Source organism: uncultured Microbacterium sp., from assembly GCF_963521645.1.
Taxonomy (GTDB): domain Bacteria; phylum Actinomycetota; class Actinomycetes; order Actinomycetales; family Microbacteriaceae; genus Microbacterium.
Window position 1 is genome coordinate 1 of the sequence record NZ_CAUQVQ010000020.1, and the last position, 40,958, is coordinate 40,958.

Below are 40,958 nucleotides of genomic sequence, written 5' to 3' on the forward strand. Positions count from 1 at the left end.
TCCGAGGACTCCCCTGCCGTGCGGGTCGACGCGGTCCGCGCTGCTGCGGACGTCGTCCGGCCTGTACGAGCACTCGCAGTGCGCGCGGTGCTCTTCTTCGCAGCGGATGCGCCCTTGACGGCCGCCGTGTTCCGCGCCGCAGCCGTGCGCGCCGCCGAGCCGGTGGACTTCGTGCCCGACGCTGATCCGGCCGGTCTCGTGATGGGCTCGATGACCACCTCGCCCGTGGCAGCCGCCCTGTCGTCAGCGGATCGGGGCGGAGTGCGGTCGCTCGCCGCCTTCTTCGCGGGCGCCTTCCGGGCCGTCGTCTTCTTGGTGGGGTTCGACACGGGGTCGGCCACCTCGTCGGGGCGGTCTTCGGGGGAGGCAGTCACCTTTCTACGGTATCAACGAGGGCTGAGTTTCTTCGGCTCCCCGAAACAATTGGCCGTACGTCGAGTGGCATTTCGGCATTTCGTTCATCGCCCCCTGGACGAATCTGGGCGTTGGGTGTGTACTGGGTCACGAAACGGCAACGGCGCCTCCTGCTCCCGCATGTTCCCAGGCTCGGTCGCTAGCATGACTCTCGGCACGACGAAGTGTCTGATCGGTGAACCGATCGTGAACACAACTTCTTTAGGAGCTCTCGTGACTCTTCAGACCGTCATCCTCGCCGCAGGTATGGGCTCGCGCCTCGGTCGCGCGCTGCCGAAGCCGCTGACCGAGTTGAGCGACGGGCGCACCATCATGCGCCAGCAGCACGACAACATCCGCGCCGCCTTCGGCTCCGATGCCCGCATCACCGCCGTCGTGGGCTACCGCGCCGAGACCATCATCGAGGCGTTCCCCTCGGTCAACTACGTGCACAACGAGCGCTACGACGAGACCAACACCTCGAAGAGCCTGCTCCGCGCACTGGCCGCCACGGGCAAGGGCGGTGTCCTCTGGATGAACGGAGACGTCGTCTTCGACCCGATGATCCTCGGCCGCGCCGCAGCCTACATCGAGCGGGACCAGTCGTTCGTGACCGTCAACACCTCGAAGGTCAGCGACGAAGAGGTGAAGTACACCGTCACTGCTGAGGGCTTCATCAAGGAGCTCTCGAAGACCGTCAAGGGCGGTCTCGGCGAGGCCGTGGGAATCAACTACATCTCCTCCGCGAGCAAGAAGTCGTTCATGCGCCAGCTGCAGCGCGTCGAAGACCAGGACTACTTCGAGCGCGGTCTCGAGCTCGCGATCGCCGAAGACGGACTCCTCCTCGAGCCGATGGACGTGTCCGACCTCTACGCTGTCGAGGTCGACTTCGCCGAAGACCTCGAGCGGGCCAACCTGTTCGTCTGATCAGCTTCCACGAAAGCCCGGTGCCGTCAAGGGCACCGGGCTTTCGGCGTTTTCGCGGTCTGGGTTCCTAGGATCGACCCATGGCCCCCAAGGTGCACAAGATCCACTCCCTCCCCGACGATTCCCCGTGGGACAGAGGGGTCCCTCCCGTGGGGTCGACGGAGCATCCCCTCATGGTCCGCGGCCTCGACCGCGTGCTCGCGATCCAGCGCCCGCTCGTGCTCGCGCACATCCGCAGCATCCGCTTGCGCAACCCGCAGGCGTCTCCCGCCGAGATCATCCGCATCCTCGAGCGGCGCTACCTGGCCGCTGTGACGACGGGCGGTGCCGCAGTCGGTGCGACAGCGGTCGTCCCCGGAATCGGCACGGGGATCACCCTCGCACTCTCCGGGGTCGAGACAGTCGGCTTCGTGGAGTCCACGGCGCTGTTCGCCCAGTCCGTGGCCGAGGTGCACGGCATCGCCATCGCCAACCCCGACCGTGCCCGGGCGCTCGTGATGACGCTGATGCTCGGCAAAGAGGGAGTGGCCCTCGTCGGACAGCTCGCGGGCGAAGCCACCGGCCGCGGCGGATCGAGATCGTCCTACTGGGGCGAGATGGTGACGAAGTCGCTCCCTCGGGCAGCGGTCGGTCCGCTGGTCGACCGCCTGAAGAGCATGTTCGTGAGGCAGTTCGCCGCGACCGGCGGGGCGTCCTTCATCGGCAAGGCTCTCCCCTTCGGCGTCGGAGCGGCGGTCGGCGGCGCGGGCAACCACATCCTCGGTCGGCGCGTGCTGACCACCTCGCACCATGCATTCGGCGCTGCGCCCATGGATCTGCCGCCCGAGCTCGAGCCGGTGGAGGGGGCCGAGCGGATCGAGTCGAGGATGCTCCATGGCGCGCAGTACGTCGGAGGCGCGGTCGCCGGGGCAGCCGGCACCGTCGTCAGAGGGGTCGGCTGGGCGGGGCGCAGGATCGCTGCGGTCGGACCTCGCCGCGCCAAGGGCACGCCGGAGATCGAATCACCCGGCGGCCACGGCTTCCCGAGCGACGCGAGCTCGACGCAGTCCGGCGCCACCGACCGCCCTCGCGCTGCGGAGTGACGCCCCCCTCCGTGAGGGGTGCCGCGAGCACACCACACTCGCCAAAGGAATCCGCGACCCGTTGTGGTGAGCATCCAACGGCACGGGCTGAGCCGACGATAGGGTGGAATCCGTGACGGACAAGCCCGAACTCTCGACCACCGCCGGCAGAATCGCAGACCTCCGCGCTCGCTACAACGAAGCCGTTGTCGACGCGGAGAAGGTTGCGCACCAGAAGCAGCATGCGAAGGGCAAGATGACCGCCCGCGAGCGCATCGAGCTGCTCGTCGATCCCGGGAGCTTCGTCGAGTTCGACGAGTACGTGCGTCATCGCACCACAGCATTCGGCATGGACCGCAACCGCCCGTACGGCGATTCGGTCGTCACCGGCGTCGGGACGATCAACGGACGCACGGTCGCCGTCTACTCCCAGGACTTCACCACGTTCGGCGGCTCGCTCGGCGAGGTCTCGGGCGACAAGATCATCAAGATCATGGAGTTCGCGCTCACCAACGGGATGCCGATCATCGGCATCCTCGACTCCGGCGGGGCTCGCATCCAGGAGGGCGTCCTGGCGCTCAGCAAGTACGGCGAGATCTTCCGACTGAACACCCGCTCATCCGGAGTCATCCCGCAGATCTCGATCATCATGGGACCCGCCGCAGGCGGTGCCGTGTACGGCCCGGCGCTCACCGATTTCGTCATCATGGTCGACAAGACGAGCCAGATGTTCGTCACCGGACCCGACGTGATCAAGACTGTCACCGGCGAGGACGTCGGCATGGAGGAGCTCGGCGGCGCCCTCACCCACAACACGCGCTCGGGAGTGGCCCACTACCTCGCCGAGGACGAGGACGACGCGCTCGACTACGCGCGCACCCTGCTCAGCTTCCTGCCCGACAACAACATGGCGGAGATCCCGGGATATGAGAGCGGTTTCGAGTGGGAGACCACCGATGCCGACCGTTCCCTCAACACGATCATCCCCGACTCGCCGAACCAGCCGTACGACATCCACACCGTGATCCAGCACGTCGTCGACGCGGGAGACTTCATCGAGGTGCAGCCGCTGTTCGCTCCGAACATCGTGATCGGATTCGGCCGCGTCGAAGGACGCTCGGTGGGCATCATCGCCAACCAGCCCTCGCAGATGGCGGGCACGCTCAACATCGAGGCCGGCGAGAAGGCCAGTCGGTTCGTGCGCTTCTGCGACGCGTTCTCGATCCCGATCGTCACGCTGGTGGACGTCCCCGGGTACCTCCCCGGAACGGACCAGGAGTGGACGGGCGTCATCCGCCGCGGCGCGAAGCTCATCTACGCCTACGCCGAAGCCACCGTGCCCATGGTCACCGTGATCCTGCGCAAGGCATACGGCGGCGCCTACATCGTCATGGGCTCCAAGCAGCTCGGGGCCGACGTGAACCTCGCGTGGCCCACCGCCGAGATCGCTGTGATGGGCGGCCAGGGTGCCGTGAACATCCTCTATCGCAACGAGATCAAGAAGGCGGAGGAAGCCGGTGAAGACGTCGCGGCGGTGCGAACGCGCCTCGCGAACGAGTACACCTACAGCGTGACCTCTCCCTTCCTCGCCGCCGAACGCGGAGAGATCGACGGCATCATCGAGCCGGCCAACACGCGCGTCTCGATCGCGAAGGCGCTTCGCGCACTGCGGGGCAAGCGTGCCGAGCTTCCGCCCAAGAAGCACGGGAACATCCCGCTGTGACCGAGCAGCCGAACCCGCGGTCGTCGGCGGAGCACCCGCCGACGATCGAGATCACTCGCGGCAACGCGTCCGACGAGGAGCTCGCGGCACTCATCGCCGTCGTCAGCCACGCCTACGCGCAGGAGAGCGCGAACGCCGTGGCCGAGGACCCGGTGGTGTCGGCATGGACGCGTACGCAACGGCCGATGCGGACACCGCTGCGTCGGGACATCCCCTGGGGTCGCTTCTCGGGCTGACGCACCGCGGCGCAGCAGCCGGCACGAAGGTCTGCAGGACCCTTCGACCCCCCGGTTCCGGGCCCCGCAGACGACTTCGCCATGGATGCGAGAGAGACGTGCTCGCATCCCCCCAGTCGCGCGTCCCCCGGTCGATCGTACATCGATTGGAGATATTCGTCCTCCCGATTCCGATATACCGGGCGCGAGGACGTCGATGCGGGTCTCACCGTTCCAGGTAGAGATCCGACGCGCGGGGGGTGAGGGCGAGATCCAGCACGACGCATGCGGCACCGACGGCACCGACATCGTCACCGATGACGGTCCCCGAGACCGGGATCTCATGCACCTCACGAGTGGCGCTCCGCCGCCGGAGCTCGCCGGGGATCTCGCGAAGATAGATGCCGGAGACCCGATCCCAGAAAGGGCCGCCGAGCACGACACGGTCGACGTCGAGCACGTCGGTGAGCACCGAGATCAGCACCGCCAGCGCATGCGCCGCCTGCTCGATCACCTCCACCGCCGGTGCCTCGCCCGCTTCCGCTCGTTCGGAGAGCTGCGTGAAGCGCTCTTCGACGGCATGCATGTCGCTGGCCCGACGGTCGCCGTCCAGTATCCCCCTGCGTTCTGCGCGCTCGACGATGGCCTGCGGGGTGCACACGACCTCGACGCACCCTCGAGACCCGCATGCGCACGGGGGCCCGTCGGGATCGACCATGATGTGCCCGACTTCGCCGAAGTTGTGCGAGCTCCCTCTGACCGCGTCGCCCTCACGCACCAGTGACGTGCCGATCCCCGTGCCGAGATACACGAAGAGGAAGGAATCGTCGACGGCACCGCTGCCCGTCCACGTCTCTCCGACCGCTGCAGCGGTCGTGTCCTTCTCCACCGCGACCGGAAGCCCCGTCGCCTCTGCCAGGACCGCACGCAACGGCACCCTGTTCCACCCGTCGAGCTTCGGCGGATCGATCACGGTGCCCCGCTCCGCGTCGAGCGGACCCGGCGCGGCGACCCCTATGCCGGCCACCCGCGCGCGGTCGATCCCCGCCTCGGCGATCAGCTCGTCGATCGCGCCGGCCATCATTCCGATCACTGCGCGGGGATCCCGGTCGTCCGGGCGCACTGCTCGGCGCCGGAGGACCGTGCCCGCGATGTCGAGCAGCACGACCGTGATGACGGCGGGGTCGAGGTGCACCCCCACTGCGACGCGGCTCTCGGCGACGAGCCTGAGTGTGACGCGCGGCTTGCCGGGACCGTTGATCGTGCGGCCCGCTTCGGCGATGACGCCGTCGTCCAGCAGTCGGCGCGTGATGTTGGTGACGGTCTGCGCCGAGAGGCCGGTCGCCTCGACGAGTTCGATCCTGCTGAGCCCCTCGACCGACCGTCGGATCGCCTCGAGGATCACCGACTGGTTGAAATCGCCCATCCGGGGAAGATTTGTTCCTCGACGCATTCCCATGCCTCATCATCTCGCATATCCGGGTGATCCTTGTCCCCCAAAATACCTACAGACAGACGTGTTGACGAGGGCCGAGACTGAAGGGGACGCTTCGCGTTCGGCTGATCTCTCCGTCCCAGGGTAGACAGACGCAGATCAGCCACAGGCGGACGGTTTTCGGGTAACTGTTCCGCATGGCGAGGGGCTGGCGGCATCGCCGCCCCTCGCCCATTCTGACTGACCTCGACTCCGATCCCCTCCCCCGGTCGGAGCCGAGGACAGAGGGCGAACGGCCTGCTGTCAGCGGATGCGGGATTCCCGCGGGATCTCGTGCCAGACATCCACCGCGTCGTCGTCGCTCGTCCCGCCCGCGCGTGCACGGCCGACGATGGTGACGGCCGTCTGCGGATCGCTCGCCGCACGGATGATCCACCGCTCGGCCTCGGCGCTGCGCAGCACCTCGGCGAGCTCGTCGCGGATCTCCTCTCGCCGAGTGTCGTCGACATCGCCGAGCCCACCCTCGTCGAACACCGTCACGACCGCCCCGCGCCGGCGCGCGTCGGCTATCGCGTCCCGCACCGCGTCGTTCAGCAGATCGGCCCCACGGAGTTCGTCGCGCAGGCGGCCCTCGGCCAGCCGCGCCTCCAGCCGTTCGTCGGCGTCGAGTGCGCCGCCCGTGGCCACCGCGCGGCTCAGCACCGGCCCCGCCACCGCCAGAGCGAACTGGGTGCGCATCCGGCGTTCCCGTTGACGCACCTGCTGCGTGGCATGCCATGCCGAGACGGCCTGCTGGATGCCCGCGAGTCGTTCCGTGTCGCGCACCGCGCGATCCCAGAACATGACGAGAAGGTGTGCGACAGCGGCCCACATCACCGAGCCGACGAGACCCAGCGAGAGTGCGTGGCCGACACCGAGATAGATCGAGGACTCGACGGCGAGCAGCACGACGATCGCCCATCCGATGACGAACCTCCGCCGGACGATGCACACCACCGCCAGGACGCCGAGCGCACCGACGTACCACGTCGCGAACGGCGCGCGCAGCCGCAGGGGATCGAGCGAGAGCGTCACGAGCACCGGAATGATCGCGGCCGAGACGAGCGCGAGGACCGCAGCCCACAGAGGCATGCGCACGACGATCGCCGAATCCCAGAGGATCGCGATGTTCACGACCACGAGATAGAGAGCGATCGCGGCGACCATGAGCAGCGGGCCCGTGGGCTGTTCGATCCACCAGATCCCGCGCGCTGCGAAGTACATCGCGAAGCCCACCGCGAGCGAGGTGGCGACGCTGCGCACGGTTCTGTTCATGCGCGCACCCACCCGAGCGAGACCGTGGTCCCCGACGCATTCGAGTCGATCTCCGCCGTGCCGGCCACACCGGCCATGCGGGCGAGGATGGACGCACGGATGCCGAGGCGGTCCTGGCCGATCGCTGCGAGGTCGAAGCCTGCTCCCGCGTCGGAGATCGTCACGCTGATCCCCTCATCGCCCCGTCCCTCCACGATGATGTGCAGCCCGCGTCCATGCGCGTGCGTCACCGCGTTGCCGAGTGCCTGTCGCGCGGCGAGCACGAGCGCCCGCGCCACGCGCCCGGGGATGAGGCCGGCCCCTCCCCGCTCTTCGACGATCGCATCGGCTCCGAGCTCGGAGAGCGCTCGGCGGAGCTCGACCACGATCTGCGCCGCGGAGACGGGCTCGTCGCTGCCTTCCTGCGCGACTGCCGCCTCGGTGTTCGCCAGCCGGGTCAGCGCTTCACGCGCCATGCCGACCGCGAGCTCCCTAGCGCGCTCGCCTTCGGCTCGTTCCGCGGCGATGAGCGCCGCGAGCACGCTGTCGTGCATGAGCGCCGACATCGCGATGCGCTCCTCCTCGGCGGCGGCTGCGGCGGCTGCCGCCGCGTACGAGGACACCGCCTGGGCTCGCGCCTCGTCGACACCCGCGGCGACCGATCGGAACATCCACCCCAGCGAGACGATGACGATGCCGAGGATCAAGGTGAACGAGACGTCGAACGCGGTGGTCACCCAGAACTCCGGAGAGAACTCCCCTTCGACGAGTCTCACGTAGCCGTAGACGAACGGCAGACCGACCGCCCAGGTGAACTGCAGCCAGAGCGGAAAGGCGAGCATCGCTGCGACGACGCCGACGTTGACCAGGAAGAAGATCCACGGCTGCTCGGACGCTGCCCCGTCGCCCACGCCCACGATGGTCGGCCATGCTCCGAGCGCCAGCACGTAGGCCACCGCGAAGACACCGGATGCCGTGCGCACCCCGCGGCCCACCACGCAGGCGACCAGCATCGCGGCGAGCGGCACCGAGACAGCGAGCAGCATCGCGATGCGCGGTGACTCGTCCCACGACATGCCGGCGACCGCCGCGATGAACGCCTGCACGCCGAGGACCGACGAACCGACCGCGACGACCGTCGCGAGGATCCGCTCCATCCGCTTCCCGGTGAAGCGCTCGAACTCCGTCTCCACGCTGCCCGGAGAAGGTATCGTGCTCCAGGCCCCGCGGATGCTGAGCTGGTCAGTGGGCACTCGGCGCCCCGTCTGCGGCGACGATGCCGTCCTCCATCGCACGGCGGAGCAGATCGACCTTGGTGGGTGCCGGCCGGCCGACGTCGACGTACTTGACGCGGATCCGAGTGATGTTCTCCTTCGCCGTCGAATACGCGACGCCCAGCCGTTCCGCCACGGCCTTCAGCGGCAGCCCTGTGGCATACAGTCGCAGCACTTCTCGTTCCCGCACCGAGAGCTGAGCATCTGCGAAGTCGCGGTCGCCGTCGACCGCGCTCGCCCATTCGACGTTGTTGAGCGCCTCTCCCTGCGCGACGGTGCGGATCGCGTCGAGCACGTCGTCGAGTGCCGACGACTTGCTCACGACGCCCGCTGCACCCGCGGCGAGCGCCTCACGCACTGCCGCCGGCCGGTCGGCGACGCTGTGGATCACGACGCTCGCCCCGTCCGTCACGAGGGACGCGACGTTCTCCGTGACGGTCGTGCCGTCGCCCAGAGTCAGATCGAGCACGACCACATCGGCGGACGGCGAGGCTGTGGCGATGCGCCATTCGAGATACGAGAGGACGGTACTGCCCGAGAACACCACCGACTGCTCGCCGTCGCGAGCGCACGCCGCCTCGAGACCGAGGCGAACGGATTCGTGATCGTCGATCAGTGCGACCCTGCTCATCCACCCAGCCTAGTGATTCGCACGAGCGTCGATCCTCGTCACCGCGTGAGCAGCGCGACGACCTCGAAATGATGCGAGTGCGGGAAGAGGTCGAAGCCGCGGAGCGTCCCCGCCTTCCACCCGTGCTCACGGAAGAAGCCGAGGTCGCGCGCGAGTGCCACGGGGTCGCAGGCGACGTAGGCGATCGCCTCGGGTGCGAGCGCGTCGAGCGCGTCGACCACCGCACGTCCGGCACCCGATCTGGGCGGATCCAGGACCACCGCTCCCGCTCTCGTGCCCGCCGGGACCCCCGCCAGGTAGCGGTCCACGCGCGCCGTGGCGGCGGTGACGTCGAGCGGAGCGAGGTTCTGCCGGGCGTGAGCGGTCGCACGTCGGCTCGACTCCACCGTCACGATGTCGGTACCGCCGAGATCGGCGAGCGATGCCGCGAACAGCCCCACTCCTCCGTACAGGTCGAAGTGCGTCTTGTCGGGGTCGACATGCCCGTCGAGGATGCCGTAGACCGCGCCGTCGAGCACGGATGCGGCGCGCGGATGCACCTGCCAGAAACCGCCGGCGTCGACCTGGAAGCGTCGATCACCCACCTGCTCGTAGACCACCTCGGGTGCAGGACGTCGGCCGTGTCCGCGCGCGGGGCGCTCGTCGAGTCGCTCGCGCCGGATGATCCGCACCTGGCCGTCTCCGGGTTCGATCAGGTCCACGCTGCCTGCCGCACCGCCCGCGAGGTCGAGGGCGGCCTGCGCGATCGCCGGACGCGCCAGCGGGTGCGAGCCGACGGGGATCACGCGGTGACTGCGCGCGGCGTAGGGGCCGACCTGCCCGTGATCGTCGACGTGCAGCGTCACCCTCGTGCGCCAGCCGGTACCGTCGGTCGAGTCGACCGCCTCGATCTCGGGGGCGTCGATCCCGGAGCCGGCGAACCTGTCGAGCGCCTCCGACAGGACCTGCCGCTTCAGCACGCGCTGGTGGTCGAGGTCGATGTGACCGAGATCGGCGCCGCCGGGGCGCTGCTCCGGCGCCCGCGACACATCGGCCTCGGCCCAGATGTGCGGACGGCGGTGCGGCGAGGCCTCGAGGACCTCGACGGTCTCGGCCCGCCAGAAGCTCTTCGACTCCCCCGTCGAGTCCGCGCTCACTCGCGCACGCACGCGCTCGCCGGGGATCGCGTCGGAGACGAACACGACGCGTCCCTCGTGTCGGGCGATGAAGGTGCCGCCGTGCGCGATGCCGGTGATGTCCAGATCGAGCAGGGCTGGGGAAGAGGTCATCCTTCGAGGATACGGTGGTCACCATGCGCGTATGCCTCGCCTCGACCTCCCCCGCCCGCCTGGTGCTGCTCCGGCAGGCCGGGATAGAGCCGCTCACGGTGTCGCCCGACGTCGATGAGGATGCCGTGGCAGCCGCCGCTGAGGCCGAGCGCGGCGCCGAGCTCGCCCCCGCTGAACTCGTGCTGCTGCTCGCCAGGGCCAAGGCGGCCGCGGTCGCTCGGACCCTCGAGGCCGCGGGCGACTTCGACGGCATCGTGATCGGCGGCGACTCGATGTTCGCTCTGGCGGGGCGCGTGTACGGCAAGCCCTACACGCCGGAGGAGGCCACGCGTCGCTGGGTCGAGATGCGCGGGGCGACCGGCATCCTGCATTCGGGCCATTCGGTCTTCCGCGTCTCACCGGGCGAGCCTCTCACCGAGGTCACGGCCACCGCCGAGGCATCGGTCACGTTCGCCGACGACATCACGGACGCCGAGATCGCCGCCTACGTCGCGTCGGGCGAGCCGCTGCACGTCGCGGGCGCCTTCACGGTCGACAGCCTGGGTGCGGCCTTCATCACCCGCGTCGAGGGTGACCCCTCGACCGTCGTGGGCATGTCGCTGTCGACCGTGCGTCGTCTCGCCGCGGAACTCGGCGTCGAATGGACAGCCCTCTGGTCGTAGGGTCTCATCGACGTTTCTCCCACTTTCTTGTGGAGAGTCGTCAAATGGATTGCGGGCCTTCTCGCTAGGCTGGCAAGCATGCCTGATATCGCCAAGGTGCTCATCGCCAACCGCGGCGAGATCGCCGTACGCATCATCCGTGCCGCTCGCGACTCGGGGATCGCCTCGGTCGCCGTGTACGCCGACCAGGATCGCGACGCTCTGCACACCCGTCTCGCCGACGAGGCGTTCTCCCTCGACGGCTCGACCAGCGCCGAGACCTACCTGCAGATCGAGAAGATCCTCTCGATCGCCCGTCGCGCCGGCGCAGACGCCGTGCACCCGGGCTACGGCTTCCTCGCCGAGAACGCAGACTTCGCCCGAGCCGTGATCGGCGCAGGCATGACCTGGATCGGTCCCTCCCCCGACGCCATCGAGGCGCTCGGAGACAAGGTCACCGCGCGCCACGTCGCCGAGAAGGTGGGCGCACCTCTCGCACCCGGCACCCCCGGGCCGGTCGCGGGCGCCGACGAGGTCGTCGCCTTCGCGAAGGAGTTCGGTCTGCCGATCGCCATCAAGGCCGCATACGGCGGCGGAGGGCGCGGTCTCAAGGTCGCTCGCGAACTCGACGAGGTCGCCGAGCTGTTCGAGTCCGCGACCCGCGAGGCCGTCGCGGCCTTCGGACGCGGCGAGTGCTTCGTCGAGAAGTACCTCGACAAGCCGCGCCACGTCGAGACCCAGTGCCTGGCGGATGCCGAGGGCAATGTCGTCGTGATCTCGACGCGCGACTGCTCGCTGCAGCGTCGACACCAGAAGCTCGTCGAGGAGGCCCCTGCGCCGTTCCTGACCGAAGAGCAGAACTATCTGCTCTACTCGGCCTCCAAGGCCATCCTCAAGGAGGTCGGCTACGTCGGCGCCGGCACCTGCGAGTTCCTCATCGGCGCCGACGGCACCGTGTCGTTCCTCGAGGTCAACACCCGCCTGCAGGTCGAGCACCCGGTGTCCGAGGAGGTCACCGGCATCGACCTCGTGCGCGAGCAGTTCCGCATCGCCGCCGGCGGCACGATCGACTACGACGACCCGAAGCCGACCGGCCACTCGTTCGAGTTCCGCATCAACGGCGAAGACCCGGGTCGCGGGTTCCTGCCGCAGCCCGGCCCCATCCATGTCTTCAAGACGTTCGGCGGCCCCGGCATCCGTCTCGACTCGGGCGTCACCGCCGGCGACTCGGTCTCGGGCGCGTTCGATTCACTGCTCGCGAAGATCATCGTCACGGGCAAGGACCGGGCCGAGGCTCTCGAGCGCTCGCGCCGCGCCCTCGAGGAGTTCGAGGTCGCAGGTCTCCCGACGGTGCTGCCCTTCCACCGCAAGGTCGTGAACGACCCCGCGTTCACCGCGGAGAACGGCGAGTTCGGCGTCTTCACCCGCTGGATCGAGACCGAATTCGTCAACGACATCCCCGCGTGGGACGGCGAACTCGAAGCGCCCTCCCCTGCGGAGAACCGTCACACCGTGGTCGTCGAGGTCGCTGGCAAGCGTCTCGAGGTCAGCCTCCCCGATCGCGTGGCCGTCGCTTCCGGCGCCGTCGGCCGACCTGCCGCCGTGCCGCCGTCGCGCCGCAGCCACGCCACGTCGGTCAGCGCCGGCGCGTCGGGAGACGCCGTCAAGTCGCCGATGCAGGCCACGGTGGTCAAGGTCGCGGTCGAGGAAGGGCAGCAGGTCGTCAAGGGCGACCTCGTCGTGGTCCTCGAGGCCATGAAGATGGAGCAGCCGCTGCAGGCGCACAAGGACGGGACGATCGGCAACATCGGCGCGGTCGCCGGCACCACGGTCTCGGCCGGGCACCAGCTGCTCACGATCAGCTGACCGCACGCATCACGACGAAGGCCCCCACCCCGGAGGTGGGGGCCTTCGTCATTCCCTCAGTCCGGACGGCGTGCGGGCAGCTGCCGCGAGAGCGGTCGGGCGGAACAGGGAGAGCACCGCGCCAGACCACAGCAGTCCTGTGCCCTCCCTGGGACGACGGGCCGCAGAGAGCTATGAGATCTTCGCGTTGACGAGGTGCATCGCCCGGCTCGCGTCGGTGATGCTGCTCGACAGCGACGGGTACGCGGCGAACACGCGGGAGACCTGGTCGACGGTGAGACGCCGCTCGACTGCGACGGCGATCGGGTAGATGAGCTCGGATGCCTTCGGCCCGACGATCACGCCGCCGATCACGGTGCCGGAGCCCTTGCGGGCGATGAGCTTCACGAAGCCGTCCTTGATGCCCATCATCTTCGCCCGCGGGTTGGCGGCGAGCGGCAGCTTGTAGACGAGCCCGTCGGCGACGCCGTCCTCGACATCCTTCTCGGAGTATCCGACCGTCGCGATCTCGGGCGCGGTGAAGATGTTCGACGTGATCTTGATCAGTTCGAGCGGGATCACGATGTCGCCCAGCGCATGGAAGACGGCCGTGCGGCCCTGCATCGACGCGACGGATGCCAGCGGGAAGAAGTTCGTGCAGTCGCCGACGGCGTAGACGTTGGGAACCGAGGTGCGAGCCACGCGGTTGACGCGGACGTGTCCGCTCTCGTCGAGCTCGACGCCTGCCTCCTCGAGGCCGATGCCCGCCGTGTTGGGGATCGATCCGACGGCCATGAGGCAGTGGCTGCCGTCGACCGTGCGGCCGTCCGACAGCGTCGCCGTCACGCCGTCCTTCGTGACCTCGACCTTCTCGGCGCGGGCCTTCGAGAGCACAGTCATGCCACCGCGCGTGAAGACCTTCTCGAGCACGCGCGCGGCATCCTGGTCCTCACCCGGCAGCACCTGGTCGCGGCTGGACACGAGCGTGACCTTGGCACCGAGGTTCATGTAGGCCGAGGCGAACTCGGCACCGGTCACACCCGACCCGACGACGATGAGGTGCTCGGGAAGAGCCTTCATGTCGTACAGCTGCGTCCAGGTGAGGATGCGCTTGCCGTCGGGCTTCGCCGAGTCGAGCTCGCGCGGCGAGGCGCCGACGGCGACGATGATGGTGTCGGCCTCGATGCGGTCGAAGTCCGTGCCGCCGTGACCGGTCGAGACGATGATCGCGTTCGGCCCCTCGAGGCGCCCGTGGCCGGACAGGATGCGCACTCCGGCTTCGAGCAGCGCGGACCGCATGTCCTCGGACTGCTGTCCGGCGAGGGCGATGAGGCGCTTGTTGACGGCGGCGAGGTTGATCGCGATCTCGGGCTTCAGCGGCTTGCCGTGCTCGCCCTTCGCGTAGAACTGCACGCCCAGGTCGGATGCCTCCGAGATCGCGATCGCGGCATCCGCCGTCGCGATCAGGCTCTTCGAGGGAACGACGTCGGTGAGAACCGCGGCCCCGCCGACGCCGACGCGCTCGACCAGGGTCACCTCCGCTCCGAGCTGGGCGGCGGCGAGTGCCGCCTCGTAGCCGCCGGGACCGCCGCCGAGCACGGCGACGCGCTGAGTGCGCTCAAAGGGGGTGGAAGACATAGTTTCCATTCTCTCGCAATCCTGGCTCCCGAGCCTGCACCTTCCTAGAGTGGATCCATGTCCGAAACACAGACCAACCCCCTCGACGATCCCACCGCGAACCCGTTCGAGGTCGCCTCCGCAGCCGCCGCAGACATCGCGCGGCTCACCGGAGTCGAGAAGCACGACATCGCACTCACCCTCGGCAGCGGCTGGGGCAAGGCGGCCGACATCATCGGCGAGACCACGGCGACCATCCCCGCCACCGAGGTGACCGGCTTCTCGAAGCCGGCACTCGACGGCCACGTCGGGACTCTGCGCAGCATCCGCACTCCCGACGGCAAGAACGTGCTCGTCATCGGCGCGCGCACGCACTACTACGAAGGTCACGGCGTGCGTCGCGTCGTGCATTCGGTCCGCACGGCTGCGGCCACCGGCGCGAAGATCATGGTCCTCACGAACGGTGCAGGCGGAGTCCGCGAGACCTGGACCCCCGGCCAGCCCGTGCTGATCAGCGACCACATCAACCTCACGGCGGATTCGCCCCTCGAGGGGGCCACGTTCATCGACCTCACCGACCTGTACTCCCGGCGACTGCGTGACATCGCCCGCAGCGTCGACCCGACGCTCGACGAGGGCGTGTACACGCAGTTCCGCGGCCCGCACTACGAGACGCCCGCCGAAGTGCAGATGGCGAAGCACATCGGCGGCCACATCGTCGGCATGTCGACGGCGCTCGAAGCGATCGCCGCCCGTGAGGCGGGCATGGAGATCCTGGGCTTCTCGCTCATCACGAACCTCGCTGCCGGCATCCAGCAGACGCCGCTCAGCCATGCCGAGGTGATCGAGGCAGGGCGTGAGGCCGAGCCCGTGATCTCGGCCCTGCTGGCCCGCGTGGTGGAGGCGCTGTGAGCGAGGAGCGCCTGGCCCAGGCGCGCGCCTGGATGCGGCAGGACCCCGATCACGAGACCCGCGACGAGCTCGGCGGCATCGTCACTCGCGCCGCCGCAGGAGACGAGAGCGCGATGGCGGATCTCGACGACCGGTTCGGCACCAGGCTCGCGTTCGGCACGGCGGGTCTGCGCGGAGCGATCGGCGCCGGGAGCAACCGGATGAACCGCGTGCTCGTCGCCCAGGCGGCCGCAGGTTTCGCGGCGTACCTGCGCGAACGCGCGGCGGGTGCGACGCCCACCGTGGTCATCGGATTCGACGGTCGTCGCAATTCGCGCGTCTTCGCGACCGACTCGGCGGAGCTGTTCGCGGGGGCCGGGCTCCGGGCGATCCTTCTGCCGCGTCTGCTGCCCACGCCCGTGCTCGCCTTCGCCGTGCGACACCTCGGGGCGGATGCGGGCGTCATGGTCACGGCCTCGCACAACCCGCCGAACGACAACGGCTACAAGGTGTATCTCGGCGGCGCCGACCAGGGCGCACAGATCGTGGCACCGGCGGATGCGCAGATCGCCGCCCACATCCAGCGCGTGGCCGACGCAGCCGACGTCTCCGCTCTCCCCCGCTCGACCGCCTATGAGATCGCGGGCGAGGACGTGGTCGACGCGTACGTCGCCGCCACCGCCGCGGTGGCACCCGCCCCGGCGTCGGCCTCGGGTCTGCGCTGGGTCTACACGGCCATGCACGGCGTGGGATGGGAGACCCTGTCGAAGATCGTGGCGGCTGCCGGCTACCCGCAGCCCATGGTGGTCGGCGAGCAGTTGACGCCCGACGCCACGTTCCGCACCGTGGCGTTCCCCAACCCCGAGGAGCCGGGAGCGATGGATCTCGCGTTCGCGCGCGGCCGCCGCGTGCAGGCGGACTTCATCATCGCCAACGACCCCGACGCCGACCGCCTCGCGGTGGCCGTTCCCGACGCCACGTCGGCGAGCGGATGGCGACGCCTCACGGGGAACGAGGTCGGTCTGCTCCTCGGCGCCCGTGCCGCGAGAGCCGCAGAAGGCCGCGGCGACGCGTCGCTCGCCTGCTCCCTCGTGTCCTCACCCGGACTCGGAGAGATCGCCGCGCATCACGGACTCGGCTTCCACGAGACGCTGACCGGGTTCAAGTGGATCTCCCGGGCTCCCGGCATCGTCTACGGGTTCGAGGAGGCGCTCGGCTATCTCGTGAACCCCGAGACCGTGCGCGACAAGGACGGGATCTCGGCCGCCGTGGCGGTGCTGGGACTCGCCGCCGAGGCCCACGAGCGCGGGTCGTCGCTGGCGGAGTCGATCGCCGAGCTGGGTGAGACCTACGGCCACTTCGCGAGCGGTCAGGTGTCGATCCGCGTCGACGACCTCTCGATGATCGGGCGCGTGATGCTGTCGCTGCGCACCCTGCCGCCCGCCCGGTTCGACGCCCATCCGGTCGCCTCGGCCGAGGATCTGCTGCAGTCGACCGACGGCGCACCCTCTGGCGACGTGCTCCGCTACCGCCTGGACGACGGTTCGCGCATCGTGGTGAGACCGAGTGGCACCGAGCCGAAGCTCAAGGTCTACATCGACGCGAAGGCGGATTCGGCCCAGCGCGCGACGGAGATCGTCGCCGAGCTCGAGACGGCCGTGCGGACCCTGCTGGAAGAGCGCTCTTAGAGCATGCCGAGAAGACAGGTGGTCATCACGGCTCACAACGGGGTGCATGCGCGTCCCGTCGCAGAGCTCGTGCGGGTGGTGCAGGCGCACCCGCACGCGGTGACCCTGCAGACCTCGACGGGGGCGGTGGTCGACCTGAGCAGCGTTCTCGCGCTCATGGATCTCGGCCTCGCCCCCGGCGACGTCGTCGTGCTCGAGACGCCCGATGCCGCGGGCGCCGAGAGCGTGCTGGAGACTCTCGCGTCGGTGCTGGACCCGCTGCACTGACCAGCCGCATCGACTGCTCCCCGCACGCCGAGGCGGAGGCCGCAGGGCGTCAGCCGTCGATGACCGCCACGAGCTCGTCGAGGAAGGCCTCGAAGGTGGTGCCGCGGCGCACGATGCGCTGCACGCTCTCGCGCTCGCTGAACACCTCGACGAGCTGCTCGAACACCGTCTGGAACGCGGCGCGGTCGCTCTCGCTGAACGCGGCGAGCGCGACCACCTGCACACGCGCCTCGCCCCACGCCGCTGACCCGTCCGCGACTCCGATGGCGATCGCCGTGCGCGTCGCCGTCATCTGCAGCGCGTGCGGCACGGCGAGGGAATCCGTGAACGCGGTGGACGACATGCGCTCGCGGGCGATCGTGTTCTCCACGTAGTCGTCGCCGATGAGTCCGGCGTCGACGAGCAGTCCGCCCAGTCGACGGATGATCGCCTCCTCCCCGTCGTCGGGGAGCGGGTGGATGAAGGCGTCCGGCACGAAGTACCGGGCGAGCTCGGCGCGCAGCCGCGTCAACCGGCGTCCGCGGCGGACGCGCGCCGCGGCCTGCTGGATGCGGTCGACGTCCGCCCCGGTGAGGAAGGGCTGGATGCGCACGAAACGATCGCCGGCGGCGCCGGGCTCGATGGTCGTGAGCACCAGATCGGTCTCGAAGGCTCCCCAGTCGGGATCGACCTCGGTGACGACGCTGGTCACCTCGATCGCCGTGCCGAGCGAGCGGTCGACGCTCGAGCGCAGCAGCTCGTGCAGTTCGTAGTAGCCGGGACAGACGATGGTCGCGGTCAGGATCGACTCGGCCTTGCGGCTGCGCTCGAGGCGTCCGCCCACGTGCATGGCGATGTACGCGATCTCGTCATCGTGGATCGGCGTGCCGAGCCGATCGTGCAGTCCGCTCGCGATCGACACCGCGACCTCGAAGATCATCGGGTAGGACGACTTGAGCGATCGTGTGAGCGGATTGCGGGTGAGCGCGCTCTCCTCGGCACGCCGGAGCAGATTCTGCACGTGCAGAGCCAGACGCAGCACGAAGGTCTCGTCGACGAGATCGACCTCGAAGTCATGCGCCGCACGGGCGAGTTCGGCACGCACGGCCGCTTCGACCTCCGGTGCCACGCCGCTGCGAGCGACCTCGCGGGTCGCGTCCCGCCCCGGGGCCACGATGCGCGTCAGCACGAGGGAGGCGAGGTGGCCGCTGTCGCCCTCGCCGAGTGCGACCGCGAAGTGCTCCTCCGCGAGGCGGGCGATCACCGAGCCCACCCGGGGGATCTCCTCCCGTGCACTGGGCGGCGCCGAGTCGAGTGCGTGACCGGCCGCGACCCGCTCGGCCGCGATCGCGATGTGGAGCAGCACATCGGAGATGGCGAGTTCGTTGACGTAGTAGCCCAGCATCCCGAGCTCACGGACCAGGTCGGATTTGAACGGGGCCACGGAGTCGGCCCCGACCGCGGTGGCGGCGAGAGCGCGGCGGAAGGTCTCGGGCTGGAACGAGGCCGCATCCATCTCATCGTGAGCCAGACGCGAGAGCAGTCGTCGCTGTGCGGCTTCGGTACCCCGTAGACGCACCACCTCGCGGTCTCGTTCGAGGACGAGCTCGGTGCCGTCGAGCAGGCTCCGCACGCGAGAGAGGTCGGACTCGACGGTCGCCTCGCTGACGTGCAGACGATCGGCCATCTCGAAGACGTCTATGCCGCCCGGCACGTCGAGCAGCGTGCGCACGAGCGAATGCAGCCGATCCCGCGGCGCCGACTCCCCCGCCTGCCGTGTGCGCAGCGCGTCGCGGGCACCCGCGCCGACGCGATAGCCGGCCGGACCCGACTCGACGGCGTCCGAGCCGCCGGTGCGGGCGTTGAGGGCCGCGACATAGGAGCGGATGCTGCGCGGAGTCACGCCCAACTGGTCGGCGAGGCTCGCGGCCGTCGCCCACGTGCCCTGACGCAGCAGGATCGCGAGGAGCTGGTCCTGGCGCTGACGCGACATGATCCTCCCCCTGCTTCGTGCCGACCGCTCTGTCCTGGCGTGACTTCCATGATGTCAGCTACGCGGAGCCTTGGCGGCGAAACCGATGTTCCGGAGGGGCGGAAACGATCGTGTTGGCGTGACTCCGCGCCAGTTCCCAGACTGTTCTCAGGAAAGGTGGCATCAATGAGGATCCTCGTGGTGTGCGGCGCGGGCGCGTCGAGCACGTTCGTCGCGCAGCGACTCCGTCGAGCGGCGGCAGACGCCGGTCTCGAGTGGGACGCCTCTGCGGGCATGGAGAATTCGGTCTCCGCGGGCGGTCACGATCTCGTGCTCGTCGGCCCCCACCTGGCCGACCGCGTCGATGCCATCCGCGACGCCGCCGCTGCGCCGGTGGCGCTGCTGCCCGAGGACGTGTTCTCGGACCGCGACGGCGCGCGCACCCTCGCATTCGCGCGGTCGATCCTCATCGACGTCACGACCACCCCGAAAGGAACATCATGACCGTCTCCCGCACCGTCCGCATCGGCTCATCCCACGGCCTGCACGCGCGTCCGGCGAAGCTGTTCGCGCAGGCCGCGAAGGACTCCGGTATCCCCGTGACGATCGCCAAGGACTCGGGCAAGGCGGTCAACGCGGCCAGCATCCTCGGTGTGATCGCGCTCGCTGTCGAGCACGGCGACTACGTCACGCTGTCCGCTGAGGGCGACGGTGCCGACGCGGTGCTCGACACGCTCACCGAGCTCCTCACGACCGACCACGACCAGGACGCCGGAGCATGACCGAACTGCGCGGAGTCGGCATCGGCCTCGGCGTCGCCCAGGGCGTCGTCGTCAGGATGACCGAGGCGCTGCCCGCTCCGGAGAACACCCCCAGCACGCAGGGATCCGATGCGGAACGCAGCAGGGTCCGCGAGGCCATCGCCGCGGTGGCACGGGAGCTGACCGCCCGCGGCGAGAGCGCCGGCGGGTCTGCGCAGGAGGTTCTCGAAGCTCAGGCGATGATCGCCGAAGACCCGACGCTCCAGGACGAGGTCGACGCTCGCATCGATGACGGCGCCACCGCGGAGTGGGCGGTGCACGATGCGTTCGCCGGATTCCGTGCCACTCTCGAGGCCGTCGGCGGCTACCTCGGCGAGCGCGCGGCCGATCTCGACGACATCGCGCAGCGGGTGCTCGCCCGTCTGCGCGGCGTCGATGCTCCGGGGGTCCCCGATCCCGGCCATCCGTTCGTGCTGGTCGCGCGCGATCTCGCCCCGGCCGACACGGCGCTGCTGAACCTCGACCAGGTGCTCGCCCTGGTCACTTTCGACGGAGGACCCACATCGCACACGGCGATCCTCGCCCGTGAGAAGGGCATCGTCGCGATCGTCGGCGCCGCCGCGGCCTCCGAGCTCGCGACCGGCAGCTCTGTGATCGTCGACGCCGCCGCCGGAATCGTCACCGTGGATCCGTCGGATGACGAGAAGACGCGCGCCGAGCAGCGCGCCGCCGCCCGCCGCTCGGCGGACGCCGCACCGCTTACCCCCGGCGCCCTCGCCGACGGCACGCTGATCCCGCTGCTGGCGAATCTGGGGAAGCCCGCAGACGCATCCGATGCCGTCGAACGTGGGGCCGAGGGCGTCGGGCTCTTCCGCACCGAGTTCCTGTTCCTCTCCTCGGCGCAGGCACCCACGGTGCAGCAGCAGCGCGACTCGTATCAGCAGCTCCTGGAGGCGTTCCCCGGTAAGAAGGTGGTCGTGCGCATGCTCGACGCCGGCGCCGACAAGCCGTTGGCGTTCCTGAACGACGCTCACGAGGAGAATCCGGCCCTCGGGCTGCGCGGACTGCGCGCTCTGCGTGCGAGCGAGGACATCCTGCGCGAGCAGCTGACAGCGCTCGCCGAGGCGGATGCCGCCACCGACGCCGAGCTCTGGGTCATGGCACCGATGGTGGCCACGGTCGAGGAGACCGAGTACTTCACCTCGCTCGCTCGCGAATACGGCCTCAAGACGGCCGGAGTCATGGTCGAGGTGCCCGCGAGCGCACTGCTCGCCGACCGCGTGCTCGCGCACGCCGACTTCGCCTCCATCGGCACCAACGACCTCACGCAGTACACGATGGCCGCCGACCGCATGCTCGGCTCCGTCGCGGGATTCCAGGACCCCTGGCACCCCGCCGTACTGAGACTCGTCCGCGAGGTCGGGGCGGCAGGTGCGCGCCTCGGCAAGCCCGTGGGGATCTGCGGCGAGGCTGCTGCAGACCCGATGCTCGCGGTCGTGCTGGTGGGCCTGGGAGCGACGAGCCTCTCGATGGCCCCCTCGGCACTCGCAGACGTGCGGCACACCCTGTCGCAGCACACTCTCGACGAAGCCCGCAACTTCGCCGAACTCGCACTCGCGGCCGACGACGCCGTCGGTGCACGCCTCGCCGTGGCTGACGCCGCGGCAACCATCCCCCCTCACCAGAAAGAGACGACATCATGACGACGACGTCACCCGCCGCCACGAAGGCAGGCGGCCTCCGAACGGGCGTGCAGCGCTTCGGCACGTTCCTCTCGGGCATGATCATGCCCAACATCCCCGCACTGATCGCGTGGGGCATCATCACGGCGTTCTTCATCCCCGTCGGCTGGACGCCGAACGCGCAGCTGGAGACGCTGGTCGGTCCGATCATCCACTACCTGCTGCCGATCATCATCGCGTACACGGGCGGTGTGATCGTCTACAAGACCCGCGGCGGCGTCGTCGCGGCGATCGCGGTCATGGGTGCCATCGCCGGCTCCGACTACCTGATCGCCCAGGTGAACGCCACGCTCCCTGACGACAACCAGCTCGGCCAGATCCACATGTTCATCGGTGCGATGATCATGGCGCCGCTCGCCGCGTACACCATGAAGTGGCTCGACTCCCTGTGGGACGGCAAGATCAAGTCCGGCTTCGAGATGCTGGTGAACATGTTCTCCGCCGGCATCTGGGGCTTCGTCATGGTCGTGATCGGCTTCTACCCGGTCGCGTGGCTGGTCAACGGCCTCATGAACGTGCTGTCGACCGCCGTGAACTGGCTGGTCGAGACGAACCTGCTCCCCCTGACCAGCATCCTCATCGAGCCCGCCAAGGTGTTCTTCCTGAACAACGCGATCAACCACGGCGTGCTCACCCCGCTGGGTACGCAGCAGGCGGCGGAGGACGGCAAGTCGATCCTGTTCCTGCTCGAGGCCAACCCCGGCCCCGGCGTCGGCCTGCTCCTCGCCTTCACCCTGTTCGGCATCGGCGCGGCGCGCGCGTCCGCTCCCGGCGCCGCAGTGATCCAGTTCTTCGGCGGCATCCACGAGGTGTACTTCCCGTTCGCTCTGATGAAGCCCGTGCTGATCGTGGCCCTCATCGCCGGCGGCATGACCGGTGTCACCACCAACATGATCTTCCAGACGGGGCTCATCGCACCGGCCGCGCCAGGCAGCATCATCGCGGTGCTCGGGCAGACCTTCCGAACCGACTACCTGGGAGTCATCCTCTCGGTCGTCCTGTCGGCCGCGGTCACGTTCGTCATCTCGATGCTCATCCTGCGGGCGAGCCGCAAGAAGGATCTCGCGAAGGAGGACGCCTTCGCGGCGGCCGTCGCCCAGACCGAGGCGAACAAGGGCAAGTCGTCCGACGCTCTGAGCGGACTGGCGGCGAAGGCGGGCGCGGCCGGTGTCGCCACCGACCGTCGTATCGAGAACATCGTGTTCGCCTGCGACGCCGGAATGGGCTCGTCGGCCATGGGCGCGAGCGTGCTCCGCAACAAGTTCAAGAAGGCCGGGGTCGAGGGCATCACCGTCACGAACCAGGCGATCGCGAACCTCGACGGCAGCGCCGACCTGGTCATCACGCAGCAGCAGCTGACCGATCGGGCGAAGGCGCAGTCGCCGAACTCCGTGCACGTGTCCGTCGACAACTTCATGAACTCGCCGAAGTACGAAGAGGTCGTCGAGATGGTCCGCGAACAGCGCGGCTCCGACGCGTGACAGACCGGGCGGGGCGGGTGCTGCGGCATCCGCCCCGCCCCCACACTCTCAGAAAGAAGGAATCACCATGAGCGTTCTCACCCTCGACCAGGTCCGCATCCACCCGGGAGGCAGCACGCAGGATGCCGCCCTCCAGGAGGCGACCGACATCCTCGTCGCGGCGGGTGCCGTGACCCCCGCGTATGTCGACGCGATGCGTCAGCGCGAGCAGACGGTGTCGACGTACATGGGCAACGGTCTGGCGATTCCGCACGGCACGAACGATGCCAAGGATGCGATCCTCGGATCCGCGCTGTCGGTCGTGCGGTACGACGGCGGAGTCGACTGGGACGGCGAGCCCGCGACGTTCGTCGTCGGCATCGCCGGTCGGGGCGATGAGCACCTCGAGATCCTCTCGCAGATCGCGATCCTCTTCTCGGACGAGGACGACGTCGCCAAGCTCACCGCCGCGCAGACCCCCGACGAGCTGTACGCGCTGCTCTCGGCGGTGAACGACTGATGAAGGCCGTCCACTTCGGAGCGGGCAACATCGGCCGCGGCTTCGTCGGTCTGCTGCTGCACGAGGGCGGCTACGAGGTCGTCTTCTCCGACGTGGCCGACGCTCTGGTCGACGCGATCAACGCGGTGGATTCGTACACCGTGCACGAAGCGGGTCCCGGGGGGACCGACCACGTCGTCACGGGTTTCCGCGCTGTGAACAGCAAGAACGATCCGGATGCCGTGGCCGAGGAGATCGCCACGGCGGATGTGGTGACCACCGCCGTCGGTCCCACCGTGCTGCGCTTCGTGGCGCCGACGATCGTCGCAGGGCTCGCCCGCCGCTCCGCGGACGCCGCTCCGCTGCAGGTCATGGCCTGCGAGAACGCGATCGGTGCGACGGACACGCTGCGCGCCGAGGTCGAGAAGGCCGCGGGCGCGGATGCGGACGAGCTGCTCTCCCGCGCGGTGTTCGCGAACACGGCCGTGGATCGCATCGTCCCCGGGCAGCCGGCCGACGGTGGTGTCGACGTCACGGTCGAGCCGTATTACGAGTGGGCGATCGAGTCGGAGGCCTTCGGCGGTGCTCTGCCGAGCATCCCCGGGGCCCACTTCGTCGAGGACCTCGCCCCGTACATCGAGCGCAAGCTCTTCACCGTGAACACGGGACATGCCGCCACGGCATACTTCGGTGCGCGCGCGGGAATCGAGCGCATCTCCGACGCGCTCGCCGACCCCGACATCGCGGCCCGCGTCTCCGCCGCCCTGGAGGAGACCTCGGCGGTCCTCGTGGCCGAACACGGACTCGACCCAGCCGACCTCGCCGAGTACCGCGCGACCATCCTCGAGCGCTTCCGCAACCCGGCGCTGGTCGACACAGTGCAGCGTGTGGGACGCCAGCCGCTGCGCAAGATCTCACGGCACGAGCGCTTCATCGGACCGGCCGCGATGGCCGCGGAGCGGGGCCTGCCGGCCGTGGCGCTCGTCGGAGCCGTCGCGGCGGCTCTCGAGTTCGAAGAGCCGGATGACGAGCAGGCCGTCGAGTTGCAGAACCTGCTCCGCAGCGAAGACGCGCTCGCTTTCACATCGCAGACGACCGGCCTCGACCCCGAGCACCCGCTGTTCCCCGCGATCCGCGACGCCGTGGCCTCGCGGCAGACCGCTCTGCGCGGTTCCTGACCGGAGTCCGGAGCCCGAACTCCCGATTCCACGCCCCCTGTCGACGACGTCGACAGGGGGCGTCCTCATGAGTCCGGGCGCCTCGCGCCCGGACTGCTCCGTGCCCTCTGCGACGTAGGCTGGAACCGTGCAGAAGAAGCGTGTCCGGCGGGTCCTGACGTTCCTCGGATGGGGTCTCCTCGCGATCCTCGTGCTCGGGATCGGCGGAGTCGTCGCCTGGAGCCAGATCGGCGTGATGCAGGCCGAACCGGCGGCCCTCGCCACCGTGACGGCGAACGAGGCCATCACGGTGGAAGACGCCGCGCAGGGAATCGTGCTGACGCCCGCCGACGGAGAATCCGACCAGGGGATCGTGTTCGTGCCCGGTGCGAAGGTCGACCCGTGGGCGTACGCTCCGATCCTGCAGAGTCTCGCAGAAGAGGGTGTGACCGTCGTGATCACGCGACCGTGGCTGAATCTCGCCTTCTTCGATCTGCGCGGGCTCGATGCGTTCACCTCCGCGGCTCCCGACGTCGACGATTGGGCGGTCGGCGGGCACTCGCTCGGCGGCGTGCGCGCGTGCCAGCTCGCCGCAGACGCGCAGGCCCTCGTGCTGTTCGGCTCGTACTGCGCGAACGACGTGTCGGACTCCGCCCTCGCGGTGCTCAGCATCTCGGGCAGCGAGGACGGTCTCTCCACGCCCGCCAAGATCGATGCGGCACGCCCTCTGCTGCCTCCGGATGCCGAGATGGTCGAGATCGAGGGAGCATCCCATGCCTCGTTCGGCGACTACGGGCCGCAGGCGGGCGACGGCACTCCGACGATCTCCGACGAGGAGATGCATGCCCGGGTCGACGAGCTGCTCGCATCGTTCTTCGCGGAGCTCCCGCGCGGCTGATCCCCCTCAGCCGAGCCTCCCGTCAGCCGAGCACCGCGTCGAGAAGGGGATGCAGGTGCCTGCTGCGCAGCACCCCGGATGCCGCGCGGGCACCGGCCCGGAGCGCCGCATCGACGTCGGCGCCGTCGAGTCGCGCGTCGAGGACACCCGCGAAGAACGCGTCGCCCGCCCCGTTGGTGTCGACGACCTCGACAGGCACTGCCGACACCCGATGCTCGCGATGCTCGCCGTCGACGGCCACCGCGCCCTCTGCGCCGAGTGTGCAGACGGCGAGCGATGCGCCCGCCGTCACGCGGGAGTGCAGGAAGGCGACGGGGTCGGGCAACCGGTCCGCATTGCAGAAGATCGCGTCTGCGGCGTCGAGGAACGGCCTGTGGTAGTCGGCATCGCCGTCGTAGTCGTGCACGTCGACCCAGATCGGCCGTCCCGTCGACCGCGCCTGAGGAAGCAGCCGCAGGGGCTCGGCCGCGAGATCGAGCACGAGTGCGTCGGCGCGGCTCATGTCCGCGAGCAGTCGGGCGTCGTCGCGCCCGTCCGTGGCGCGCGGCGACGACAGGTACAACGAGACCCGAGCACCTGCGCGGGTCATCAGATTCAGGTGGCGCTCGGTGACATCGCCCGTCCCCCACAGCGTGTCGACGCCCGCAGCCGCGAGAGCTGCGCGCACCCGCTCCCCCGGCTCGTCATGCGCGCTCAGCGCATGCAGACGCGTCGATCGCCCCAGGCCGGTGAGGCTCAGTGCCTTGCCCGCGCTGGTGCCGCCGACCGTCTCCCAGCTGTCTTCGGCGAACTGCATGTGCGGCACTGGCTCGGGCAGCCGATCGAGCACGACGAGCGAGTTCCACGATGCCGGGCCGGCGATCACGACGGATGCAGTCATACGATCATTCTGCCGCCACCCGGTGCTCAGCCGATGCGCTTGATCAGCGCGTCGAGTCCCATGCCGTAGTCGATGCGCACCACCGGGAGCGCGAGCTTGTCGGTGCCGATCGAGACCGTGCCGGGCTCGATCGTGCGTGCCATCTCGAATCCCGCCTGGGCGACGCCCTGCTTCGCCGTGTCGTTGTAGTGCCCGTACGGATACGCGATCACCTCGCGCACCCCCAGGATCTCGGCCGAGGTGTTCAGGTCTGCCGCGATCTCGTCGGCCGACCAGTTCACCATCCGCCCCTTGCCGTTCTCGCCGGCCTGGTGCATGTCGTGCGTGTGCGAGCGCCGCAGCACGTACTCCGAGGGTGCGGGGTCCTGACGCGCCGAAGTGATCATGAACGACGTCGACAGCAGGCCGAGGCGGTCGATCACGGGCACCGCCAGATCGAACCATGTCTGGTCGGCGTCGTCGTCGGTGATGATGACCGAGTGGGCGGGCAGGAAGAGCCGGCCGTCGATGAACGCGCTGAGCTCGTCCCACGTCGGCAGATAGAAGCCCGTCGTCGCGATGTGCTCCATCTGCGCGTCGAAGTCGCCGATGTAGGCGTAGTTGCCGCGCAGCCAGCCGGACTCCCCCTCGGGATCCGACGTGAACTGGTGATACATGAGGATCGGGATCTGCGCGTTCTCCGCGACGTTCTCCTCGGGCGTCTTCCACGCGGCGTACAGCTCGATCCGCTGGTCGACGCAGACGACCGGGTCTGCCCCGTTGACGCGGTTCGCGACCGTGTACGCGGCGGCATCGGCTGCTGAGGAGTACCAGCCCGCGAAGACCTGGCCGGGGCGCTCCAGGATCGGCAGCCCCCTGTAGAGCGCGTCCTGGCGTTGGAGCATCGGATCGACAGGCGCGCCCTCGCCGACGAACGTCACGGCGCACGCGAGCGGATCGCCGGTCTCCGCGATCAGTCTCTGCACCGGTGTCAGCGGTCGTGCGAGGACCCCCGATCCCGCTCTCGGCGTCGGCGCCTCTGCCGGGCGGTTCGCCCACGCCACGGAAGCCGCGGTTCCTCCTGCGAGCACGACGGCCGCGATGATTCCGATCGCGAGACCGGCTCGGCGTCGCTTCCCCCCGGATGCCATCGTCAGACGTCGAAGCCCTCGGCGATCATCTCGACGAGTTCTTCCCGCTCCTCGACGGGGAGGAAAGCGGCGGCAGCGGCGTTGAACTGGAAGGTCTCGAGGTCGTCGAGGTCGTACTCGAAAGCCTCGATGAGAAGCGCGAGCTCTCGCGTCAGCGAGGTCGCGCTCATGGTGCGGTTGTCGACGTTGACCGTCACGGCGAAGCCGAGCTGATAGAGCAGATCGAACGGGTGGTCGGCGAGCGTGTTGCCCCACGCGGCGATCGCGCCCGTCTGCAGGTTCGACGAGGGCGAGAGCTCGAGGGGGATCTCACGGTCCCGCACCCAGCGGGCGAGGTCGCCGAACTTCACCTGCACCTCGTCGCCCTCCTGCGTGATGACCTGCAGGTCCTCGGCGATGCGCACACCGTGCCCGAGACGGAGCGCACGCCCGTCGATGAGCGCCGAGCGGATCGAGTCGAGACCGGCAGCCTCGCCGGCATGCACCGTGACGGGGAAGAAGCTGGCTGCGAGGTGATCGAACGCAGCGCGGTGGTCCGACGCGGGGAAGCCGTCCTCGGGACCCGCGATGTCGAAGCCCACGACGCCGCGTTCGCGGAAGCTCACCGCCAGCTCTGCGATCTCGCGCGACCGGTCGGTGTGGCGCATCGCGGTGATCAGCTGGCCGACGCGGATGCTGTGGCCGGCGCGATCCGCCGCATCCTCGCCCTCCTCGATCCCCTGCTGCACGGCCTCGACCGTCTGCTCGAGGGTGAGTCCGCGGCTCAGGTGCTGCTCGGGCGCCCAGCGCACCTCGCCGTAGATCACGCCGTCCTTCGCGAGGTCCTGGACGAACTCGCGGGCGACGCGCACCAGTCCTTCCCTCGTCTGCATCACGGCGGTGGTGAGGTCGAAGGTCTTGAGGTACTCCACGAGAGAACCGGAGTCGCTCTTCTTCGCGATCCAGCTGCCGAGTGCACGGGGCTTCGACTCGGGAACCTCGAGTCCGATCGCATCCGCCAGCTCGATGATCGTCGACGGACGCACGGCGCCGTCCAGGTGGTCGTGCAGAGACACCTTGGGCAGCCTGCGCAGGGATGCTCCCTGGATGGTGACATCACCGTTCGCGTCGATCGACATCGGATTCCTCTCGGTCGCGGAGTAGCTCAGTCCAGGCTAGCGGTCAGCGGATCACGCGGTGATGCGCTCCCGCACGATCGGCCCTGCGGCGGGAGCCTCCTCGCCGATCGCCCACGAGCCCTCCAGCGCCTCGAGCGCACGGGGGAACCGAGCCTCATCAGCCGCGGAGAGCGTGAACAGCGGCTGGCCGGCCACGACCCGGTCGCCCGGCTTCGCGTGCAGATCGATGCCCGCCTCGAAGACCACAGGGTCCTCCGCCCGCGCGCGCCCGGCACCCAGGCGCCAGGCCGCGATACCGAAGGGCAGAGCATCCATCTGCGAGACCACGCCGTCGGAGGGGGCCGTGACCACGTGGGTCTCCCGAGCCGTCGGCAGGGGCGCGTCGGGGTCGCCGTCCTGCGCGCGGATCATCGCCTTCCAGCCGTCCATCGCGCGTCCGTCGTCGAGAGCGGCCTCGACGTCGGCATCCGGCTGTCCTGCGAGCGCGAGCATCTCACGGGCCAGGGCGATCGTCAGCTCCCGCACATCCGACGGGCCGCCGCCCGCGAGGATCTCGACGGACTCGCGGACCTCGTTGGCGTTGCCGATCGCGCGCCCCAGGGGCACGTTCATGTCGGTGAGCAGCGCGGTCGTGGCGACGCCAGAGTCGGTGCCGAGGGCGACCATGGTGCGGGCGAGCTCCCGGGCGCGGTCGATGTCCTGCATGAAGGCCCCGGACCCGAACTTCACGTCGAGCACGAGCGCGTCGGTGCCTTCGGCGATCTTCTTCGACATGATGCTCGAGGCGATCAGCGGGATCGCCTCGACCGTTCCCGTGACATCGCGGAGCGCGTAGAGCTTCTTGTCGGCGGGAGCGAGACCGGAGCCCGCGGCGCAGATGACCGCGCCCACGTCGCCCTGCATCTGCGCGAACATCTCGTCGTTGCTCAGCGCGGCGCGCCACCCGGGGATCGATTCGAGCTTGTCGAGAGTTCCGCCGGTGTGGCCCAGGCCGCGCCCCGAGAGCTGCGGCACCGCGACGCCGAAGACGGCGACGAGCGGAGCGAGCGGGAGGGTGATCTTGTCGCCCACGCCGCCCGTCGAGTGCTTGTCGACGGTCTTCTTGCCGAGAGTCGCGAAACTCATCCGCTCTCCCGATGCGATCATCGCGTCGGTGAGCACCCGGATCTCGTCACGCTCCATGCCGCGCTGGAAGATCGCCATCGCGAACGACGCCATCTGCGCATCCGACACGTAACCGCGGGTGTAGGCGTCGACCATCCAGCGCAGCGCCTTCTCCGGCACCGCGCCTCCGTCGCGCTTGGCACGGATCACATCGACGGCGTCGAAGGGCTCAACGCTCATCGGGCGTCCTCCAGGTCTCGGGGGCCGAAGGCATCCGGCAGTACTTCGTCGATGGTCCGGATGCCGGAGACGGTCTCCAGCAGCATGCCCGGCATCGCGTGTTCGTAGAGCAGCTGACGGCAGCGTCCACACGGCATGATCGTCTGCCCGTCGTTGTTGACGCACACGAAGGCGACGAGCTGGCCGCCGCCCGACATGTGCAGGTCGCCGACGAGGGCGCACTCGGCGCACAGCGTCACGCCGTACGACGCGTTCTCGACGTTGCAGCCCGCGACGATGCGACCGTCGCCCACGAGGGCCGCCGCACCCACGCGGTAGCGGGAGTACGGGGCGTAGGCCTTGGTCATGGCGTCGGTGGCGACCTGACGCAGCTCGTCCCAGTCGATGTCGGTCATGTCTCTCCTAGGACTTGATGTACGGCTTGCCGCTCGCCGCAGGACCGCGGATCTGACCGGCGAAACCGGCCACCGCGAGAAGCGTGACGACGTACGGGAGCATCAGCATGAACTCGCCGGGAATCGGCGTCTTGAGGATCGACAGCAGGTTCTGCAGGTTCGTCGCGAACCCGAACAGCAGCGCTGCGAGCGTGGCGCGGATCGGATCCCAGCGGCCGAAGATCACGGCGGCGAGGGCGATGAAGCCCAGACCCGCCGTCATGTCCTTGCCGAACTGCGGCACCGACACCAGCGTGAAGTACGCCCCGCCCACACCGGCGATGGCACCCGCGAGCAGCACGTTCCAGAAGCGCGTCGAGTTGACCTTGATGCCCACCGTGTCGGCGGCCTGCGGGTGCTCGCCGACGGCGCGGACGCGGAGTCCCCACTTGGTGCGGTAGAGGCCCCAGGCGACGATCGCGACGGTGATGAACATCAGATAGACGATGAAGGTCTGATTGAACAGCACCGGCCCGATGATCGGGATGTCGCTCAGCAGCGGGATCTCGATGCGGCTGAAGCGCACGGGGGTGTTGAGCTCGGCCTCGTTCGGCGCGAGCAGAGCGCCGTAGAGGAAGCCGGTGAGACCGCTGACCAGCACGTTGAGCACCACGCCCACGATGACCTGCTCGACGAGGTACTTGATGGCGAAGGCCGCCAGCACCGCGGCGACGAGCACGCCGCCGAGCATCGCGCCCAGCAGTCCGATGAACGGGCTGCCCGTCACGCTCGACAGCAGCGCGGCCGCGAACGCGCCCAGCAGCAGCTGACCCTCGATCGCGACGTTCACGACGCCCGCCCGCTCTCCGATCACGCCGCCGAGAGCACCGAACACGAGCGGGACCGAGAGGGAGACGGCGCCGAAGAGCAGGCTGCTGACGGGGACGAGTCCTCCGGCGCCCGCCCACACCAGGAAGCCGAACACCGCGAGCACGCTGAAGGCGATCACGAGCCAGATGGAGGGCTTGCGGTACGACCACGCGCGTAGGAACGCGAGAACGGACAGCGCCGCGAGGACGGCGATGACGACCCAGCTGGTCGGTCCGGTCGGCAGCGCCACGTCGGGCAGCGCGAACGGCGAGGACGGATCGTTGAGTCGGAAGCTGCTCGTGCCGGTGCGGGGCACCAGCAGGAACAGGATCGCCAGCAGCACGGTGGCGGCGGCGAGGACGATGGGAGCCTTCAGGTGCCGCTCGCGCACGGTGGCGAGCTGCACGGTTCCGTCGGCGGCTTCGCTCTGGACGAGGGAGGTCATGCGGTCACCGCCTTCTTCGCGGCCTTGGCTCTCGCCTTGGCAGCCTTCTCCGCATCGGTCTTGGGCAGGAAGAACACCGCGCGCAGCAGCGGCGGCGCGGCGATGAACAGCACGACGAGCGACTGCACGACGAGCACGATGTCGACAGGGATGTCCTGCGCCTGCATCGAGAACGAACCCGCCTTCAGCGCGCCGAACAGGATGCCCGCGGCGAAGGTGCCCCAGGCGCGGCTGCGGCCGAGCAGGGCCACGGTGATGGCGTCGAAGCCGATCCCCGCGTCGATCGTCTCGGTGATGCCTGTCGTGACGGCGCCCTGGACCTGGTTCATGCCCGCGAGACCCGCGAGGGCTCCGGCGAGCAGCATGGCGTAGACGTAGACGCGCTGCACGCTGATTCCCGCCGCGCGCGCGGCGTGCGGGTTCTCGCCGACGGCGCGCATCCGCATTCCGAGCGAGGACCGCTCGATGAGCCACCACACGAACAGGGTCGCGACGATGACGATCACGAATCCGAGGTCGAGCAGCGGGAACTGCGGTCCGAGGAGCGAGGGGAACTGCGCGCTCTCGGGCGTGGCATAGCCGAGGGCCTGGTTCGTGCCGGGCTTCTGCAGCAGCCCCGGGGTGCGGATCATCCACAGGAGCAGGTAGTACGCCACGTAGTTGAGCATGATCGTGAGGATGACCTCGTGGGCGCCCGTTCGTGCCTTGAGAAGACCGGCGATCGCGCCCCACAGCGCACCGCCGGCGATGCCGGCGATCAGCGTCACGGGGATGTGCAGCCAGAACGGCAGGTCGAGCTGGAACGTGAGCAGCCCCGCGGCGGCGACGCCGATCAGCATCTGACCGCGTGCACCGATGTTGAACAGGCCGACGCGGAACGCGAGGGCCACGCCGAGACCGGCCGCGATCAACGGAGCCGCGAAGCCCAGGGTGTTGGTGAGCGGGCGGATCTGCGCCGCGAAGTCCGCACCGCGTGCGTTGAAGATCGCGCCGCGGAAGAGCGCCTCGTAGCCGTTGTAGACGGCGTTCCAGATCGCGGCGAACGTGTCGCTCGGACGCTGGAAGAAGTAGCCGGACGCCTCGAGCACGTCCTCGTTCGTGAAGGCGATCAGGATGCCGCCGACCACCAGCGCCAGGAAGATCGCGAGCGTCGTCGTGACGGCGCTGCCGCGGAGCATGTCCTTGAGGATCACATTGCCGCGCGGCGGCGGCGGGACGTCGCCCGAGTCGCGCAGCGTCGTCGTCGTGTTCACGGAGAGCCGGTCGGCGGACCCTTCGCCCGCTGCTCCGCTCCCCTGCGTCGTACCGCTCATGCGGCCACCTCTCCCTCGGCGGCGCCCGCCATCATCAGTCCCAGCGTCTCGCGCGGGGTGTCGCCGGGAACGATCCCGACGATGGTGCCTCGGTACATCACCGCGATGCGGTCGGCGAGAGCCGCGACCTCGTCGAGCTCCGTCGAGACGACGACCACGGGGATGCCCGCGTCGCGGGTCTCGATGATCCGCTTGTGGATGAACTCGATCGAGCCGACGTCGACTCCGCGGGTCGGCTGAGCAGCCACCAGCAGCTTGAGCTCGCGACTCATCTCGCGGGCGATCACGACCTTCTGCTGGTTTCCTCCCGACAGCGTGCCCGCCGGCGTGTGCGGCCCCTGCGTGCGGATGTCGTACTCGCTGATGCGCGCACGGGCGAAGTCCTCGAGCGCGGATCGACGGATCGTCGCGCCGCGGCTGAACTCGGGGTCGTCCGTGCGGTCCAGGATCAGGTTCTCCGCGACCGAGAATCCGGCGACGAGGCCGTCCTCGGTGCGATCCTCGGGGACGAACCCGACGCCTGCGTCGAGGATCCCCCGGACGCTCTTCCCGACCAGCTCGGTGCCGCCGAGGGTGATCGACCCCTCGACCCTCGCCGCAAGACCCACGATGGCCTCGACGAGCTCGGTCTGCCCGTTGCCCTGCACGCCCGCGACCGCGAGCACCTCGCCGGGGCGCACGGAGAAGTCGACATCGTCCACGACGATCGCGCCGCCGGCCGTGAGCACGCGGAGCCCCTTGACTTCGAGGCCTCCCTCGCCGAGGCGCGGAGCGTCCTTGTGCACAGTGAGCTCGACGGCACGACCCACCATGAGCGACGCCAGCTCGGCGTTCGTGGCGGTGGGCGACGCCTCGCCGACGATACGGCCGAGGCGCACGATCGTGATGGTGTCGGCGACCTCGCGCACCTCGCGCAGTTTGTGCGTGATGAAGACGATCGCCGTGCCCTCGTCGCGGAGCTGGCGCATGATGCCCATCAGCTCATCGGTCTCCTGCGGGGTGAGCACGGCCGTGGGCTCGTCGAAGACCAGGACCTTCGCGTCGCGTGAGAGCGCCTTGATGATCTCGACCCGCTGCTGCACGCCGACCGGCAGGTCGCCGACGATCGCATCCGGGTCGATGTCGAAGCCGAAGCGGGCGGCGACGGCGCGGACGTGCTCACGCGCCTTCGAGATGTCGAGGGTGCCCAGGCCCTTGGTCTGCTCGTGGCCGAGCATGACGTTCTCCGCCACCGTGAACACGGGGACGAGCATGAAGTGCTGGTGCACCATTCCGATGCCGGCGTTCATCGCGTCGCCGGGACCGCGGAAGCGCTGGACGACGTCGTCCAGCAGGATCTCGCCCTCGTCCGCCTGATACAGCCCGTACAGGACGTTCATCAGAGTGGACTTGCCTGCACCGTTCTCACCGAGCAGCGCATGGATCTGCCCCGGTTCGACGACCAGGTCGATGTGATCGTTGGCCACCAGGGTTCCGAACCGCTTGGTGATACCGCGAAGTTCGAGCTTCATATCTGCACCTTATCCAGAAGTGTCATCCAGAAGAGTCCGAAGGACCTCCGGCGCTTCGCACGGGGATCGCCCGGATGCGCCGCGAACAGTCGTCATCGTCCGCCCACGGCACGGGGCGAGTGGCCGATTGCGCCACTCGCCCCGCCATGGATGTGAACCGCTTACGGGGAGTTCTCGGAATCCACCGTGATGTCGCCCGCGATGATCTGCTCCTGCAGTGCGGCGATCTCGTCGAGCAGGCCGTCGGGCAGGTCGCCCTCGAAGGCACCGAAGCCCGAGAGCTTGACGCCCTCGTTCTCGAGCGTGCCGATGTAGGGAGCCGGGTCGAAGTCGCCCTCGGACGCGGCGATGGTCGCGTCCTCGACGGCGACGTCGATGGCCTTCATGATCGAGAAGAGGGTGACGTCCGCCACGCTCTCATCGGCCACGGCCAGGTCGCTGTCGACGCCGACCAGCAGCGTGTCCTTGCCGCTGTCGGCGATGGCCGCCGCAGCGCTCTGGTAGATCGGTCCGCCGACGGGGAGGATCACGTCGACACCCTGGTCGAGAACGCCCTGGGCGGTCTGCTTGGCGGTGTCGTTCGCGTCGAAGCCGCCCGTGAAGGAGCCCTTCTGCGTGGCGGCGTCCCAGCCGAAGACCTCGACGGCCGCCGACTTGTCCTCGTTGTACTTCTCGACGCCGAGCTGGAAGCCGTCCATGAACACGGCGACCGACGGGATCTGCATTCCGCCGAAGGTGCCGACCTTGTTCACGCCCGACGCGGCGGACCAGCCGGCCGCGGCGTAGCCGCCGAGGTAGGCGGCCTGAGCCGTGTCGAAGACGAGGGGCTTGATGTTCGGGGCATCGGTGGTGCCGTCGAAGTCGTTGTCGGCGTAGTCGTCGATGATCGCGTAGTCGATCTCGGGGTTCGCGAGGGCGGACTCGACCGTGGCGGCCGAGAGCTTGAAGCCGACCGAGACGATGAGAGAGCAGCCCTCGGAGACGGCGGTCTCGAGGTTCGGGGCGTAGTCGTTGTCGTTGGCCGACTCGAACTCGAGGGGCTTCACGCCGAGGGTGTCCGCGGCGCGGTCCATGCCCTCCTTGGCGGACTGGTTGAACGACTTGTCGTTCCAGCCGCCGGCATCGGAGATGAGGCAGGGAAGGAAGTCGGATGCGGCGTCGCCGCCGTCCGTGCCGCCCGACTCGGTCGGGGCCTGGCCGCAGCCGGCGAGCGCGAAGACGACTCCGGCGGCGATGGTCGCGCCGAGCAGCTTCTTGGTGGTGGAGATGGTCAACTCATGCCTCCTCAACGAACCCGCGGCCCTCGCGGATCGCTCAAAGTTACCCAGTGTTTCGGTTTTTCTGCATGCCGCGACGCCACACGCCACGCAATGGTTACAAAGCTGAAATCCAACCAGCCGATGAGCACGGACCTCTGCTCATCAGAGCACGTCGCCGCGCCCCGTCAGCTTGAGCGACTCCACGACGCCCTTCACGCGCTGCGCGTGCTCGACGGTCGTCACGAGCAGCGCATCGGGGGTGTCGACCACCACGATGTCCTTCACGCCCACCAGGCTGATCACTCGCGATGTCTGGCTCACGAGGATCCCGCTCGCCGCATCGCTGAGGACTCGGGCCTTCGGGCCGAGCACGGCGAGGTCGTTCTTGCGTCCGTTGTTGATCAGCTTGGTGAGCGAGGCGAAGTCCCCCACGTCGTCCCAGTCGAAGTGCCCGGGGACGACCGCGAGGCGTCCGCGACGAGCGGCCGGCTCCGCCACGGCGTAGTCGATCGCGATCTTCTTGAGCCCGGGCCAGATGCGGTCGACCGCGGGACCACGCCGCTCCCGGTCGTCCCATGCCTCCGCGAGCTCGATGAGTCCCGCGTGCAGGGCGGGCTCGTTCGCCGCCAGCTCGTCGAGCAGCACACTCGCCTTCGCGATGAACATGCCCGCGTTCCAGAGGTAGTCGCGACTCGCGAGGTATGCGGTGGCGGTCTCCAGGTCGGGCTTCTCGACGAAGCTCTCCACCAGCGCGGCCTCGCGGGCGCCCTCCACCACGAGCTCGGGGCCCTTCTTGATGTACCCGAACCCGACCGCCGGCTCCGTCGGCGAGATCCCGATCGTGCAGATGTAGCCCTCGCGGGCCACCTCGACCGCGTCGCGCACCGCGAACTCGAAGACCCTCGCGCTGCGGATCACGTGGTCGGCGCTGAACGAGCCGATGATGACGTCGGGATCGCGACGGTGCAGGATCGCCGCCGCGAGACCGATCGCCGCCGCCGATTCGCGCGGCTCGGACTCGAGGAACACATTGTGATCCGGTATTCCGGGAAGCTCGGCCTCGACGGCCGCGCGGTGGGCGCGACCGGTGACGACGGCGATGCGATCAGCGCCCGCGAGCGGCTCCAGCCTGTCCCAGGTGTCGCGCAGCAGCGAATGGCCCGATCCTGTGAGATCGTGCAGGAACTTCGGGGCGTCCGCACGCGAGAGTGGCCAGAGTCTGCTGCCGATTCCGCCGGCGGGGATGACTGCGTAGAAGTCCTGGATCGGTTGGTTCACCCAGCCAGGCTATCTGCATCCGACTTCTCGACATCGAGATACTTAGGCTCCCCTTCGTCGCCACTGCCAGTTCACGGGAATAGGATGGACAGCGATCGGCCGTGCCTGACGTCCAACGGGTTCACGCTTGGATGACGCGACGCACGCGACCGAGTCACATCGATCCAGGGAGGACGACCGTGTCCACAAGCGCTCGCTTGACACCGTCGATTTCGGAAACCACTTCCAAGACACCGCGCGGCACCCTCTACCGGGGTCGCGAAGGCATGTGGTCGTGGGTGCTTCACCGCATCACCGGAGTCGCCATCTTCTTCTTCCTGTTGGTGCATGTGCTCGACACTGCACTCATCAGGGTGTCGCCCGAGGCCTACAACGCCGTGATCGGCACCTACAAGAACCCGGTGATGGCCATCGGCGAGGTCGTGCTGGTCGCCGGCATCGTGTTCCACGCCATGAACGGCCTGCGCATCATCGCGGTCGACTTCTGGTCCAAGGGCGCGAAGTACCAGCGTCAGCTCTTCTGGGGCGTGCTGCTCGTGTGGGGCATCATCATGGCGGGCTTCGTGCCGCGCCACCTGATGCTCGCGTTCGCCGGCTTCGGAGGAGGACACTGATGACCGCTCAGACCGTCTCCGCCCCCACCCGCGCTCGTCGCGGAGTCAACCTCGAGAAGTGGGGCTGGCTGTTCATGCGCGGCTCCGGCGTCGTGCTCGTGGTGCTCATCTTCGGACACCTGTTCATCAACCTGATGGTCGGCGAGGGCATCCACGCCCTGGACTTCGCGTTCATCGCGGGCAAGTTCGCCACGCCGTTCTGGCAGTGGTGGGACGTCATCATGCTGTGGCTGGCGCTGATCCACGGCGCCAACGGCATGCGCACGATCGTGAACGACTACGTCACGAACACCACCGCGCGCAAGGCGCTCATCTGGGCGCTCGGTCTCGCCGCGGCTCTGCTCATCCTGCTCGGCACACTGGTCGTCTTCACGTTCGACCCGTGCCTGGGCGTGACCGAGTCGAGCACGCTGTGGGATTCCTGCCAGGCGCTGGGCCAGTAGAAGAGAAGGCAAACGAGAAGTGACTACCGAGACCCAGGATTCCGTCGTGCGCGACGGTGTTCACTACCACCAGTTCGACATCGTCATCGTGGGCGCCGGAGGCGCCGGCATGCGTGCGGCGATCGAGGCCGGCCCCGGCGCGAGGACCGCGGTGATCTCCAAGCTGTATCCGACGCGCTCCCACACCGGAGCCGCGCAGGGAGGCATGGCTGCCGCCCTCGCGAACGTCGAGGAGGACAGCTGGGAGTGGCACACCTTCGACACGGTCAAGGGTGGCGACTACCTCGTCGATCAGGATGCCGCGGAGATCCTCGCCAAGGAGGCCATCGACGCGGTCATCGACCTCGAGAACATGGGGCTCCCGTTCAACCGCACGCCCGAGGGGAAGATCGACCAGCGTCGATTCGGCGGTCACACCGCCGAGCACGGCAAGACGCCCGTCCGCCGCGCCTGCTACGCCGCCGACCGCACGGGCCACATGATCCTGCAGACGCTCTTCCAGAACTGCGTCAAGCTCGGCATCAACTTCTTCAACGAGTTCTACGTGCTCGACCTGCTGACGGTGAAGGACGCCGACGGCAAGACCCAGGTCGCCGGCGTCGTCGCGTACGACCTGTCCACGGGCGAGCTGCACGTCTTCCAGGCCAAGGCCGTGATTTTCGCGACCGGCGGCTTCGGCAAGATCTTCAAGACGACCTCCAACGCGCACACCCTCACCGGTGACGGCGTCGGCATCGTCTGGCGCAAGGGCCTCCCCCTCGAGGACCTCGAGTTCTTCCAGTTCCACCCGACCGGCCTCGCGGGCCTCGGCATCCTCCTCACCGAGGGCGCGCGAGGAGAAGGCGCGATCCTGCGCAACGCCTCGGGCGAGCGCTTCATGGAGCGCTACGCGCCGACCATCAAGGACCTCGCGCCACGCGACATCGTCGCTCGCTGCATGGTGCAGGAGGTGGCCGAGGGCCGGGGAGCCGGCCCGCACAAGGACTACGTTCTCCTGGACTGCACCCACCTCGGTGCCGAGGTGCTCGAGACGAAGCTGCCGGATATCACCGAGTTCGCTCGGACGTATCTCGGCGTCGACCCGGTCGTCGAGCCCGTGCCGGTGATGCCCACCGCGCACTATGCGATGGGCGGCATCCCGACCAACAACAACGGCGAGGTCCTCGCCGACAACGACACCGTGGTCCCCGGCCTGTACGCCGCCGGCGAGTGCGCGTGCGTCTCGGTGCACGGCGCGAACCGTCTCGGCACCAACTCGCTGCTCGACATCAACGTGTTCGGCAAGCGTTCCGGACGCAACGCGGTCGAGTACGTCAAGACCGCCGAGTTCGTTCCCCTCCCCGAGAACCCCGCGGCGTTCGTCTCGGACATGCTCGAGGGGCTGCGCAACAACCAGGGCACCGAGCGCATCGCCGTGCTCCGCAAGGAGCTGCAGGACGAGATGGACAAGGGCGCGCAGGTGTTCCGCACGCACGACTCGCTCGAGCACGTGCTGGGAGTGATCGCCGGACTCCGCGAGCGGTACCGGAACGTGCATGTCGACGACAAGGGCAAGCGCTTCAACACCGATCTGCTCGAGGCCGTCGAGCTGGGTTTCCTGCTCGACATCGCCGAGGTCGTCGTCTACGCCGCGCAGAACCGCGAGGAGAGCCGCGGCGGACACATGCGCGACGACTTCCCGACGCGCGACGACGAGAAGTACATGAAGCACACGATGGCGTACCTCACGGGCGACCCGCACTCCTCCACCCCGAGCGACCACATCAAGCTCGACTGGAAGCCCGTCGTGTTCACCAAGAACGATCAGGGCGAATTGAACTACCCGCCGATGGAGAGGAAGTACTGAGCATGTCGAACGCCATCGCCGAGGCTCCCGCCGACACGACCGAAGAGGCTGCGATCCAGTCCTTCATCGTCACGTTCAACATCCGACGATTCGACCCCGAGGTCGACGCCGAGCCGCACTGGGTCGACTACGACGTGGAGCTGTACTCGACGGACCGCGTGCTCGACGCCCTGCACAAGATCAAGTGGGAGGTCGACGGCTCGCTCACGTTCCGCCGCTCGTGCGCCCACGGCATCTGCGGGTCCGACGCGATGCGCATCAACGGTCGCAATCGCCTCGCGTGCAAGACGCTGATCAAGGATCTCGACATCTCGAAGCCGATCTACGTCGAGGCCATCAAGGGCCTGCCGCTCGAGAAGGATCTCGTCGTCGACATGGAGCCGTTCTTCGCCTCCTACCGCGAGGTGCAGCCGTTCCTCGTCGCGAACTCGGTCCCCGAGAAGGGCAAGGAGCGCACGCAGTCGATCGCAGACCGCGAGATCTTCGACGACACCACCAAGTGCATCCTGTGCGCCGCGTGCACCTCGTCGTGCCCCGTGTTCTGGACCGACGGCCAGTACTTCGGACCGGCGGCGATCGTGAACGCGCACCGCTTCATCTTCGACTCCCGCGACGACAACGCCGATGTGCGTCTCGACATCCTGAACGACAAGGAAGGCGTGTGGCGCTGCCGCACCACCTTCAACTGCTCCGAGGCGTGCCCCCGCGGCATCGAGGTCACGAAGGCGATCGCCGAGGTCAAGCAGGCCGTGCTGCGCGGCCGTCCCTGACCAGACGACGTCGACGCAGAAGGGCGGGGCGGGCCCCGCCGGCCCCCCCGCAGGCCGCGGGGGTGTTGGGTAGTGACGGGCTCGGATAAAAAAAAACACCCCCCCACACCCAACCAACAAACCAGG

The 40,958-nt window shown here is 68.8% G+C and carries 37 protein-coding genes and 1 pseudogene; 20 read left to right on the forward strand and 18 right to left on the reverse strand.

Annotation, left to right across the window (positions count from 1 at the left end; translation table 11 throughout):
- Positions 1-374 (reverse strand): annotated as a pseudogene (locus RWO82_RS06860) (hypothetical protein); the annotation flags it as partial.
- Positions 375-627: 253 nt separating this feature from the next.
- Between RWO82_RS06860 and RWO82_RS06865 the strand changes: the two are divergent.
- From RWO82_RS06865 to RWO82_RS06880, 4 genes are all read left to right on the forward strand, one after another.
- The gene (locus tag RWO82_RS06865) at positions 628-1,320 is read left to right on the forward strand and encodes an NTP transferase domain-containing protein (protein ID WP_314425042.1); all 693 of its coding nucleotides are present in this window, start codon (positions 628-630) and stop codon (positions 1,318-1,320) included.
- 80 nt (positions 1,321-1,400) lie between these two features.
- Complete coding sequence (locus tag RWO82_RS06870; protein ID WP_314425044.1) at positions 1,401-2,402, forward strand: hypothetical protein; 1,002 nt, start codon at positions 1,401-1,403, stop codon at positions 2,400-2,402.
- Between the two features lie 112 nt (positions 2,403-2,514).
- On the forward strand, positions 2,515-4,104 hold the full coding sequence (locus tag RWO82_RS06875; protein ID WP_399540727.1) for an acyl-CoA carboxylase subunit beta: 1,590 nt from the start codon (positions 2,515-2,517) through the stop codon (positions 4,102-4,104).
- Entirely contained in the window at positions 4,101-4,340 is a 240-nt protein-coding gene (locus RWO82_RS06880) for an acyl-CoA carboxylase subunit epsilon (protein ID WP_314425048.1), read from the forward strand. The genes RWO82_RS06875 and RWO82_RS06880 overlap by 4 nt, the downstream gene beginning before the upstream one ends.
- 205 nt (positions 4,341-4,545) lie before the next feature.
- Here the strand turns inward: RWO82_RS06880 and RWO82_RS06885 are convergent, their stop codons facing one another.
- From RWO82_RS06885 to RWO82_RS06905, 5 genes are all read right to left on the reverse strand, one after another.
- Positions 4,546-5,745 carry an ROK family transcriptional regulator gene (locus RWO82_RS06885; protein ID WP_314425050.1) on the reverse strand — a complete coding sequence of 400 codons (1,200 nt, stop codon included), beginning with the start codon at positions 5,743-5,745 and terminating at the stop codon, positions 4,546-4,548.
- A gap of 312 nt (positions 5,746-6,057) precedes the next feature.
- Entirely contained in the window at positions 6,058-7,068 is a 1,011-nt protein-coding gene (locus tag RWO82_RS06890; RefSeq protein ID WP_314425052.1) for a hypothetical protein, read from the reverse strand.
- Positions 7,065-8,300 (reverse strand): ATP-binding protein, encoded by a 1,236-nt coding sequence (locus RWO82_RS06895; RefSeq protein ID WP_314425054.1) that lies wholly within the window; start codon positions 8,298-8,300, stop codon positions 7,065-7,067. The genes RWO82_RS06890 and RWO82_RS06895 overlap by 4 nt, the downstream gene beginning before the upstream one ends.
- Positions 8,290-8,952: a response regulator transcription factor gene (locus tag RWO82_RS06900; protein ID WP_314425056.1), complete on the reverse strand. Its 663-nt coding sequence runs from the start codon at positions 8,950-8,952 to the stop codon at positions 8,290-8,292. The genes RWO82_RS06895 and RWO82_RS06900 overlap by 11 nt, the downstream gene beginning before the upstream one ends.
- A 38-nt stretch (positions 8,953-8,990) precedes the next feature.
- Positions 8,991-10,220, reverse strand: coding sequence for a TRAM domain-containing protein (locus RWO82_RS06905; RefSeq protein ID WP_314425058.1), 1,230 nt, complete (start codon positions 10,218-10,220; stop codon positions 8,991-8,993).
- A 23-nt stretch (positions 10,221-10,243) separates the two neighbouring features.
- Here RWO82_RS06905 and RWO82_RS06910 point away from each other — a divergent pair, with 23 nt between their 5' ends.
- Both RWO82_RS06910 and RWO82_RS06915 read left to right on the forward strand, forming a co-directional pair.
- A complete protein-coding gene (locus RWO82_RS06910; protein ID WP_314425060.1) occupies positions 10,244-10,882 on the forward strand; it encodes a Maf family nucleotide pyrophosphatase in 639 nt (212 codons plus the stop codon).
- 78 nt (positions 10,883-10,960) lie between these two features.
- The gene (locus RWO82_RS06915) at positions 10,961-12,727 is read left to right on the forward strand and encodes a biotin carboxylase N-terminal domain-containing protein (RefSeq protein WP_314425062.1); all 1,767 of its coding nucleotides are present in this window, start codon (positions 10,961-10,963) and stop codon (positions 12,725-12,727) included.
- A 171-nt stretch (positions 12,728-12,898) separates the two neighbouring features.
- Here the strand turns inward: RWO82_RS06915 and RWO82_RS06920 are convergent, their stop codons facing one another.
- Positions 12,899-14,353 (reverse strand): NAD(P)H-quinone dehydrogenase, encoded by a 1,455-nt coding sequence (locus tag RWO82_RS06920; RefSeq protein ID WP_314425064.1) that lies wholly within the window; start codon positions 14,351-14,353, stop codon positions 12,899-12,901.
- A 48-nt stretch (positions 14,354-14,401) separates the two neighbouring features.
- Here RWO82_RS06920 and RWO82_RS06925 point away from each other — a divergent pair, with 48 nt between their 5' ends.
- Genes RWO82_RS06925 through RWO82_RS06935 form a run of 3 tightly spaced genes read left to right on the forward strand, consistent with a single transcriptional unit; the run spans position 14,402 to position 17,169 of the window.
- On the forward strand, positions 14,402-15,235 hold the full coding sequence (locus RWO82_RS06925; RefSeq protein WP_314425066.1) for a purine-nucleoside phosphorylase: 834 nt from the start codon (positions 14,402-14,404) through the stop codon (positions 15,233-15,235).
- A complete protein-coding gene (locus RWO82_RS06930) occupies positions 15,232-16,902 on the forward strand; it encodes a phospho-sugar mutase (RefSeq protein WP_314425068.1) in 1,671 nt (556 codons plus the stop codon). The genes RWO82_RS06925 and RWO82_RS06930 overlap by 4 nt, the downstream gene beginning before the upstream one ends.
- A 3-nt stretch (positions 16,903-16,905) precedes the next feature.
- Positions 16,906-17,169 (forward strand): HPr family phosphocarrier protein, encoded by a 264-nt coding sequence (locus RWO82_RS06935; RefSeq protein WP_314425070.1) that lies wholly within the window; start codon positions 16,906-16,908, stop codon positions 17,167-17,169.
- A 49-nt stretch (positions 17,170-17,218) separates the two neighbouring features.
- On the opposite strand, the gene RWO82_RS06940 is transcribed toward RWO82_RS06935, so the two are convergent.
- The gene (locus tag RWO82_RS06940) at positions 17,219-19,141 is read right to left on the reverse strand and encodes a PRD domain-containing protein (RefSeq protein ID WP_314425071.1); all 1,923 of its coding nucleotides are present in this window, start codon (positions 19,139-19,141) and stop codon (positions 17,219-17,221) included.
- A gap of 165 nt (positions 19,142-19,306) precedes the next feature.
- On the opposite strand from RWO82_RS06940, the gene RWO82_RS06945 reads away from it, so the two are divergent.
- The 7 genes from RWO82_RS06945 (at position 19,307) to RWO82_RS06975 (ending at position 25,637) form a co-directional block, all read left to right on the forward strand.
- Positions 19,307-19,624 carry a hypothetical protein gene (locus RWO82_RS06945; RefSeq protein ID WP_314425072.1) on the forward strand — a complete coding sequence of 106 codons (318 nt, stop codon included), beginning with the start codon at positions 19,307-19,309 and terminating at the stop codon, positions 19,622-19,624.
- Positions 19,621-19,902, forward strand: a complete 282-nt coding sequence (locus RWO82_RS06950; protein ID WP_314425074.1) for an HPr family phosphocarrier protein — start codon at positions 19,621-19,623, stop codon at positions 19,900-19,902. The genes RWO82_RS06945 and RWO82_RS06950 overlap by 4 nt, the downstream gene beginning before the upstream one ends.
- Complete coding sequence (gene ptsP, locus RWO82_RS06955) at positions 19,899-21,584, forward strand: phosphoenolpyruvate--protein phosphotransferase (protein WP_314425076.1); 1,686 nt, start codon at positions 19,899-19,901, stop codon at positions 21,582-21,584. The genes RWO82_RS06950 and ptsP overlap by 4 nt, the downstream gene beginning before the upstream one ends.
- Positions 21,581-23,104, forward strand: coding sequence for a PTS mannitol transporter subunit IICB (locus tag RWO82_RS06960; RefSeq protein WP_314425077.1), 1,524 nt, complete (start codon positions 21,581-21,583; stop codon positions 23,102-23,104). The genes ptsP and RWO82_RS06960 overlap by 4 nt, the downstream gene beginning before the upstream one ends.
- A 67-nt stretch (positions 23,105-23,171) precedes the next feature.
- Positions 23,172-23,603: a PTS sugar transporter subunit IIA gene (locus RWO82_RS06965; RefSeq protein WP_314425079.1), complete on the forward strand. Its 432-nt coding sequence runs from the start codon at positions 23,172-23,174 to the stop codon at positions 23,601-23,603.
- Entirely contained in the window at positions 23,603-24,760 is a 1,158-nt protein-coding gene (locus RWO82_RS06970) for a mannitol-1-phosphate 5-dehydrogenase (protein WP_314425081.1), read from the forward strand. Before RWO82_RS06965 ends, RWO82_RS06970 begins: the two co-directional genes overlap by 1 nt.
- A 127-nt stretch (positions 24,761-24,887) precedes the next feature.
- Positions 24,888-25,637 carry an alpha/beta hydrolase gene (locus tag RWO82_RS06975; protein ID WP_314425084.1) on the forward strand — a complete coding sequence of 250 codons (750 nt, stop codon included), beginning with the start codon at positions 24,888-24,890 and terminating at the stop codon, positions 25,635-25,637.
- 22 nt (positions 25,638-25,659) lie between these two features.
- On the opposite strand, the gene RWO82_RS06980 is transcribed toward RWO82_RS06975, so the two are convergent.
- The 10 genes from RWO82_RS06980 to RWO82_RS07025 form a co-directional block, all read right to left on the reverse strand.
- The gene (locus tag RWO82_RS06980; RefSeq protein ID WP_314425086.1) at positions 25,660-26,517 is read right to left on the reverse strand and encodes a PfkB family carbohydrate kinase; all 858 of its coding nucleotides are present in this window, start codon (positions 26,515-26,517) and stop codon (positions 25,660-25,662) included.
- Between the two features lie 26 nt (positions 26,518-26,543).
- Complete coding sequence (locus RWO82_RS06985; protein ID WP_314425088.1) at positions 26,544-27,647, reverse strand: polysaccharide deacetylase family protein; 1,104 nt, start codon at positions 27,645-27,647, stop codon at positions 26,544-26,546.
- Positions 27,648-27,649: 2 nt separating this feature from the next.
- Positions 27,650-28,765 carry an adenosine deaminase gene (locus RWO82_RS06990; RefSeq protein WP_314425090.1) on the reverse strand — a complete coding sequence of 372 codons (1,116 nt, stop codon included), beginning with the start codon at positions 28,763-28,765 and terminating at the stop codon, positions 27,650-27,652.
- Positions 28,766-28,816: 51 nt separating this feature from the next.
- A complete protein-coding gene (locus RWO82_RS06995; RefSeq protein ID WP_314425091.1) occupies positions 28,817-30,109 on the reverse strand; it encodes a thymidine phosphorylase in 1,293 nt (430 codons plus the stop codon).
- Positions 30,106-30,504, reverse strand: a complete 399-nt coding sequence (locus RWO82_RS07000; RefSeq protein WP_042536471.1) for a cytidine deaminase — start codon at positions 30,502-30,504, stop codon at positions 30,106-30,108. The genes RWO82_RS06995 and RWO82_RS07000 overlap by 4 nt, the downstream gene beginning before the upstream one ends.
- A gap of 7 nt (positions 30,505-30,511) precedes the next feature.
- Positions 30,512-31,798 carry an ABC transporter permease gene (locus tag RWO82_RS07005; RefSeq protein WP_314425094.1) on the reverse strand — a complete coding sequence of 429 codons (1,287 nt, stop codon included), beginning with the start codon at positions 31,796-31,798 and terminating at the stop codon, positions 30,512-30,514.
- Positions 31,795-33,111 carry an ABC transporter permease gene (locus tag RWO82_RS07010; protein ID WP_314425096.1) on the reverse strand — a complete coding sequence of 439 codons (1,317 nt, stop codon included), beginning with the start codon at positions 33,109-33,111 and terminating at the stop codon, positions 31,795-31,797. Before RWO82_RS07010 ends, RWO82_RS07005 begins: the two co-directional genes overlap by 4 nt.
- Positions 33,108-34,622: an ABC transporter ATP-binding protein gene (locus tag RWO82_RS07015; protein ID WP_314425098.1), complete on the reverse strand. Its 1,515-nt coding sequence runs from the start codon at positions 34,620-34,622 to the stop codon at positions 33,108-33,110. Before RWO82_RS07015 ends, RWO82_RS07010 begins: the two co-directional genes overlap by 4 nt.
- A 161-nt stretch (positions 34,623-34,783) precedes the next feature.
- Positions 34,784-35,896 (reverse strand): BMP family ABC transporter substrate-binding protein, encoded by a 1,113-nt coding sequence (locus tag RWO82_RS07020; RefSeq protein ID WP_314425100.1) that lies wholly within the window; start codon positions 35,894-35,896, stop codon positions 34,784-34,786.
- A 147-nt stretch (positions 35,897-36,043) separates the two neighbouring features.
- Complete coding sequence (locus RWO82_RS07025; protein WP_314425102.1) at positions 36,044-37,159, reverse strand: mannose-1-phosphate guanylyltransferase; 1,116 nt, start codon at positions 37,157-37,159, stop codon at positions 36,044-36,046.
- Positions 37,160-37,338: 179 nt separating this feature from the next.
- Between RWO82_RS07025 and sdhC the strand changes: the two genes are divergently transcribed.
- The 4 genes from sdhC to RWO82_RS07045 are packed head-to-tail and all read left to right on the forward strand — an operon-like array spanning position 37,339 to position 40,832.
- Positions 37,339-37,773, forward strand: a complete 435-nt coding sequence (sdhC, locus tag RWO82_RS07030; protein ID WP_201470271.1) for a succinate dehydrogenase, cytochrome b556 subunit — start codon at positions 37,339-37,341, stop codon at positions 37,771-37,773.
- Entirely contained in the window at positions 37,773-38,216 is a 444-nt protein-coding gene (locus tag RWO82_RS07035; protein ID WP_314425105.1) for a succinate dehydrogenase hydrophobic membrane anchor subunit, read from the forward strand. Before sdhC ends, RWO82_RS07035 begins: the two co-directional genes overlap by 1 nt.
- Before the next feature lie 19 nt (positions 38,217-38,235).
- Positions 38,236-40,062, forward strand: a complete 1,827-nt coding sequence (gene sdhA, locus RWO82_RS07040; RefSeq protein ID WP_314425106.1) for a succinate dehydrogenase flavoprotein subunit — start codon at positions 38,236-38,238, stop codon at positions 40,060-40,062.
- 2 nt (positions 40,063-40,064) lie between these two features.
- A complete protein-coding gene (locus RWO82_RS07045) occupies positions 40,065-40,832 on the forward strand; it encodes a succinate dehydrogenase iron-sulfur subunit (protein WP_314425108.1) in 768 nt (255 codons plus the stop codon).
- Positions 40,833-40,958 lie beyond the last annotated feature (126 nt).

Bases quoted from the DNA above. Each gene is read 5' to 3' on its own strand.
- RWO82_RS07045 (WP_314425108.1), top strand. From the start codon at position 40,065: ATGTCGAACGCCATCGCCGAGGCTCCCGCCGACACGACCGAAGAGGCT.
- RWO82_RS07005 (WP_314425094.1), bottom strand. From the start codon at position 31,798: ATGACCTCCCTCGTCCAGAGCGAAGCCGCCGACGGAACCGTGCAGCTC.
- RWO82_RS06915 (WP_314425062.1), top strand. From the start codon at position 10,961: ATGCCTGATATCGCCAAGGTGCTCATCGCCAACCGCGGCGAGATCGCC.
- RWO82_RS06910 (WP_314425060.1), top strand. From the start codon at position 10,244: ATGCGCGTATGCCTCGCCTCGACCTCCCCCGCCCGCCTGGTGCTGCTC.
- RWO82_RS06885 (WP_314425050.1), bottom strand. From the start codon at position 5,745: ATGGGCGATTTCAACCAGTCGGTGATCCTCGAGGCGATCCGACGGTCG.
- RWO82_RS06985 (WP_314425088.1), bottom strand. From the start codon at position 27,647: ATGGCATCCGGGGGGAAGCGACGCCGAGCCGGTCTCGCGATCGGAATC.
- RWO82_RS06950 (WP_314425074.1), top strand. From the start codon at position 19,621: ATGACCGTCTCCCGCACCGTCCGCATCGGCTCATCCCACGGCCTGCAC.
- RWO82_RS06940 (WP_314425071.1), bottom strand. From the start codon at position 19,141: ATGTCGCGTCAGCGCCAGGACCAGCTCCTCGCGATCCTGCTGCGTCAG.
- RWO82_RS07015 (WP_314425098.1), bottom strand. From the start codon at position 34,622: ATGAAGCTCGAACTTCGCGGTATCACCAAGCGGTTCGGAACCCTGGTG.
- RWO82_RS06935 (WP_314425070.1), top strand. From the start codon at position 16,906: ATGCCGAGAAGACAGGTGGTCATCACGGCTCACAACGGGGTGCATGCG.
- RWO82_RS06925 (WP_314425066.1), top strand. From the start codon at position 14,402: ATGTCCGAAACACAGACCAACCCCCTCGACGATCCCACCGCGAACCCG.
- RWO82_RS06960 (WP_314425077.1), top strand. From the start codon at position 21,581: ATGACGACGACGTCACCCGCCGCCACGAAGGCAGGCGGCCTCCGAACG.
- RWO82_RS06995 (WP_314425091.1), bottom strand. From the start codon at position 30,109: ATGAGCGTTGAGCCCTTCGACGCCGTCGATGTGATCCGTGCCAAGCGC.
- RWO82_RS06890 (WP_314425052.1), bottom strand. From the start codon at position 7,068: ATGAACAGAACCGTGCGCAGCGTCGCCACCTCGCTCGCGGTGGGCTTC.
- RWO82_RS06965 (WP_314425079.1), top strand. From the start codon at position 23,172: ATGAGCGTTCTCACCCTCGACCAGGTCCGCATCCACCCGGGAGGCAGC.
- RWO82_RS06945 (WP_314425072.1), top strand. From the start codon at position 19,307: ATGAGGATCCTCGTGGTGTGCGGCGCGGGCGCGTCGAGCACGTTCGTC.
- RWO82_RS06920 (WP_314425064.1), bottom strand. From the start codon at position 14,353: ATGGAAACTATGTCTTCCACCCCCTTTGAGCGCACTCAGCGCGTCGCC.
- RWO82_RS06870 (WP_314425044.1), top strand. From the start codon at position 1,401: ATGGCCCCCAAGGTGCACAAGATCCACTCCCTCCCCGACGATTCCCCG.
- RWO82_RS06900 (WP_314425056.1), bottom strand. From the start codon at position 8,952: ATGAGCAGGGTCGCACTGATCGACGATCACGAATCCGTTCGCCTCGGT.
- RWO82_RS07000 (WP_042536471.1), bottom strand. From the start codon at position 30,504: ATGACCGACATCGACTGGGACGAGCTGCGTCAGGTCGCCACCGACGCC.
- ptsP (WP_314425076.1), top strand. From the start codon at position 19,899: ATGACCGAACTGCGCGGAGTCGGCATCGGCCTCGGCGTCGCCCAGGGC.
- RWO82_RS06980 (WP_314425086.1), bottom strand. From the start codon at position 26,517: ATGACTGCATCCGTCGTGATCGCCGGCCCGGCATCGTGGAACTCGCTC.
- RWO82_RS06990 (WP_314425090.1), bottom strand. From the start codon at position 28,765: ATGTCGATCGACGCGAACGGTGATGTCACCATCCAGGGAGCATCCCTG.
- RWO82_RS06970 (WP_314425081.1), top strand. From the start codon at position 23,603: ATGAAGGCCGTCCACTTCGGAGCGGGCAACATCGGCCGCGGCTTCGTC.
- RWO82_RS06905 (WP_314425058.1), bottom strand. From the start codon at position 10,220: ATGACCTCTTCCCCAGCCCTGCTCGATCTGGACATCACCGGCATCGCG.
- RWO82_RS07035 (WP_314425105.1), top strand. From the start codon at position 37,773: ATGACCGCTCAGACCGTCTCCGCCCCCACCCGCGCTCGTCGCGGAGTC.
- RWO82_RS07010 (WP_314425096.1), bottom strand. From the start codon at position 33,111: ATGAGCGGTACGACGCAGGGGAGCGGAGCAGCGGGCGAAGGGTCCGCC.